Source organism: Pseudoalteromonas sp. T1lg75 (genome assembly GCF_002964705.1).
Lineage (GTDB): Bacteria > Pseudomonadota > Gammaproteobacteria > Enterobacterales > Alteromonadaceae > Pseudoalteromonas.
Genome location: NZ_PQCD01000062.1, coordinates 290945 through 348615, shown reverse-complemented (window position 1 = coordinate 348615; position 57671 = coordinate 290945). Strand labels below are relative to the sequence as shown.

Below are 57671 nucleotides of genomic sequence, written 5' to 3'. Positions count from 1 at the left end.
TTGAGCTGGCGAAGCAGGCCGGTGCCGTTAAGCCTGCCTTGGGTGTGTCTGGTATCAGCGAGCTAGCTGGGTATGAGTTTGCCAGCGAAGTGGCCTTTTTGGGTGCTAATCAGGCGCTATGGCAGCCTCTTGAAGCGCGTGAGTATCACGGCGAAGCCATCTCTCCGATTGAAGCCATAGGTGTTGTTGGCGCCGATGACGAGCAGCTTAAGCAGATGAATGCTATCGCCGCCGGTCAGTATGCCGCTCGTGATCTGTGCGGTACCGAGCCAGAGCGCATGGCACCACCGCGTTTTGCCGATTACTGCGTGGAGCTATTTCAGGGCACCAAGGTGAGCACCGAGGTGATCAGCGACATCGCCACCATAGACAAGGATTACCCATTATTGAGCACTGTGGCCCGTGCTTCTTACGCGGTCGAGCGTCACCATCCGCGCGTGGTAAAACTGGCCTATGTGCCCGAGGGCGACGTTGAACGCACTCTGATCTTCGTGGGTAAAGGCCTGGTCTATGACACAGGTGGTGCCGATCTGAAAGTCGGCGGTTTTATGGCCGGTATGAGCCGTGACAAGGGCGGTGCCGCATCGGTAGCCGGTTTTATGAAGGCGGTGGCTGAAGCGCAGCCTAAAGGCGTTAAGGTTATAGCTTACCTGGCCGTGGTGCGTAACTCTATCGGCTCTGATTGTTTCGTTCCCGATGAGATCATCACAGGTCGTGAAGGTGTACGTGTACGCATAGGTAACACGGATGCCGAAGGACGTCTGGCCATGGGTGACTTACTAAGCGAAGCCAAAGACCTGGCGAAAAACGAAGTAAATCCGGAGATCTTCACCGTGGCCACGCTAACTGGTCATGCCGCCCGTGCGGTAGGTCCTTACAGCGCCTATGTTGAAAATGGTCCGGCTCGCGACGCTAAGGTATCGCAGCAGCTGGTTGAGCATGGCGACCTGTGGGCCGATTGTGCCGAGGTTTCGCGCTCGCGTCGTGAAGACTATGACTTTGTGCAGCCGCGCACTCAGGCCGACGATCTGCTTTCCAGCAACAATGCACCGTCAGCGGTTACCGCGCGTGGTCACCAGTTCCCGATGGCCTTCCTCGCCATAGTGTCGGGCTTGGATAAGCACGGCTTAGACAGCGATCAGCCATTGCCTTATGTGCATATGGATATTGCCGGTAGCGGCGTTGAAGGCGGCGACTGGCAGCATGGTAAGCCGACGGCACCGACCGTGGCAGCCCTGTTCGCACGTTATTGCCGTTAATAGCGGTTAATAACTACTTGGCTCACAATTGCGGTGTTAAAAATTGCCTAGCATTTGTTTCGTCCGTGACGTTTTTAAGATGAGGTTGTGAGTAGGTGCTGTGGGCGAGGCTTTAGCCTTGCAAGCTTGTAGGTCGGTGCTCTGCGCCGACAAAGCCAACTTACAATCAAAGACATAAAAAAGGCTGGGAATTCCCAGCCTTTTTTATTTTTAGTACGACTTATTTTTCTTCCATGTCGAAGTGACGGTTGAAGAAGTCGGTAATGGTTTGATGCAGGTGGGTTTGCACCTTTTTACCGCGTAAGCTGTGTTTTGAGCCCGGGTAGGTCATCATTTCAAACGGCAGAGCTTTATCCTGCAACTGTTTAAACAGCTTGGTGGCATGGGTGAATAACACGTTGTCATCGGCCATACCGTGATAAATCATCAGTGGGCCTTTGAGACCATCCACATAGGGAAACACCGCGCTTTGCTCATAACCCATGGCATTGGTTTTCGGGTGGCTCAGGTAGCGCTCCGTGTAGTGAGTGTCGTACAGGGCCCAGTCGGTCACCGGTGCACCGGAAACACCGGCCTTGAAGTAGTCACCGGCTTTAAACATGGTCATCAGTGCCATATAGCCGCCGTAGCTATGGCCATAAATACCGATACGCTCCGGGTCGACGTAATCCAGAGTACGTAAGTACTCGACGCCCTTGATCTGATCGCGCACTTCGGCCTCACCCAGGTGCTTGTAGATCACATCTTCAAAGCGCTTGCCGCGGTTATACGAGCCACGGTTATCAAGCTGGAAGACCACATAACCCTGTTGCACCATGTATTGGAAATACAGGTTCTTGCTGCGCCAGCTGTTGGTCACGCGCTGGGCATGCGGGCCGCCGTAAACATTCACCATCACCGGGTGCTTTTGCTTTTTGTTCAACTTGCGTGGCTTGAATAGGCGATAGTGCATGATTTGCCCATCTTCCGCCTCAATAGTGCCGTACTCGGGCTTAACCAGGTCGCTCAGATAAGGCGTAAGCGGGTGAGTGTCGTTTAGCTCATTTTGCTCCAGCCAGGTAATAAAGTCGCCGTTGGCTTTGCGCAGCGCCACATAGGGAGGGCGATTCACCGCCGAGGCTCTGTCGATAAAGGTTTGCTGATCGTCTGCCATCACCACATTGTGGTATTCACCGCTGTTGGTGATACGGGTGATCTCGCCTTGCTCAAACAGCGGCGTGCTGTAGAGATGGCTTTCAAGCGGTGTATCTTTGCGACCGGCAAAGTAGATCAGGCCTTTTTTCTCGTCCACACCCTTAATGGCTTCGACAATCCACTCACCCGAGGTGATCTGGCGTACCAAGGTGCCATCGTTCTTGTACAGATACAGGTGTTTAAAGCCATCACGCTCCGAGGCCCAGACAAAGTGTTGCTTATCTTTTAAGAACTTAAGGTCGAAGTGCAGGTTGATCCAAGTATCGCTGGTTTCTTTGAGCGCCACCTTTTGTGTTTTCGTTTCGCTGTTATAAAAGCGCAGTTCCAGATTGTGCTGAGCACGGTCTTGCCATTGATACGACAGGGTCTTGCTGTCTTTCAACCAGTCGGCACGGGCAATGTAGATGTTTTTTTCTTCACCCAGGTCGACCCAGTCGATTTGCTGGTCGTTAAGGCTGACAACGCCTAACTCGATTTCAACATTGTCGGTGCCGGTGAAGGGGTAGCGCTGATTGAATAGCTTCACTTCTTCGGCATAGATTTCGTTACGGATCGCCTCGGCCACCGGCGTTTCATCGATGCGGGTAAAGGCAATCTTGCTTTCATCGCCAGCCCACCAGTAGCCGGTCATACGGCTCATTTCTTCTTGCGCCACAAACTCGGCCATGCCGTTTTTAATCACGCCACCGCCGTCCTTGGTCAGCTGGATTTCTTTACCGCTGTCCAGCGCCAGGGCGTAAAGGTTCTGCTCACGAATAAAGGAGACATAATTGCCCTTGGGCGAGAAGCGGGCATCGGTTTCAAAGGCTTCGGTATCGGTCAGCTTGCGGCTTTTGCCGTTGGCCAACTGGTAGTAATAAAGATCGCCGTTGAGTGGGAATAACAGCGCCTGGCCGTCTTTCGACCAGGTGTATTCTAAAATACCGCGGCCAAAGATGCGCTGGCGCTCACGGCGCGCCTTTTCTTCATCGGACAGTGTTTCTGGGCCGGAGAACAGCGCCTGGGAGTCGACCAAGAGGCGATTGCTGTTGTCTTTGAGGTTGTATTCCCATAAATCGTAACGGTTGTAGTCGTCTTTTTTACCCTGCAAATAGGTAACACGGCTGCCATCGGGAGAAAACTTTAATTGCACCGGGGCCGTGCCGGCAAGGTTAGGGTCGTCGAAGATACGTTCCAGGCTGAGCTCTTTGGCGTTGGCGGCACTGCACACCAAGCCACTGGCTAGCGCCAGAGATAAGTATTTGGTTGTTTTAGACACGGGTAAACCTTATTGTTGGAATCCTATGCCCGATGGTACTCATGCACCTTGGGCTGCGCAACTTTATGCTATCAAACAATATAGGAGCACATATGTTTTCTTTGGCGCCCGAATTACAAAAAGACTGTATTGAATTAGCCGACTGGCCCCTGTGTAAGCTGTTGCTAATGAATGACAGCCAGTATCCCTGGTTTATCCTGGTGCCACGCAAGGAGGGGGTTACCGAGATCATCGATTTAACCGAGCAGGAGCAACTGATGCTGATGCAGGAGTCGGCGCAATTGAGCAAGCTACTGCAATTCGTGTTTAATCCGGACAAGCTCAATATTGCGGCGCTGGGGAACATGGTGCCACAGCTGCATATTCATCATATCGCCCGTTTTCGCAGTGACATCGCCTGGCCTAAACCCGTGTGGGGGCTGCATCCGGCTGTGCCTTACACCGAGCAGCAAATTGCCGAGCTAAAACAGGCGCTGCAACTGTCTTAAAACGAAAAACGGCATCCAATGGATGCCGTATCAAGGGATAGAGTTACTTCACGTCGCCGAGCTTTTCGGCCTGCTCCTTACAGCGGTTATACACTTCCTGACACTGAGCCACACAGACCTGATTGGTCATGCTGTCGTTAATGCTGCTGTTGTTGCAGCTGTTTTCACACTGGAAGTTTTGCTGTGCACATTGATTGAGTTCTGGGTTGTTGACACCATTTTGGCAGCCACCCAGTAACAACATGAATGCAGCTGCAAATGCCGCAGAAGAGATCGCTTTGTTCATCCTATCACCTTGTTTATTCTTCTATTCTACTTGCAGTCTAGCGGCAAATTGTCGATAAGTCTTACTTTATCAACAAAAGCGGCGGCTAAAATAACCAGCTCGCTGTCCTGCTGCTCGGCGCGGCGTAAGGTGTTGCGCTCGGCAATGCTGAAGTAGTCAACAACCAGGCCCGCGGCGGCAATGCGCGCCTTGGCTTGTTGTTCCAGGTCGGCAAAGTCTTTAATGCCGTCGAGAAGCTGCTCCTTGACCCAGTTTAGGGTGGCGAAAAGCACGGTTGCTTGCTGCTTTTGCTCGTCGCTGAGGTAGCCGTTGCGCGAGCTTAAGGCTAGGCCATTGACGTCGCGTTGAGTCGGTACACCCACCACTTCCACCGGCATGGACAGGTCGCGCACCATGGTTTTGATCACCTGCAACTGCTGGAAGTCTTTCTCGCCAAAACAGGCAAAATCCGGTTGCACTAGGTTAAACAGCTTGGTCACTACGGTGGCCACGCCGCGGAAGTGACCGGGACGCGAACCGCCGCAGTAACCCATGGAAACCTCGGGCACATCAACATAGCTCTGGCTGCCCAAGCCATTGGGGTAGATGGTGTCTACCGTGGGCGTAAATAAATAGTCGGCGCCACGCTCGCTAAGGCCTTGTTGGTCTTGCTGTAGGGTGCGTGGATAGGCATCCAGGTCTTCATTGGCACCAAATTGCATGGGGTTAACAAAAATGCTGACCACCACCTTGTCGGCCAGGGTTTTGGCCTTATCGACCAAGGAAAAATGGCCTTCATGAAGGTTGCCCATGGTCGGTACAAAGGCGACGCTTAGCCCCGCCTGACGCCAGGCCTTCACCTGACTACGAAGAGAACGGATTTCGCTGGTTGTTTGCATGCACTAATTTCGCTTAATTGAACTCGTGGTCAGGACCTGGGAAGGCGCCACTTTTTACATCGTCACAATATTTCTTCACCGCCGCCGGCATATTGCCGCTTTCCGCCAGGAAGTTTTTTGAGAACTTGGGGATATAACCGGCAGAAATACCCACAAGATCATGCATTACTAAAATCTGACCATCCGTGTCTTTACCCGCACCTATGCCGATAGTGGGAATGTTCACCGCTTCGGTAATGGCTTTGGCTAGTACGCTGGGAATACACTCAAGTACCAGCAGCTGAGCGCCCGCGGCCTCTAAAGCCTGGGCGTCGGCAATCATTTTATCCGCCTGCTCCTTATCGCGACCTTGGATTTTAAAGCCGCCAAACACATGCACGGATTGCGGCGTTAAGCCGAGGTGACCACAGACCGGCACGCCTTGCTGGGTGAGGGCGCGAATGCTGTCGTGCAACCACTGACCGCCTTCGAGTTTGACCATGTTGGCTCCGGCACGCATCAACTTGGCGGCATTGGCACAACTTTGCTCAACATTGTTGTAGGTCATAAAGGGCATGTCGGCAATAACGAAAAGCTCGCGGCTACCGGCGCGCACGCACTTGGTATGATAGGCAATATCATCGATGCTGACCGCCAGGGTATCGTCGCCGCCTTGCAATACCATGCCCAGGGAGTCACCTACCAGCACGGCATCAACGCCATTGTCGGCAAACAGTTTGGCAAAACTGGCGTCATAGGCGGTTAAAGAAGTGATTTTTTCACCGGCTTGCTTCTTTTTAAGCAAGGTGGATACGGAGATCTTCGCCATTAGCTTTCCTTATTGGAGTTGTTCTAGGCCATTGCGAGGCACTTGCGTTGTCAGGCTGCGCACCGAGCTGCCATCGGGCAACTCGAGTTCAGGTGCCAGTTCAAACAGCGGATAAAGCACGAATTCGCGCACCTTCATGCCGTAATGGGGCACGGTTAAACGTTCATCGTCGATGCATTGGCTGCCAAAAAGCAGGATATCTATGTCCAGGGTGCGCGGACCCCAGCGTTCGGCCTTACGTACGCGGCCGAGGTTTAGTTCGATGGCCTGAGTGGCATCGAGCAGCTCGTGAGGGGCAAGCTGACATTGCAGCTCCATCACCGCGTTAACATAATCGGGCTGGTCTTGCGGCCCCATGGGCTTGCTGGCATAAAACGCCGAGCAGCGATGGGCTCGAGTGCCGGGCAGTTGCGTTAAGGCATTAACCGCTTGTTGCAACTGCGCAATGGGGTCATTGAGATTAGCCCCTAGGCCCAGATACACGGTGTGATAACTCATGACGACGACTCACCCGCGGCCTTATCGCCTTTGCGTTTTGAGCCGCCACTGCGACGTCGACGGGGGCGACCGCTGCCTCGGGTCGTGCCACCGAGCGACTTGACCATCATTTTCTGGCCGTTCACGTCGGCGTTCAGGTAGGCAGTCCACCAGTCACACAATTCTTTTAAGTCATCCTGACCGCTGTCGACCAACAACAACATAAAGTCATAGGCGGCCTTAAAGCGCGGCTGCTGGCTTAGACGGTAGGCACGTTGGCCGCCACGCTTATCAAAGCGATGTTGAATATGCCAAATGTCGCGGGCACCCAGGGTAAAGCGTTTAGGCACCGCAACCTGTTGGGCGCTTTCGCTCAATACCTGGTTCATAGCCGCAGCCAGCGCATCGAAATGAGGCAACTGCTCACGCTGCATCAGTTCCTGGCAACGCTGCAGCAGCGGGAACCATAACAAGGCGGCAAAGATAAACGCCGGGGTGACTTTCTTATCATTATTGATGCGCGCATCGGTATTGATAAACATCTGGGTAATAAAGCGTTCTTGCTGCGAGTCCGGGTTGGCATCAAGGATCTTATCCAGGGCCGGGAACAGGTACTTAAATAAGCCAAACTCACGCAGGGCCTTAAAGTTGGCTTCGGCCTTGCCGCTCAAAAACAGCTTTAGACATTCTTCAAACAAACGTGCCGGCGGTATATTGGAAAGCAAGTCCGCCAGCTCCTTGATTGGCTTGGCCGTGGCTGGAGAAATAGACATATCCAGCTTGGTGGCAAAGCGGATGGCGCGCAGCATACGCACCGGATCTTCGCGGTAGCGGGTTTCGGGGTCACCAATGAGCTCAATGCGACGATTTTTAATGGCTTTAACGCCATTGGCATAATCGTAAATGCAGAAATCTTTAATAGAGTAATAGAGCGCATTGATGGTGAAATCGCGACGCTCGGCGTCTTCATCTATGGTGCCATATACATTATCGCGCAATAATTGACCGTGTTCCGAGGCGTGGCTGATATTGTTTTTACCGCCGCCGTCACCACCGTGGTGGCCACGCATGGTGGCTACTTCGATAACTTCGCGACCAAAAACGATATGAGCCAGGCGAAAACGACGACCGATTAAGCGACAGTTGCGGAACAGTTTTTTGACCTGCTCAGGGGTGGCATTGGTGACCACGTCGAAGTCTTTGGGTTGTAGGCCTAACAGGAGATCGCGCACACAGCCACCAACCAGATACGCCTCATAACCGCCGTCTTTGAGGCGATACAATACCTTAAGGGCATTGGGGCTAAACTGGCTACGGGAAATACCGTGCTCACTTCGAGGAATGATAACCGGCTCGTTTAAGGTGGTGATTTGCCCTTGTTCGGCATCACTCGTGTCTTTCGCTGACAACACCTGCCGGCATAGCTGAAACAGTTTAGAAATGATAATCGCTCTCCCAAGCTACAGTTATGGCGATTGTGAAAGTGGCTTATAATATACCAGCACGGCAGAAAAATTAAGCGAGCGCGGATAAAAATCGCAGCACCAGGACTATGGCACTGGTTATAGCTGCTGAATTAGGGTGTTACCCTCATCGTCTTCGCTGACTTGTACTTCCAGAGCGCGGCGCAAGGCTGGGCGTTGGTATACGTGCTGGGCCCAGTTAAGAATGTCGGCAACCGGGTAGGTGGCTAACTCCGGTGGCGGCGTAAAGCCGAGAAAGCACAGTGCATCAAGCAGCGCGGGTTGCGGATTTTGCCGGTCGATGGCCGGGGCATAATTTTGTTTCGACAGTTTAAAGCCGGGGCTGGCCACCGCCAAAGGCAGATGCAGGTACTCGGGCGCTTTGTGCTCTAACTGCTGAAATAGGCCTATTTGTCTAGCCGTGGGTATCAGCAGGTCGGCGCCGCGTACCACCTGGGTAATACCCTGGTCGATGTCGTCGATGACCACCACCAGTTGATAGGCGAATAAGCCATCGCGGCGTTTAATGATGTAGTCTTCTTCGGCCTCAGCGGCGGCAATATCGACCCGACCTTGCAGTGCATCCAGGTAATGATACACCGGCTGTTGCTGCTTTAGGCGCAGCGCCAGATGCTCACCGTGCAAGCCTAAGTCGCGACAATGGCCGTTATAAATGCCCCCTAAGGCTTTGATTTCTTTGCGGCTACATTGGCAGCCATACACCAGGCCTTGTTGTCTCAGTTGCTCGCTTACCTGGGCATAACGTTCTAACCGTTGGCTTTGCCAGACCACTTCGCCATGCCAGTGCAGGCCGTAGGCTTCTAAGGTATGGAGGATATCGGTGTCGGCGCCGGGGCGAACACGTGGTGTGTCTATGTCTTCAATACGAACCAGCCACTGTCCTTGATTTGCATGTGCGTCAAGGTAGCTGCCGAGGGCGGCAACCAGTGAGCCAAAGTGAAGTGGGCCTGAAGGGGAAGGGGCAAAGCGGCCAACATAGGGTGTGGCGCCGAGATCCCCATCCAAATGGGTCATGGTGTATTAACCGCGACCCGATTGTTTCTCTTTGATTTCCGCCAAGGCTTTACAGTCAACACACAGGTCGGCCGTAGGGCGTGCTTCAAGACGGCGGATACCGATTTCGATACCGCACGATTCACAATAACCAAAATCGTCTTCGTCGATCAGGGTTAAGGTTTTTTCGATTTTCTTAATCAGTTTACGCTCGCGGTCACGAGTACGCAGCTCTAATGAGAATTCTTCTTCTTGTGCTGCACGGTCGACCGGATCAGGGAAATTCGCAGCTTCGTCTTGCATGTGCGTTTTAGTGCGATCCACTTCATTTCTTAGATCGTTACGCCATGACTCCAGAATTTTGCGAAAGTGAGCACGTTGCTTTTCATTCATGTACTCTTCGCCTGGCTGTTCCTGATACGGCTCTAACCCCGCCTGAGCGATCAAACCTAATTTACGCTGCTCTGGCATAACTATCTCCTAAATCCTTAATACCAAGTCCCCGGTAAATACCGGCGGCTATAAATAGCAAAATACCACCCCCTTAGCAAACACTTTTTATTTTAGTGCCTTGCCTTGGCTTGGCTGCGGCCCTTGCCGTTCGCCAAGCCGCCAACCGGGTGCTGGTTTTTTAATTCGCCTTGATATTGGGCCATCTGAGGTTATTTCAAGGGCTCGCTGATCTAAATTACCGTTTGCGGTTATCTTTAAAGCGGCGCCCAAGGACCCCTGCAGCAGCTACATTTGTTTGAGAGCTTGATCCGATTTATTTTTTTCACTCATTTAAAGTATAGGGCACAGAGCGGGTTAAGACGACTGCCTCGGCGCTGATATCTGCCTTATAGGCCAGGACTTCCACACCGGCCGTCACCGCTTCTTCAAGCAATTGCGCATACTTAGGGTCGATATGCGCCGCTGCACTCACGTCTTGGATGCCGGTGTGCAGCACGGCAAACAGGAGTACCGCTCTATGGCCTTGTGCTTTCATTGTCATCAGCTCGCGTAGGTGTTTTTGCCCGCGCAGGGTTTGCGCATCGGGGAAGTAACCCTGGCCGTTTTCTTCCAGTAAGGTCACGGACTTCACTTCGATATAGCAATCGGCTTTGTTGGCATCGCGCAGTAAAATATCGATACGGCTGTTTTCATCGCCATATTTTACTTCGCTCAGCAGTTCATCGTAGCCTTGCAGCTCTGTAATCAAGCCCTGTTCAATGGCTTCGATGGCCACCTTGTTGGCTACGGCGGTGTTTACGCAGATCAAGTCGCCGGCTTGATTGCTGGAGAGCTCCAAGGAATGCGGGTATTTGCGCTTGGCGTTATTGCTGGTGGAGTAGTAGGCCATTACACCGGGCTCGGCGCAGCCGGTCATCTTGCCGGTATTGGCGCAGTGCACGGTAAACTCATGGCCGTCGGGATGGTGTAAATCAACTAAAAACCGTTTATAGCGTTTTAACAGGGTGGCGCTTTGAAGAGGCGGTTGAAATAACATTAATCGTACTTCGCTTTAGAACTGCATGGCCCTAGTGTAAACTGCTGGTAATTGTAATCACAGTCCAAGAGGACCCCTATGAGTCAACAATTTTTAGTACAACTAAGCGAGCAGGCAGCCCCAGGTCATTGGGGTGAGGCGGCAAACCTTTCTTTCAATGAGCAAGGTGCAACCGTGCACCTAAGCGAAACCGACACCCTGATCAATGTGCAAAAGGCTGGTCGTGCCGTTGCCAACCAAGGCGTAAAAGCGGTTACCCTGACCGGTGATGCCTGGTGCACAGAGAGTCAGTGGGCTTTCTATCAAGGTTTTGTGAGCCCTAAAGTACTAGATGGCGTTGAATTCGTTGAGAACGAGCAAAGTGATTTAAAAGAGCTGGCGGCACTTAAGCAGTCGGCCATCTGGATGCGTCAGATGATCAACGGCACTGCCGAAGACATCTACCCTGAAAGCCTGGCGGAAAAGGCCGGTGAGTTTATTCAGTCTTTGGCTCCTGAGCATGTGAGCTACCAGATCATCAAGGGCGAAGCGCTAAAAGAGCAGCAGTGGATTGGTATCTACGAGGTAGGTCGCGGCAGTGAGCGCCCACCGGTCTTGCTTGAGCTGGACTTTAACCCAACTGGCGATGACAACGCCCCTGTGGCCTCGGCGCTTGTAGGTAAGGGGATCACCTTCGATTCCGGCGGTTACTCAATCAAGCCAAGCGAAGGCATGCTGACCATGAAGTGTGACATGGGCGGTGCGGCCACGGTAACCGCAGGTCTGGCACTGGCGATTAATCGCGGTCTGGACAAGCGTGTAAAGCTGTTCCTATGTTGTGCCGAGAACTTGATCTCGGGCCATGCTTACAAGCTGGGCGACATTCTTACCTACAAAAATGGCACCACGGTTGAAATCGTTAATACCGATGCCGAAGGTCGTTTAGTACTGGCCGATGGCCTAATGGCTGCCAGTGAAACGGGTGCAACCACCATTATCAACGCGGCAACCCTAACCGGTGCAGCCTTGGTTGCGGTAGGTCAGGAATACAATGCGCTATTCGGTCTGGATAAAGACATGGTGCGTGACGTTGAAAGCTTCGCCAAGGAAGAGTTCGAAGGCGCGTGGCCACTGCCGTTGGAGAAATTCCACCAGAACAACTGTCCGTCACCTTATGCCGACACAGCAAACAGTCGTCCGCAAAAAGGCGGTGGCTTCGGTGGCGCTTCGAATGCTGCGGGTTTCCTATCACGCTTTGTGCGTGACGAAGGTCAGGGATGGGTGCATATGGACCTGGCTGCGGCCTTCCAAAACAGCCCAACCAGCCTGTGGTCTGCCGGTGCAACCACCTTGGGTATGCGTACCGTAGCTCGCACACTACAAGAAAAGTCGTAATCGACCGAGAGGTAGCGGCTCAGTGAGTCGTTACCTCACTTAAATTTACTCTCCTTGCCTTCATTGCGCATCAACAAGATGGTTAAATAAATCTTCGTTGGCAAAGACATAATCAAACCCACCGCAATGCAGACAGCGCCAACCATAAAGCTGTAAATACCAAAATAGTCACGAAACGAGTCCGTCACCAGCAGAGAGTGGCCGGCGATGATCAGCAGTACGCCAAACACAATAATGACCTTGAGTAGGGTTAAGGTAGAAAGCCTGGGCATGAGTTTCTCCCGAGTCTGCTCCTATGGTTAGTTAACCAAAAAACCAGCTTTATGGGTTTGATCCAGCGCAGTAGTCGCGTCGATTGCAAAAATGTGTGCGGCCGAGCTCAGGTGCTTGCGATGGTGCAAGTGGCGCCATACACTGAAGCAAAATCAACAGACGAGATAAAGTAATGCTTGCTAAGCCCGGTAAAATCACCTGCATAGGTCGTAATTATGTTGAGCATATCAAGGAGTTGGATAATGCCATGCCCGATGCCATGGTGATCTTCAACAAGCCGCCCTCGGCACTGGCCGAGGTGTTGCAGTCGCAGCATCAAAATGACGCCCTGCACTATGAGGGGGAGTTGTGTTTTGCCATTAAAAATAATCGCCCGGTCGCCGTGGCCTTTGCTTTGGATCTCACCAAGCGGGCGCTGCAAGGTGAATTAAAGGCCAAGGGCTTGCCCTGGGAGCGGGCAAAAAGTTTTGACGGCGCGGTGCTGGCCAGTGACTTTGTCGCCATCGATGAGACCGACATCGCCAGGCTGTCGTTGCGTTTGTATATCGACGGCGAACTTGTGCAGCAGGGCCAGACCACGCAGATGTTGTATCCGGTGCAAGCGGCCATTGATGAGCTGGCCGGCTGGCAGCGCTTGCAAGACGGTGACTGGTTGTTATCCGGCACACCCAAGGGAGTGGGTGAGGTGCGTGCGGGGCAGGTATTCGAAGGGCAGGTGTTACTTGGCGACCAGGTCCTGGTTACAAAACAATGGCAAGCACTCTAGGGTCTTGGAATTCAAAAGTTTACTGTATAAATAAACAGTGTTAATCTCATGGTTAGTTTTACCTAACTGTGTGCTTGCATGGATAAGAAAGTCCTACCGCCACGCTATTATCTGGCGCATTTTAAAGAGTTTCTCCACTATCATCAGCAGCACGCCTGGCATCTGTGTGCGGATGCCGAGCGCGGCTATATCAATGAATTTCTGAGCCTGCCCGAGCATGCCCAGTGTGTGCTGGTGCGCATGTATAATCGTAAGTCCGATTTTGTTGAGCAAAGCAGCTTAAACTACGAGGAAATAGACCATGTGCCGCTGGCGTTGGCATTGCTTAAACGCCGCCAGTGGGTGCGCTATGTGCAGGAGCATGAATTTGCCGCCTGGCTTGAATCCCTCACCAAGCTGGAGTTGGTTAATCTGTGTAAGGAGCTTGAGTTACCGGGTATCGCCCTCTCCGCAAAAAAGCCGATGTGGCTGGCCTATTGTCAGCAAACCCTGAGTTTTGGTCATGTGCGCCATAGCCAGCTGTTTTTAAGTTATCTGGTACACAGTTATAATTCGGTGCTGCACTACCTCTTGTTCGTTTTCTTTGGCCGTATTAATAGCTCAATGACACAGTTTTCATTGCGCGACCTCGGTATTCGCCGCACCAATAAGGGAGAGACCGGAGCGCGTTTTAATGAGCTCGATGAGGCTAAAAGTGCCTTTTTCTTTGGTGACGTACGCGCTCAGGCAAAAACCTTGGAGGAGGAGCCCCATTTGCTCGCCTTGGCGCAAACCTTAACTCAGGCGCCGCAGCCACATGGGGCTCTGGCACAGCGTTATCGCCATGAAGCTCTGTATGTGCTGGGTAAAAAACTGTTGGCCCTGGGGGAGCGTTATGAGCAAGGGGGGCTGGACTTACTAGCCGAGAGCGAACACCCACAGGCGGTGGAGCTGGTGGTGCGCCAGCGCTATAAGCGCGGTGATAAAGACTGGGCCGAGGCTCGGTTGTTGGCTTTAATCGAGGATCCCAGTTGTGAGCAGGTGTTGTTTTTTGCCCAGGACTTTTATGCCCTTAAATTTCAGGGCAAGCGTACCAGCACCTTGACCGATCTATTGCGCGATGGCGAGCCTCTGGCCATAGACGAGGCCTACTCTCACCACGTAGAGCAGGGGGTCATCGATTTATATCGGCAGCAGGGCATACAGGCGCTGCATTGCGAGAACCAATTGTGGCTTCATCTCTTTGCCCTGTGTTTTTGGGATGCACTTTTTGTCGGTGCCGAGGGTGGCGTGTGCACCGAGTTCGATGTTTTCCCAAGCAGTTTACGCGACGGTCGTTTTTATCAGTTGCATGGTGACACCATAGCGGCGCTGTTTACCGCTTGTGATACTAAGTCCAAGCTGGTGCATCATATTACCGCTAACGCCACCCGGCACTACCAGCAGCCCAATGCCTTTATCCGCTGGCATGAAAACCTGCTTGATCCCTTACTGAGCCTGATTGAGCATGCACCCTTGTCGGCCATTTATGCGCAATTGACCGTGATGGCCAAGGATTTCGTCAATGCCAAAGACGGCTACCCGGATTTGATGGTGTTAGCGCAAGACAAGCTGCGTTTTGAAGAGATAAAGGCGCCGGGCGATAGCCTGCGCCGCAATCAACTTATTGCCATCAGGCAATTGCAACGAGCCGGGTTCGAGGTGCGGGTGCGAAGCGTTTGCTGGCAGGTTAACCCCGAGCAGCCCTATGTAGTGGTGGATATTGAAACCACGGGAGGGCAAAAGAATGCGCACCGGGTGACCGAAATCGCCGCGGTCAAGCTGGTGAACGGCCAGGAGGTGGCGCGCTGGCATTCGCTGATCAATCCCGAGCGTCATATTCCGCGCCATATCGCCGAACTGACCGGCATAGACAATGCCATGGTGGCCGAGGCGCCGACCTTTGCGCAGATTGCTCCGTCGCTGTGGCAGTTTTTACAGGGGGCCATTTTTGTTGCTCACAATGTCAATTTTGACTACGGCTTTTTACGCGCCGAGTTTGCCCGTACCGACAGAAATTTAATTTTACCTAAGCTGTGCACCGTGCGTTTGGCACGCAAGCACCTGCCAGGATATGCCTCTTATTCCCTGGGTAAGCTGTGCAAGGAGTTGGGTATTGACCTTCAGGGGCATCACCGCGCTATTAATGACACCCTGGCCACGGTACAATTATTTGAATTAATACAAGAACAAAGGCAAAAATAATGGAGTTAACAAACTGGCTGGCCTTGGTAGGCATTTGTTTAATGGGAGCCATGTCTCCGGGTCCGAGCCTGGCGGTGGTTTTAAAGCACTGCCTGCACAGTGGTCGCTCCGGCGGTATTGCCTGCGCACTTAGCCATGGCTTTGGTGTGGGTGTGTATGCGCTGCTGGCCATCTTGGGCCTGGGAACCTTGCAGCAACAGGTGCCCTTGTTGTATCAAATCCTGATTTATGGCGGCGCGCTGTATTTGTTGTATTTGGCCTTTAACAGCTGGCGCAGCGGTGCCACCAAACTAAAAATTGAAGAAGCCGGCAGCAAGCGTCGCAACGCCATACAAGACGGCTTTGCCATTGCTTTTTTAAACCCCAAGTTGGCGATTTTCTTTGTCGCCCTGTTTTCGCCCTTTATTCCCGCCGAGCCGATGCAATGGCAACAGCAGGCGGTGATGGTGGCAACGCCGACCGTTATCGATGCGCTCTGGTATTGTGTGGTGGCCATGCTTTGCAGTCATCCGCGTTTCTATCCCTGGCTGGAGCGCAACCAGTTAATTATTAATAAATTACTGGCCGTGGCCTTTACCTTCCTGGCGCTCACCGTGTTGCTGCGTCAATGGTTGTAAAAAATAAAAAGGCTTGCGTGTTGCAAGCCTTTTTTATGTCGCAAGGGCGTTTTTGTCAGCACTAATAGGGTGCCGGATACTCCCTAAATACCGCATCGATTTGCGCCAAGGTCTCCTCGTTGAGGGTAAGCGCAAAGGCGTCAATATTTTCCTGCAGTTGTGCCTTGCTGGTGGCGCCGATAATGGTTGAGGTCACCCCTTGCACTTGGTTACACCAGGCCAGTGCCAGCTGCGCCGTGGTTATCCCTTGCTGCTTGGCAATCTCCTGATAGCGGGCCACCGCTTGCTGGCCTTGCTCGGTATCGCGAAACAGACCATTGCGCTGAGCTATGGTCCAGCGTGACCCTGCCGGGCGCGCACCACCTAGATACTTGCCGCTAAGCATACCGCCGGCCAGTGGTGACCAGGGCAGGTAGGCTACGTCTTCATGATGGCATTGCTCGATTAAATAAGGCCAATCCTTGCCATGCACCAGGCTAAACTCGTTTTGCATCGACACCATGGCCGGCAGCGAATACTGCTTGGCGAGATCCAGGTACTGGCTCAGCCCCCAGGGGGTTTCGTTGGAAAGTCCGCAATGGCGGATTTTACCGGCGCGAACACAAGTATCCAAGCCCTCTAAAATGGCGTGCATTTGCGCGCGCTCGGTGCTTTTGTCGACGCTCTCGATATCCACCATGCCCGGCCATTGCTTGGCAAAATGCGGTGAGGTGCGATTGGGCCAGTGCAACTGGAAGAGATCGATATAGTCGGTCTGCAAACGCTTAAGGGATTGGTCGACGGCGGCTATCACCGCTTCTTTGCTGATGTCGCCACCATCACGAACCCACTTTAAGCCGTTACCCGCTATCTTGGTCGCCAGCACCAGCTCTTTGCGCTTTTCCTTATGGCGAGAAAGCCAGTCACCGATAATGATTTCCGTCTTACCATAGGTATCTGGACTCGGTGGCACGGCATACATTTCGGCGGTATCGATAAAATTAACGCCTTGAGCAAGCGCATAATTGAGTTGCTCATCGGCATCGCTTTGAGTGTTTTGTTTGCCCCAGGTCATGGTACCAAGACAGACGCGTGATACCTTTAAGCCGCTGCGGCCGAGCTTTGCATAGTCCATGATTAGCCCTTTAGGTTTAAGTGCAGGAATGATAACAAGCTATCATTCAATGGCGCTTTTTGCATTGTTTTGAAGTCAAACATCACCAACTTTGCCTGACCCTCGGTCACTACGGCCTGTTGCGCACAGGAGAAAACGTTGTAATGGGTGGTAAAACTGCTGCTGCCAATGTCGCTGATACTGACGCCGATTAGCAGGGTGTCGGGAAAGGTCACCGGGCGCTTATATTTGGCGTAGTTGTCTGCCAGCACCGGGCCGACCTGCTCAGCGGCAAGGTGTTCAAGTATGCCGGCCTGATTTAAAAAATCGATACGGGCAATTTCAAAGTATTTGAAGTAGAGGGTGTTATTTACATGCTGCAGCGCATCCATATCACCCCAGGCCACCTTGATTTCGCAGGCCTTAGGAAAGCGTTCTAAAAATGCGTGTTGGTTGGGCATTAATCGGCTCCTTAGAGTTTTTACTCTGCCTAGCATGCGCCAAGCCATTTAAAAAAGAAAGGGGATGGCGATAAGTGGCGACGGCAACCGACACCATCTAGTTGCTACTGCCTGGGTCGGCAGAGTGGTCGCTCACTGATTATCGATCATCTCGTTCATGTCGATTTTGTCATCAGAGAATAACTCATAGTACAGCCAGTGCGCGAAGGCGTTAAAGAAACCACTGGCTACGACAAATGTGGTGTCTTTACTCTCATTACGCTGCCCATTAACGGAGGCGCTAGCGAAAGGATTGTTATCCCGACCATTTATTTGCTCGTGACTGCGCGCTGCGCCGGCAAAGAAGTCTTCACCAAAGTTGGGTTTTTTCGGTGCTGCGCAGCCGCCGGTAAGCAGCAGGCTGGCCAGTAATATCAGGGAAGGTGTTCGCATGTCTTTTCCTCCTTAAAAGTACCACGCGTTAGCATAAGCTAATCACTTTTGCGCACCCGCCTTAAAGCAGGCGCGCTTGGAAAACGCCCCAATATCGCTAATTTGTACCTACTAAGCAATTGATTTCGGTGAAAGTCTTAGGCTAAGGCAGGGGAATAAACTCCTGCTCATCGCCGGGAACCTTGGCAAAGCGCCCGTTTTGCCAGTCGTCCTTGGCCTGCTCAATGCGCTCCTTGCGACTGGAAACAAAGTTCCACTCGATAAAACGTTTGCCCAGCGGCTCACCGCCGATAAGGGCGATGCGCGAGTCTTGGCTGGCGGTGACCGTAACGCCAGCGCTTATGTCATGGGTATCGGAAAACACCGCCATGCAGTGCTCGGGAATCTCGGTGTCTTTCGCTTTTAAATGACCGCGCACTACATACAGGCCGAGCTCCGCGCATGGTGGCAGGGTTAATGACTCGCCGGGTTTAAGCACGGCTTCCAAATATAGGGTATTGGAAAAGGTGTGCACCGGCGACTCGACGCCATAGGCGCTGCCCATCATGACTCGCACGGGCACGCCATCAATATTGACCAGGGGCACGCTGGTGGCCGGGTAGTGATAGAAGGCTGGATCCATTTCTTCTTGCTCCTTAGGCAGGGCAAGCCAGAGTTGCAGGCCGTTAAGGTTGCGTGCGTGCTCGGTGACTTCTGGGCGCTCGCGCTCGGAGTGGACTATGCCGCTGCCGCTGACCATCAGGTTGATATCCCCCGGCTTAATAGGCTGCACACTGGCCAAAGAATCGCGATGAAGGATCTCACCTGCAAACAAATAAGTGACGGTGGCAATGCCGATATGGGGATGGGGGCGAACATTGATGCCTGGGCCAGGGGCAAAGCTGGCCGGGCCCATATGATCGAAAAAGATCCACGGGCCTATCATTTTTAATTGCGCCGTTGGTAACAAACGACGCACGGAAAAACCGCCCAGGTCTGTGTCCTTGGGCTTTAACACCATTTTCACCGCGCCGCAGGCGTCCATTAGCTCACAGTCATTGCGGGTGTCATTGGTTAGATTGCTCATATGGGTTCCTATTTACAGTCCGTGGTGATGATGGTTACTACCTGGGTCATAAGTTTATGGATTGGGCATTTATCGGCTATTTGCGCCAGCTTCTCCCGCTGCGCCGCATCAAGCTCGCCGCCCAGCATAAGGTCTAGGTGCAACTGGTAGCGTCCCTGGCGCTCCTCACTGGCATCCCGGGTGATGTTCACGGCCACATCCGTTAATGGGATCCCCGCTCTTTGTGCATACATAAGCAGGGTAATGGCCTTACATGCCGCCAGGGCCGAGTCGTAAATATCGTGAGGATCCGGTGCGCTGTCGCTCTGGGTATCGATACGGGCATCGGCAAAGAGCCGATGTGGGCCGATTTGTACTTGCTGGCGATATTGGCCGTCGGCCGTTTTAGTGAGTTTGATGCTCATGGTTTGGCTCCTCGTTCTGTGATGGAAATAGCCTGGAGATCAGCGCATGGTTTTTAGCGCTTTGGCCCATTTTTCCAGCTCTTCTAACAGGGATTTGCCGGAGGCGAGGTGGTGTTCATTGGCAACAAAGTGTTTATCCTCATCGAGCAGGTTCCAGGGCATTTGTACCATTACGCTCTCCATCATGGGCATCATCTTTAAGGTGGTCACTAACTGTTTGGCTACCTGGGTTGAACGCAAGCCGCCGGAGACGCCGCCATAACTGACGAAGCCACAGGGTTTGTAATTCCATTCGTTATAAACATAATCCAGAGCGTTGGTGAAGGACGAGGGTGGGCAAAAGTTGTATTCGGGCAGCACGAACACATAGGCATCGGCCCGGGCCACACTGCGCGACCAGGCCTTGGTATGTTCATGCTGGTATTCCTGCAGGCGCGGATGCTTGGGTTCGTCGTACATGGGCAGGTTAAAGGCGGCAATATCCACCAGGGAAACATCAAAGTTGCTTTGCTCCTTGGCAAACTCGTAAAACCAGTTGGCGACGGATGGGCCGACTCTGCCGGGTCGGACGCTGCAAATAATGACGTGAAGATTCAGGGCCATGGCTTTGCTCCAGTGAAGGTTACAAACTATCAGTATGATGGATGCACACGAGAATGAGTAAAAAGTTTGGCGCGCCCAGCGGCAGACGGGGGGGAAGTCTTGCGCTCCCCTAGCTAAGCATGAGCTTGGCATAGAGGACTAAAGCCAACAGCAGCAAGAGCCAGTTCATCACCCGTAAAAAATGCTGGGGATTGAACTTTTGCTGAATTTTCACTCCCAACCAATTGCCTAGCAGGGCTAATGGCACAAAGGCTAAGGCGCTGAACAGCAGATCCAGGGTGAGCAGTCCCTGGGCACTAAAGGCCGCGAGTTTAACGCCATTCATCAGTGCAAATAGCGCCGCCGCGGTGGCCACATACTGGCGCGGGGCCAGAGCCTTGGCGGTGAAGTAAATGATCAACGGCGGTCCGCCGGCATGGACCAAGGTGCTGGCCAGTCCGGATAAGGTAGCCATAACGCGTCCGCCCCAATCGCTTGCCAAAAAGCCGTAACGTATCTTGGCAAAAAATAAGCTGCGCAGGGCAAACAGCAGGCTCAGGGTGGCGATGGCGGCACTGAGCCAGGCGGCGGGAATAATTTGAATCAGCCATTGCGCTATCAAGACCCCGACAACAACGCCGGGCAGCAGCAGGCGGATCAGCTCGTTTTGCCATTGGCGCCAATAGCTTTTTAAGCTAAAGACATCGGCAATGATGAGAATCGGCAACATCAAGGCAATGGCATCAAGGGCGGGCATCACCAGCAGTAGCAGGGGGACGGCAAACACACCCAGGGCACCGGCAAATCCCGATTTGGAAATGCCGGTGAGCATCACCACTGCGGCGATAACGAGGAGCGTGGTGAGCGTCATCAGGGTAACTCAAACCAAAGTGCTTCAAGGGCCGAATCGGCATAAATAGTCACTGTGTCATCCTTATCCGTTGCAAAGGCATCGCCGGCTTCTAAAACCTGTACCTGGCTGTGGGCGTGGCCGCTTACCAGGTGCAGATAACCCGTACCTGAGCTACTCAATCTGTATTGCTCCCCAGGTTGTAACTGCAGCCGCGAGATGTGGGCGTCCTGGTTAATGCTCAAAGTACCCGGCTCCCCGGTCGGCGTCCCAGGGGCGTCATTGCACCGTGCTGATGAACTTGCATCTGCTCATAGCTGGGTGTAATGCCACGGAATTTTGGCTGGATCCAAATTTGTAAAAAGTGCACCGGTTCGCTGTCCGAGGCGTTATATTCACTGTGCATAATGCCGCTGCCGGCACTCATACGCTGCACTTCACCGGCCGGAACAAGATATTCATTGCCTTGGCTGTCCTTATGTTTCAAGGCACCGCTTACCACATAGGAGATAATTTCCATATCGCGATGGCCATGGGTGTCGAAGCCTTGCCCGGGCTGAACCCTGTCTTCGTTAATCACCCTGAGCGCCGAGATGCCCATATGGGCGGGGTCGTAATAATGGCCAAATGAAAAGCTATGTTGGCTTTTTAGCCAACCGAGATCAACCGTTCCGCGTTCAGTGGCTTTGCGAAAATATTTCATAAGATGTGCTCCAAACTTGAGGTGTTGAAGCCAGTCTAATATCCCGCTAAAGAGATTAAAATGAGTATAAAAAGCACATATCGTTCGTTTTAAGCGAACGCTTGTTGGGCCTGCGATTTATACCCGACTGCGTAACTCGCCAATAAAAGTCCGTGCCGCCGGCCCCAGGTTATCGCCGTCTTTGAACAAGAGATACAGCGGATGGGTGCGCTGTGCGCCGCTACTTAACGGCAGGGGTTTTAAGGTGCCATCGGCAAGGGCACGGGTAATGGCATGCTTGGGTAACCAGGCAAAGCCCAGGCCATTGCCTATCATGTCGATGGAGGTGTTGATCTGGCTAACCGTCCAACGCTGATCGGCGCCCAGCCAACCTGCATCTTGTTTCCCCTGAAGGGCGGAGTCGCGAATAACTATTTGGCGATGGGCTTTTAAATCTTCACGGGTCAGCGCTCGACCCAGATGATGCAGAGCATGCCGCGGGTGTGCCACGGCGATAAAGTCGATACTGCAAAGCTGCTCGCTAAAGCCATCGCCAGAGTAGGGGGAGACAGCCAGCTCTACCTGATCGTTTTGCACTAACTCCAAGGCGCCGGTCAAAATGGACTCAAACAACTCAATGCGTAATAACGGATACTGGCTGCTGGTGGCTTCGAGCACGGCATAGAGAAGATGCTGTGGCAGGGTTTGGTCGACGGCGATACGCAGACGCGACTCTATGCCGTCGCCCAAGGTGTGGCCTATGGCTTCGACCTTGGCCGCTTCTTCCAACAAATATTCGGCGCGTCTGAGCAGCATTTTTCCGGCGTCGGTGAGTACGGTGCGCCGCCCCTCTATATGAAAGAGCTTAACGCCGAAGGCGGCCTCAATTTTTGCGACCGCACTGTGTACGCTTGATTGGCTTTTGTGCACGCTCTGTGCGGCCTGGTTAAAGCCGCCAGATTCGACGACGGCGCGAAACATCCGCCACTGTTCTAAGGTGATCCTGAGCATGAGCTAAAAAGGACGATTAATCATAGCCTAACCCTAACATGCGCTGGGTAAAAAGAAAGGCCTCACCCGGCTGATAAGCGGCAAAAAGGCCCGCAGGGTGCGGGCCTTTGATTCATTTGCGGTTAGTTGGCCTGGCGGCGAAGCAACAGCGCATCCAGGCTGAATTTGCCCGCTCCCGAGGCCGCTAGGGCAAGGAAGCCACCGGCAATGGCGATGTTCTTATAGAACATTAAAAACTGCGTTTGGTCGTCAAGCTGAAAGTGGAACAGCAGGGCGCTCACCACACTAAAGAGTGCAAAGGCCAAGGCGGTTAAGCGAGTCAGCAGGCCGGCAATAATCATGATGCCGCCAACGACCTCTAATAAAATAACCAGCGGCAGTAACATGCCGGGGACGCCAACCGAGGCCATGTACTGGGCCGTGGCATCGTAGAATTCGATTTTACTTAAGCCGGTAAGCACAAAGAGTGCGGTTAAACCAAAGCGCGCGAGTAGGGCACTGATGTTGGTGAGAGTCTCGTTGCTGTTAATAAGTGTGTGTAAGTTCATCTTCGTTTCCTTAATTAGGTCTCTGTGTTGCGATAAGGAAATAATAGACTCAATTTATAAGAACGAAAATTAGTAAAATTAGCGCTTACCATTCTAAAAAAACGAATGGTTGCTGGGGCGGCGTTTGCCGGGCTAGAGCAGGGCTAATCTGGGTGAGCCTAGATTAACCCTGAACTATGTGCCTGGGTTCAGGAATCCTTGTTTGCCGAGGCGCGGATACTGCCTTCGATAAGAGGGCGAATGGTGGACGCCTGAACAATAATGGAGAAGATCACCACCACGTAGGTTAAGGTCACCAACAGGGTTTTAATATCCGTGCCATTAACTACGGCCTGGCCCGCAGGAATGGAGGCCGCCATCGCCAGCGCAAGTCCGCCTCGCAAGCCACCCCAGGTGAGAATGCGCACCGCATTCACATCGTACTGGCGGAAGCGGCGAAAAGCGAGGTAGGGCAGCGATACGCTGATAAAACGCGCCAGCAGGACAATGGGTATCATGAGTAAGCCAATGCTTATTTCTTCCCAGGTAAAGGGCAGGGTGACTAACAGCAGGCCAATCAAGAGGAACAAGAGCGCATTTAAGGCGCCTTCGATGGCATGCCAGAAGTTACGAACGTTGCGAACGCTGGTGTAGCGCGACATGGTCGCCGCTTTTCCTCGGGTTACATTACCAATAAAGATACCACTGACCACCATGGCCAAGGCCCCGGATATTCCGAGCAGATTCGCGGTGGCAAAGCCGGCGGTGGGAATACAGATGGTGAGCAGCAGGCGAATATTGGCTTCACGGCTTTTTATGATCAGTACATGGGAGACGAAGGCGAGTACCAGGCCAAAGGCGATGCCGCCAATAGCGTCGACCAAAAACAGGTGGGCAACCCCGGCTGCGGTCGGCGCGGTGCCCGACAAGGCCACGGCTAAAATGGTGGTAAACAGCACCAGGCCGACACCGTCATTAAACAGCGACTCGCCCTCTACCTGAATGGAAATGTTTTCCGGCGCCTTCATTTGCTTGATGATGGCCAGCACGGCGATGGGGTCGGTAGGGCTGATCAGCGCCCCAAAAAGCAAGCAGTAGATAAAGGGCACGGGCCAACCCATAAAGCCCAGTAACTGATAACTAAGATAAGCCACGATAAAGGTAGAGACCAGGGTTGAAAACAGCACCAGGACGGCTATTTCTTTGCGTTGCTTTTTCATCACCCTAAGGTCAATTTCCAGCGCTCCGGCAAAGAGTAACACCCCCAGAACGCCATCCAGTAGAAATTGCTTAAAATCTATTTCGGCAACCAAGTTAAAGAGTTCCTGTGTGGCGTCGGTACCAAAGACCTTACCGGCGAGAATAAGCAACATCGACATCAACAAGGACCCTGCCGTGATGGCAATGGTGGGCTGAGTTTTCACCAGAAACTGGTTACTGAAGGCGATTAACACTGCCAGGGTCGACAGCAGGCAAAGTAGGTACCAGATACTCATAACGCATTGCTCGCAACTAGAGTAATAAAATAGAGGAAGCATTCTAGTTTTAAAACTAGAGGATGTCATCTAATTTTCTTGTTTTTCATCGCCTGGGTGTGCTCAAATGTTTTTAATGTTCAGCAGGACCCAAGTCAGTAAAAGAGTCTATGACAAATTCGAATGCTAAAAACACAGCCCTACGCACTCCCCAGCAGGAAAGGGGATTTCGCCGTGTGCAAATGTTACTAGATGCCGCCGCCAAAATAATTGAAGCGGATGGATTGGCAAACTTGACCATGCAAAACCTGGCGAAAATGGCACACACCTCTATCGGCTCCCTTTATCATTTCTTCTCCGACCGGGATGCGGTACTCAAGGCCTTGTTCGAGCGACACGAAGAGTCTATCGGCGATATTGTGCGTACCCTGGAAGAGGTGGATGATCAGCTGTGGTTAACCCTGTCTCCCTATGAGCTGGTTGATAAGTTGTTGCTGCCCTTTGCCAATTATGTGTGGCAGCACGGCGATTATTTACCGGTTGTGCAAGAAGTGCGTCAGCCTCATAAAAACTCCGAATTTATTCTCTTTATGACCAAGATAGTGGCCTTGCGTAACCCGGATTTATCGCCACAAGACAGTCAATTTCTGGCGATTATGGTCCAGAACATCACCGCTGGTACCATGCAGCAAGCATATTTGCTCGAGCCGAGCAGCGTCGAGGCAACGGTAAATGAACTGCGTTTAGTGCTGGGGAGTTATCTGGCGGAAAAGGAACGAGGTTAAGGGGAATGGTGGCTGGGGCAGGAAAGATTTCTTAAGATAAAAAAAGGGCCTAGTGGCCCTTTTTTTAGGTGAATTGTTCACGCACTCTTATCTCATGGTGACAAATTCTTCAGAGCCTGTTGGGTGAAAGCTGCTCGAAGAGCGAGAGCGCGTAGCTCTTTTAGGCTTGAACGCGAGACAAGAATGTCGAGCCGGGCGTACCATCAGGGATGATAGCCCAAGCCTTTCTATCTCATGGTCACAAATTCTTCAGAGCCTGTTGGGTGTATCGCCACCACCGCATCAAAGTCGGCCTTGGTTGCGCCCATCTTCATCGCCACGGCAAAGCCCTGGATCATCTCGTCCACGGCAAAGCCGATGCCGTGCAGGCCGATTATCTTCTCTTCCTTGCCCAGGCATACCAACTTCATGGCACAGGGCTGACGGTGCTGGGTCACGGCGGTATACATGGCGGCAAAGTTTGAGGTGTACACCTTGATATTTTCCTCACCGTGCTCGGCAATGGCTTGCTCTTCGCTAAGACCTATGGTACCGATGGGCGGGTGGCTAAAGACCACGGTAGGAACCAGGTTATAGTCCATCTTCATATCATTCGGCAGCTCGTCATTAAACAGGCGCTCGGAAAGAATACGGCCAGCCTTAACCGCCACCGGCGTCAGCTCGATGCCGCCTTCGATAATATCGCCCACCGCATACACGCCTTCGGCCGTGGTGTTTTGATATTCATCGACTTTCACATAACCAGACTCGGTCACTTCCACACCCGCCGCGGCAATATTAATGGCATCCGTGGTCGGCGTGCGGCCAATGGCCCAGATCACCTGGTCGACATTCTGGCTGTGACCATTTTCGAAGTGCAGAGTCAGGCTGCCATCCGCTTCTTTAACCACTTCTTTCGGTGAGCACTCGGTGTGCAGGGTCGGGCCTTCTTTTTTCATTACCTCGACCAGGGTGTCAACCAGCATGCCATCAAAGGTGCGCAGCGGCGCATGGCGACGCACAAAGAGGTGAGTCTCTGTGCCCAAACTATTTAATACACCGGCAATTTCCACGGCGATATAGCCGGCGCCAACAACCGCAACGCGCTTGGGTTGCTCGTTTAATTCAAAGAAGCCGTTAGAGTCGATGCCATACTCGGCGCCGGGAATATTAGGAATGGTCGGGCGACCACCGACGGCCACAAGAATATGGTCGGCGCTGTAGTGCTCGCCATTCACTTCAACGGTTTTGTTATCGACAAACTTGGCAAAGCCATTGATCACGGTAACGCCATTGCTGGCCAGGTATTTATTGTAACCCTGGTGGATGCGGCCAATATAGGCTTCGCGGCTTTCCACCAGTTTTTGCCAGTTAAAGTCTTTTAGCTCAACATCAAAGCCATAATCCGGTGCGTAGAGTTTAATGGCTTCGGCAATTTGGGCGCCGTGCCACATTACTTTTTTCGGTACGCAACCTACGTTTACGCAGGTGCCGCCCAGGTGAGTGGCTTCAATCAGGGCCACCTTGGCACCGCGCATGGCGGCACGGTTAGCCGAGGCGATACCACCACTGCCGCCACCGATGCAAATATAATCAAAGTGTTGAGACATGTTGTTTATTCCTATGAACTTTTACTGTCATATTTGGTTTGCCATACCATAGCAGAAATGAAGGCGCTGATCTGCACTTGTATTTTGCCGTATTGCCCCAAGAATGTAGGTATTAATCGTATTATGAGACTCAGTTATGACTAACCCCTTGATCGCCCTCGAAGGCTTGCCGCCGTTTTCAAAAATTAAGCCCGAGCATGTGCAACCGGCCGTCGAGCATGGCATCAAAGAATGTAAAGACACCATAGCCCAGGTTCTTGAAGCGCAGAATTTTACCTGGCAAGGTCTGGTGATGCCTCTGGAAGAGGCTGATGACAAACTGGGCCGCTTATTTTCACCCGTCTCCCATATGCACTCGGTGGTAAACACCCCTGAGCTGCGCGAAGCTTACGACGCGGTATTGCCGCTGTTGAGCGAATACAGCACCTTTGTGGGCCAGCATCAGGGTCTGTTCGATGCCTATACGGCAATGGCCAACAGCGATGAATACACTCGCCTAAGCAAGGCGCAAAAGAAGGTCATAGATAACGCCCTTCGTGATTTCAAATTATCGGGCATCGCATTGAATGACAAGGATAAAAAACGCTACGGCGAAATCGTCAGTCGCCTGAGTGAGCTCAGCGCCAAGTTCGGCAATAATGTAATGGATGCCACCTTGGCCTGGCAAAAGCATATCACCGATGAGAGTGAGCTGGCCGGTTTGCCCGAGTCGGCAAAAGACCTGGCGGCACACACCGCCCAAAGCAAAGAATTAGAAGGTTGGTTGTTTACCCTAGATATTCCCTCGTACCTGCCGATCATGACCCATGCGGATAACCGCGAACTACGTGAAGAAGCCTACACCGCTTTTGTTACCCGCGCCTCAGATCAGGGCCCTAACGCCGGCGAATATGACAACAGTGCCATTATGGACGAAGAGCTTAAATTGCGTCATGAACTGGCGCAGTTGTTAGGCTTTGAAAACTATGCCCAAAAGTCACTGGCAACCAAGATGGCTGACTCAACGGAGCAGGTATTTGGCTTCCTCAACGACCTGGCCGCCAAGTCTAAGCCGCAGGCGCAACAAGACTTAGAGGAGCTGCGCACCTATGCCGAGCAAACTCACGGTGTAACGGCGCTGGAAGCCTGGGACTATGCCTATTACAGCGAAAAGCTAAAGCAGGAAAAATATGCCATCAGCGACGAGCAGCTGCGTCCGTATTTCCCCGAAGACAGGGTTCTGAGCGGCTTGTTTAAAACCGTTGAAAAGCTGTTTGCCATTCGTGTTGAAGAGCAAAAAGAATTTGATACCTACCATAAAGACGTACGCTTTTTCGAGATTTACGACAGCAGCGATACCCTGCGTGGCCGTTTCTACCTCGACCTCTATGCCCGTGAGCACAAACGCGGCGGTGCCTGGATGGACGACTGCATGGGCCGCAAGGTGCGTTTAGGCGGACAATTGCAAACGCCAGTGGCCTACTTAGTGTGTAACTTTAACCGTCCGGTGGGCGATAAGCCGGCGCTGTTTACCCATGACGAAGTGGTTACCCTGTTCCATGAGTTTGGCCATGGTCTGCACCATATGCTGACTCAGGTAGACGCCGCCGCCGTTGCCGGCATTAACGGTGTCGCCTGGGATGCGGTGGAGCTGCCAAGTCAGTTTTTAGAAAACTGGTGTTACGAGCAGGAGGCGCTGGCCTTTATCTCGGGTCATTATGAAACTCATGAGCCTTTGCCGAAGGAGCTGTTGGATAAACTATTGGCGGCGAAGAACTACCAGTCGGCGATGCAGATGGTGCGTCAGCTTGAGTTCTCCTTGTTTGATTTTCATATTCATGCGGACTACGACCCGAGCAAGGGCAGCGAAATTCAGGCCATTCTCGATTGCGTGCGTGAGCAGGTGTCGGTTGTTAAGGCGCCAAGCTTTAATCGTTTCCAGCATAGTTTTAGCCACATTTTTGCGGGTGGCTACAGCGCTGGTTACTACTCTTACAAATGGGCGGAAGTGCTCTCGGCCGATGCCTTCTCTAAATTTGAGGAAGAAGGGATCTTTAACGCAGACACCGGCCGTGCCTTCTTAACCCATATCCTTGAGCAGGGTGGCTCGGAGGAGCCTGCGGTGTTGTTTGAGCGTTTCCGTGGCCGTGCGCCAAGCGTGGATGCCCTGCTGCGTCACAGTGGCATTGTTGCTTAAGGCTATGCCGAAAGCATTGCCAATGGCGTAGCCAAATATTTAGCCGCACTTTTCACTGTATTTAAGTGATCGGTGCGGCTAAAAATTCCTGATATCATACCCCTCAACAGCCATTTCCACGGAGAAAGTCGTGCACATCTATTGCCGTATCGATACCGCGCAAGCCTATTGCGATACCCTAAGCCAGCGCTTTAAGTTGGATGAATGTCCACTCGATGAGCAATTTTACCTGCAATACGATGAGTTGGGATTGGCCTTATGCAAGCGTGACGAGCCCAAGCTCACGCCTATTCGCGTCGACTTTGTCGAAGGTGCCGCGGCTCACCGCCGTAAGTTTGGTGGCGGCAAAGGCCAGGCTATTGCCAAGGCCGTCGGCCTGAATAAGGGCGCCACGCCCCATGTGCTCGACGCCACCGCCGGACTTGGCCGCGATGCTTTTGTACTGGCTTCGCTCGGCTGCAAGGTCACCCTTTTTGAACGCCACCCAGTGGTTGCGGCCTTGCTGTATGATGGCCTGGAACGCGCCTACCTGGATACGGAAATCGGCCCCTGGATGAAGGAGCGCATGCACCTGCATCATGGCAGCAGCCACGTGCTGTTAGAGAAGCAACCCCTTTCCGAGGGGGAAGTTGATGTGGTGTATCTTGACCCTATGTTCCCGCATCGGGAAAAATCCGCTTTGGTCAAAAAGGAAATGCGGGTGTTCCAATCCCTGGTGGGGGATGACGGCGATGCCGATGATCTGCTGACGCCGGCGCTGCAACTGGCGAGCAAAAGGGTGGTGGTTAAACGCCCGGATTATGCGCCGTTTTTAAACGAACACACTCCCAGCACTCAGATCAAGACCAAGAAAAACCGTTTCGATGTGTACGTGAATGCGGCCATGAAATAACCTGTTTTCGAATTAGGTAATATCTTATTTTTGTATTATTTTCATATCCTTGTCATAAATAATTAATATTCTACGCGCATTGTTATCGACCTAAGAGATAGGCATGCGCGTCTCAACCTTTACGCGATTGCTCGCGTTACTGCTTTCTTTGGCCAGTTTAATGCTGGTAGCGACCCTGTGGTGGGCGTTTGCAACTCTGCAAACCCTGGAACAGCAAAGCAGCCAATACGGCTTACTCAAAAACGACATCACCCTAGCGCTGACCGCGGACATTGAAGACTACCTAAGTGCCGGCGATGCCCAGTACCTGCTCAATGCCGAGCATAGGTTGAAGCGCATGCAAACGGAGCAACTCCCCGGCTTATCCCCAATCTTGGAGCAACAGCTTGCGCCGCTGTTAACCCAGTTGGTTAAAGGCATAGAAGGGGATTACCGTGCCCTGGGTAAACTCTCGGGTAACAGCAGTGCATTGTTGGACAATGCCCTTAGACAAATGGCCGGCTCGGCCAATTCCCTGCTTAATTATGCCCGTCAGGCGCAGCCCGACAAGCGCGCCTTAGCCACCGAATATATCGCCCTAGCCGGCGATTATTATCAAAGCGTGCTGACCTTGAGTCTGGCCACTCAGGCCCTGTATCAGGATTACAGCAGTGAAAAAGAAGCAAACGTCAATCAGGCGCTGGCACAACTCAATGCCTTGGCCGCAGACATCGAGGCTCTGGATAACCTGGGAGTGATGAGTGAGGTTGATGAAGACGAGTTGTTCTTTGACGCCGAGCCCGAAGATCTGGCCGCTGAAATTAAAGCGGAGATCCGCTCCTGGCCGAAGCGTTTTCCTCGCGATTTACAAGGCACCTTAGAGCAGGGACAAACGCGCCAGCAAGGCATGCAGCAGTTACGCGCCGAAGTGGCGGCCATTGCCGAGGTGGTGGTGGCTGCCGAGCAGCAGTTGTTAGCCGAGCAGGAGGCGGTGAAAACCCGTGTACTTTTCTTCTTTGGTGCGGCGATTGGTGGCTTATTGCTGTTGGCGGGGGCGGTGTATTTGTTGCAGCGCTCTCAGGTGCTGAACCCCTTGCGCCAGCTTCGTGATGGCTTTGCTGACTTGCTCGACAGCAACGAGCCGGCGCCCATCATCAGTAAAAATGCCCACACCGAGGTGGGGGAAATCGCCGCCTATTTTAATCAACTGCTGCAGCGCCAGCAGGCACAAGCTCAGGCCCGACAGCAAATGCTGCAGGTGATCAACGAGTTTATGCGGGAAATGAGTGAAAACCTGGAACACATCAGTCAGGGTGCGGAGCAAAGTACGGCACTGGCCGGCCATAGTCAAAGCCTGTTGACTCAGGTGCAGCACCTGGGGGACGACGTTAACAGCGTGAATGCCCAGGTGGCGGCCAATGCCCAGCAGACCCATGCGTCCATGGCGCAGAGCGTGAGTGTTGCCGAGGCCATGTTGCATGCTTCGGCAACCACGGAGCAGCGCATCGACGATGGCATGCAGAGCCTGCGTCAGTTGCTGGCCGGCGTGGACGATGTGTCCAAGGTGTTGGATGTGATCAACAATATTGCCGAGCAAACCAACCTGCTGGCACTCAACGCCGCCATCGAGTCGGCGCGGGCCGGCGAGCATGGCCGCGGTTTTGCCGTGGTCGCCGATGAGGTGCGTAAACTGGCGCAGCAAACACAACAATCGCTGGGCGATATTCATGCCCAGCTCGGCGAGCTCAGTGGTCATTCGCAGCGGGTGTCGCAAAACATCGGCGAGCTGGCGACTCAGGCGCAAACGCAAACGGATAATGCCCAGGAGCTTAAACGCACCGCCGAAGACGTATCGCAAAGTGCCGCCCAGGCCAATGAGGTGGCGGCACAGGCCACCGATTACGCCCAGCGTCAGCAGGAAATGCTGAGTGAGTTTGAGTCATCGATGCAGGCAATGCAGACGCAAATCGAGAGCTCCGACAGCAAGGTGAAGGGCATTTATCAAAGCTTGCAGCAACAAATGCAGACAATTCGCGAAAGTCTGGGTTTAAAAGCGTGATAATGGCCCAAGATCTACCCTGATTATATAGGGTCTGTTTATCTTTGCGGTTTACTTTATGTTCAATCTAAACGCATTCTGGTCACGACGCTCGTTATGGTGCATAGTTATTCTATGTTCATAGCGAGCAACACAGAGCAGGATGCGTTTAGATGAACCCGTAGGGCAGCGCTTGTAGCGCATTTCTACTGTGTTGTTACATGTTCATGTAGAATAACTACACCACACATGTGCCGCCTTGTATAAATTCACTACAAACTGCTGCAGAAACAAACAACAAAGGTCAACAGACCCTAACCCAGAAGGAGTTTATTATGATTGCCCAAGGTCAAAAAATTCCAGCCGCGAGCCTGACGCAACTAGGCGAGCAGGGGCTGAGCCATTTCACTACCGACGAGCTGTTCGCCAATAAAAAAGTGGTGCTGTTTGCCGTACCCGGCGCCTTTACACCGACCTGCTCGGCGGCGCACTTACCCGGCTTTGTTGTTCTGCGCGAAGAGTTTGCAGCAAAAGGCGTTGACGAAGTCATGTGTGTGTCGGTGAACGATGCCTTTGTTATGAAGGCCTGGGGCGAGAGCCAGAATGCCGATCGTATACGTATGCTGGCCGATGGCGATGCCAGCTTTACCAAGGCTCTGGGGCTGGATAAAGACACGGGTGACTTCGGTGGCGTGCGTTCAACGCGTTATGCCATGGTGGTAGACAATGGCGTGGTTACCCAGCTGTTTGTGGAAGAAGACAAGCAGTTTGAAGTATCTAAAGCCGAGCATGTACTGGCGAACCTTTAATTTTAATAAGGGTTCGTTTTGCTTGCATAAAAAAGGCCGCATAGCGCGGCCTTTTTGCTGGGTAGGAGAATATCCTAAGGGTTATATTGCGCGTTTAATGTCACACCAGAGAAGGTCTGGTAAGCATTAAGGCTAATATGCCAGGTACCCGCTTGTGGGTTGCTAAAGCTACAGCTTTCGTTGTTGCCGCCTTTATATGGACGACAGTCATAGCTGCTTGCCGTAGGCTGTGCGCCAAAGCGAACAAATAGGTCGGCATCACCTGTACCACCGGAGATGTTGACATCCAAGGTGCTCATGCCCGCAGGCACTTCCAATGTGTAGTGTTTCCACTGACCCGCCGATGCTGAAATATCGGATACGGTACCGCCACCGCCGGTGCCCGTGCCGCCACCTGAGGTAGTTAGCTCACCCAATAGCGATGCATTGCTGTAGGCGCTGTAACCGCGCAGCATCACGTAGTAGGTGCCCGCCGTTGGGTTGTCGATGCTACAGGTTTCGTTGTTACCGTTCTCATATGGACGGCAATCATAGCTTGATGTGGTTGGCGCGCTGCCCGCCTTAACATACATGTCCAGGTCGCCGCTGCCACCGCTGGTGGTGAAGGTCACGTTAGTGGCGCCCGAAGGTACCGTCATGGTGTAGGTTGTTTCAGAGCCGGCTGCGCCGCTTAAACCAGTTTCTGCCGTGCCTGGTGTCAGCTCATTGCCACTGCTGGGTGGTGGTGTACCGCCGCTTGCCTGAGCAACCGCAGCCGCCGCATCAACGATACCGGTACCACAGCTGGTACAGGTTGCGCTAAAGCCCTTGGTGGTCGACTTCAGGATGCTTTCTATTTCATCCGGTGTCGCCGTGGGTTTAGCTTGTTTGATAAGTGCAGCCACACCCGCTACGTGAGGCGCCGCCATAGAGGTGCCTTGCGAGTAGTGGTAGCTGTCGCTTGAAGGTGAGGTTGAGCCCGAGTTGTGGGTAGATAAGATACCTTCAGGGTCGTTAGCGAAGCTTTGTGCGCCACCCGGTGCCGCCACATCGATGTTTGAACCATAGTTTGAGTAGTAGGCTCGACCACCGTTACGGCCAACCGAGGCCACGTTGATTACACCGCTACAGTTACCCGGGTTGTAGTTTGCCGAATTGTCGTTGTCGTTACCGGCGGCGATAACAATCGCAGTGCCGTTGGCACGTGCCTGGTTGATGGCGTTTTGGGTAGTAGAGCTACATGAACCGCTGCCACCTAGACTCATGTTGATCACATCCGCTGGATTAGCGTTGGCTGGTACGCCCGATACCGAACCACCTGATGCCCATACGATGGCATCGGCGATGTCTGATGTTAAACCACCACATTTACCCAGTACACGAACCGGCACAACTTTGGCGTCATAGGCAACACCCGTTACCCCTTCGCCATTGTTGGCAACGGCCGCTACCGTACCCGCTACGTGAGTGCCGTGCCAGCTTGAACCTTGTGCACCGTGTGTGTAACCACACTCGTTTGCGGTAATGGCATCACCCGGATCCTGGGCGTCGTTATCGCGACCGCCGCCATCGTTGGCAACGAAGGTGTCGGAGATCATGTCATAACCAGGGAGGATATTGGCGTTTAAGTCGGCGTGTGGGCGGTAACCCGTATCAAGCACGGCCACGGTTACACCGGCACCGGTTGCTGAGTCCCATGCCGCTGGTGCGTTGATGCCTGCGGCCGCTTCATAGTAGTGCCACTGATCGCCGTAGCGTGGGTCGTTCGGTGTGGCGAACGGCTTTAACATCTGGTCGATTTCGATGTATTCCACTTCGCCGCTGGCAACCATGTCTTGCATGAACTGCTTTGCTTCTTGCGCCGATAATTTCTTATCTGTACGGATCACGTGGTGATTTTGCAGGGCCATTTCTCGCACGTATTGAGCGCGAGCCTGGCCACGATTGGTTTTAAAGCCATCAACAAATTTCTTTGCACGCGCCTTGCCATTGCCTGGCATGGTCGCAGCACTGGTGCCTAGCTCGGCGTTGTCTTTGTACTTGATGATAAAGCGCGTGGTTAATGGCGATTGGCCTTTTAGCTTGGCCTGAGTTTGTGCCAGTGTTGCCTGTTGCGGCGCCGTCACTTCTTGAATGTCATTCGCGTAGAGGGCCGATGAGCTAATAGCTATCGGGATTGCTAGCGCGAGGAGTGTTTTTCTAGTTGTCATAAGAGTCCCCATTTATTTTTAGTTTGTACCCAAATGGTACACTTCGCAGAGGATGGTAAATTATTTGTTAATATTTTTGTAATAACTTTTGGAAATAAAAGAGGTACAAGTTGTTATATCTGGCCGTATATACGGTTAAAATTAATCACTTAGTACCTTTATTTTTGTTTCCATTAATACTTTTGGTTTAGTTTTGGTTGGCTGGTTTTTGTTCTATTGTTGCTTTGGGTGCAATTCAACCTGCGTTTAAATTCGGTGCTCTTGTCTGGCATTCGGCGCGTTTAATTAACCCGGGTAAATATCTTTGTCGGCCCTGGCTTGGTAGAATAGCGGCGGTTTTTCTAGGGGTGATGTTGTGATTAAAAAAGATGTGGTGATTATTGGTGCCGGTGCTGCGGGTTTAATGTGTGCAGCGCAAGCGGGTTACCGTGGCCGCGATGTAGTGGTGGTCGATATGGGCAAAAAGCCCGGCCGTAAGATCCTGATCAGCGGCGGTGGTCGTTGTAACTTCACCAACGAAAATGCCAGCCCCGAAAATTACCTCTGTGCCAACCCGCACTTCGTAAAATCCTGCTTGAGTCGCTACACTCAGCGCGACTTTATCGACCTGGTCGACCGCCACGGCCTGCAATACCACCACAAAACCCTCGGCCAATTGTTCTGTGATAACAGCGCTCAAGACATCGTCGATATTCTTATGACCGAATGTGAATGGGCGGGCGTAAGCGTACAATTGCGCAGCGAAGTCATCAGTGTGGAAAAAACCGAGCAAGGCTACATAGTAACAACCAGCACGCACACCTATGAATGTGAATCCCTGGTAGTGGCATCCGGTGGCCTTACCATGCCAAAACTCGGCGCCACGCCAATCGGTTATAAAATTGCCGAGCAGTTCGGCTTAAAGGTGTTGCCTACCATGGCTGCCTTGGTGCCATTTACCCTGCACCAGCATGATAAAGACCGTTTTGATGGCCTCTCGGGCATCAGCGTCGATTGCCTGGTGACAAGCGAGTGCGGTACCCAATTTCGCGAGAATATTCTCTTTACTCACCGCGGCTTATCGGGCCCGGCCATTTTGCAAATCAGCTCATTTTGGCGCGCAGGGCAGGCAGTGAGTATTAACTTACTTCCTACCCTAAACATCACCGAATGGTTAGAACAACAACGTCAGCAAAGCGCACAAAAGTCATTGAAAAATGCCTTGGCGACTATTTTACCTAAGCGCTTTGTGGAAATGCTGCACGACACCAAGGCCATTCCTGAGGCCAATATCAATCAGCTGACCCACGGCCAAATTGCCGCGCTGCATGACTACCTGCACAACTGGCAAATCAAACCCAATGGCACCGAAGGCTATCGCACCGCCGAAGTGACATTAGGCGGCGTGGATACGGATGAGCTCAGCTCAAAAACCTTTGAAGCGAAAAAAGCCCCTGGCCTGTACTTTATCGGTGAAGTCACCGACGTCACCGGCTGGCTCGGCGGCTACAACTTCCAATATGCGTGGAGCTGCGGCTTCGCCTGTGGGCAGTATTGTTAGGCTTTCCCACAAAAGACAAGATTAATAAAAAGGGTGACCTAAGCGTCACCCTTTTTAATTCAATCCTAGTAACTTACGCCGCCTGGGTGATCCTGCCGTTTTGGCACAGCGGATGTTGGCGCACATAGTCGAGGATGCGCTGCTCCATGGTGGTAAAGCAGGGGCCGCCATAGTAGACGATGGTTTCGTGATGGGTGCTGCTGTGGCAATTGCGTTTGCCGCTGTGGGCCAGCAGGGTTTCAACCTCGGCGAGCACATCGTTGATATCGTGTTGCTCGTAAATGGTCTCGGGCAGGGTGAGGTTATCGAAATGCAGGGCCAGCACCTCATGATTGCCGATGGCAAATTCGTCGCGGTCAATAAACAGCTTAGAGCCCTTGGGCAAACCGATCCCCTCCAGGGTGTCGATAATGGCGCGCTTGGCCTGGTCGATATCGCCGCTGACCAAGACGTCAAGCTCACAATACTCAATCTGGTTTTCTGCGTTAAGCTGGGTGCCGGCACCCGTGACTTCCCCCAATTGCAGTCGCTGCAATACCTCATCCAATGGGTCTTCATAGGTGTCGCCGCGGTCTATGGGCTGACACTTATCATTAATACGAACCGTGATATATACATCCTTACTCATTGGGGACTCTCCCTGATGCGGTGTTTGATTATGAAAATGGAATGCGTATTACTCTTTGAATTTACGCGCGGTAAGCATTAATTTTTAGCAGCTATTGGCATTTAGGCAAGGTTATACCGAAGGTTCTGCCGAAGGCGTGCGAGAGGAAAGAGGGGGATGCCGTGATTGGACTTGGCTTTGACCGTCAAAGGCCCTAAAATTTGCCATCCAAAGGTTTACCCTCCAGATAATGCGTAACTCGTCCATGAATAAGCAAGCGATAGGTATTTTTGACTCCGGCGTCGGCGGCCTTGCCGTGGCCCAGGCGGTGCATCAGTTGCTGCCGAGCGAAGACCTGCTTTATATCGCCGACTCCGGCTTTATGCCCTATGGCAGTAAAACGCAGGACGAAATACGCGGGCGCTGCCATGCCATAGTCGATTATATGGCGACCCAGGGCGCCAAGGCGGTGGTGGTGGCCTGTAATACCGCCACCATGGCGGCCATTGGCTCACTGCGGGCGCATTACTCTTTACCTATAGTTGGCGTCGAACCCGGCGTGAAACCCGCATTGCAGCAAAGCAAAAGTGGTGTTATTGGCGTGCTGGCCACCCCCAGTACCATAGCGTCGCAGAGCTTTCAGCGCCTGTGCCGGCAACAGGCCGAAGACCTGGGGCGCATTGTTTTTCAACCTTGCCCCGAATTGGCGGCGACCATAGAAGCCCTGCATCTCGACGGTGATCACACGGAGGCACTATTGCGTCGTTATTGTGAGCCTCTACTGAGCCAGGGTGTGGATGTGCTGGTCTTGGGCTGCACTCATTACGCCTTTATTGCCCCCTTGCTAAGACGCATTCTGCCTAAAGGTGTCAGCCTTATCACCACCGAGCAGGCGGTGGCCTTGCAATTGCAGCGCCGTTTAGCGCCAAGCTCTCAGTTAGGAACGCAGTTAAAAACGCAGTTAGGAACGGAGCCCAGCGCAACGCCGGGTCGAGTACGTTTACTCACCAGTGGTGACAGTCAGCGCTTTAGCGCCCAGTTACAGGTGCTGTGGCCGAGTGTTTGCACCTTGTCGCTTGGTACTTTGGGCGAGGCTTTAGCCTTGTAGGTCGATGCTTTGCGTCGACAAATTTAACCAATGTTGCTCTTTTGTCGGGCTGAAAGCCCGACCTACAACTTCTTTCTATGCTTTAACTCCCTGTTTTAAAGCCTGTTAAGTTGGCGCTCAGGCTTGCCACTTTGTTGCCATAATTGCCCTCTGTTTTTCCATTTTTGCGCCCCTTTGTTGCCACTGTGCCTTGTTTTAATAACTACCAAGCAAGGCGAGGAAGCAACCACTTCTGTTCTTGCCCCAACCCATTAAGAATTGAAGGATGACGACGATGAAAAAACACATTTTAGTAACTGCATTAGTATCAACTTTGGTAGCGGCGCCAGCGATGGCAAAAGAGCAAAAAGAGCTGGCCACGGAAACCGCCTGGGGTCTGGGCGCCGGTGCCACGGTAGGGGCCATTGTTGGCGGCCCTATCGGTGCCTTTGCCGGAGCCTTTATCGGCGGCATTATCGGCGAAAAGGAAGCGGCGTACAGCACCATCAAGTCACAGCAAGTGCAGCTGAGCCAATACCAGGACACGGAGCAACAGTTGCACAGTACTTTGCAGCAAAACCGCGCGCTGACTGCGCAAATCAACGCCCTGGAAGATGAGCAAAATCGTTTAGAGCAAGCCCGTATCGACAACCTTTTAGCCATGACGGTGCAGTTTCGCTCCGGCTCGGCGCACATCGAACCCCACTTTGCCGAGCAGCTGGATCACCTTGCGCAGATCCTTAAGCGCAAGCCGGACTTAAACCTTAACCTTAATGGCTATGCCGATGTGCAAGGGGATGAGCAAGCGAATCTAGACCTGTCTCAGCGCCGTGCCGATGCGGTGCAGCAATACCTGGTAAAGCAAGGCGTGGCCGCCACTCAGCTGTTCGCCGAAGGGCGAGGTGAGCAGAAAATTGTCGCCAATGGTAACGAATATGAAACGAACTTCTTTGATCGTCGCGTAACCTTGACGGCCCGCGGTGCGCAGCAAAACCGCATGGCGAAAAACTAAGCCACCGCAACCCGAGGACCAAATTATGTTGAGTTGTCCTAACAAAGTGCTCACAGCCCTCGCCGTGAGCCTTTTATCCCTAATTTTCTTTACCCCCGCCAATGCCATTGCCTTCTCCGGCGGCCAGGCACAACTGCAATTTAGCGATGTTCAGGGAACGAATGTGGCGCCCGGCGTCCTTTTGAGTACCCGAGCGTCCATGCAGATCACCGGGCTGATCAACCAGGTGCAGGTGACCCAGGTGTTTGTAAATCGCCACCCCTTTGCGGTCAACGCCCAGTATCTGTTTCCACTGCCAAGCGAAAGCGCGGTGCATGCCATGACCATGAAGGTCGGCGAGCGCACCATAGTGGGTAAAATTGCCGAGAAGCAGCAGGCCGAGCGTCAATATCGCGCCGCCCAGCGTGCCGGTAAACGGGCGGCCTTGGTAAAGCAGCAGCGCGCCAATATGTTTTCCTCGCGGGTTGCTAATCTTGGCCCCGGAGAGCGGGTGGAAATCACTCTGAGTTATCAGGAAATGATCCGTTTTCGCGATGCCGAGCTCAGCGTGCGCCTGCCGATGACCTTTACACCGCGCTATCATCCTCGTAGTCATGCCCTGGAAGAATTACGAGCCACTGCAAACGCCACCAATAATGGCGCGCAGGGCTGGCTGGCGCCTAAATTTGTTGAGCAACTGGCACAGCAGCAGGACTTTATCGACAGTTCGCGTGAGCCCTTACTGCAATTGGATATAGAGATAGATTTTGGTTTGCAGCTGGAGCAGATCCGCACGCCTCACTACCTGGCTCAGGTGAGTAATCCGGATTTTGGCCGTTACCGGGTGCAATTACGTGACGATGCCATGAATCGCGATTTTGTGCTGCGTGCCAAGGTGTCGCCGAGTCAGCAGGCGCAGGCAGCCTTCTTTCGACAAACGGCGCAAAGCGGCGACTATGGACTGCTGATGCTGTTGCCGCCAAGCGACCAGTTTAGCGCCCAGCAGCGCCTGGCCCGTGAGCTTATCTTTGTGATTGACAGCTCCGGCTCCATGCACGGCAGCTCCATGGATGCGGCCAAGCAGGCTCTTTTCTATGCACTTGATAACCTGGATGAAAACGACAGTTTTAACATTATCGACTTTGACAGCAGTGCGCGCTTATTCCGCCCTCAGGCGGTGGCGGCCAATGCCTTTAACCGCGCCGATGCCGAGCGCTTTGTCTATCAATTACAGGCCGATGGCGGTACGGAAATGGCGCAGGCGCTGGACTTGGCCCTCGATGGTAAAACGCATCCAAGCTATGTGCGTCAGGTGGTGTTTTTAACCGACGGCAGCGTCGGCAACGAGCAAGCCCTGTTTGATTTGGTGCAGGGGCAACTTGGTGATAACCGCCTCTTTACCGTGGGCATAGGCAGTGCCCCCAATGGCTACTTTATGCGTCGTGCCGCCCATGTTGGCCGCGGCAGCTATACCTTTATCAGCGATGGCAGCGAGGTAAAAACCCAGATGCAGGACCTGTTTGAACGGCTGCAAAATCCGGCGCTGCGCGATGTACGCCTAAGCGCGGCGCGCGCCAAGGAATTGTCCTATTGGCCGCAGCCCTTGCCGGATCTCTACTTTGGTGAGCCGCTGATGGTGGCGATCAAACTGGCGCCGCAGCAACAGGATATTTATATCGACGCCAACACCCAGCATGGACCGTTGCGCTTAACCATGCCCATGCACGAGACCGGTCAAACCTATCCGCACAGCGAAGCCATTGCCCGCTTGTGGGCGCGTCAGCAAATTGCCTCGCTCTTGCTTTATAACCCGGCCGAAGCGGTACGCCCACAGGTGCTGGATTTGGCCCTGAAACACCAGTTGCTTAGCCCCTTTACCGCCTTTATTGCCGTCGAAGAGGTGGCCACATCGACCGTGGCACAGCATAAGGAGCAGGTGGCCAATAACGTCGCCAGCGGCCAGCGGGTGCAACGTTTTGCGCAAACCGACGGGCAATCCCTGTGGTACTTATTATTGGGCGCACTCTTGATGTTAAGCACGGCCGCTTGGTTGAGACGAGAGCGGGGACAGGCTCATGGCTAAGGGAAAGCGAGTAGCGGCCCGGACAAGTTATTGGCGCTACGGCGCCATCGGCCTGTTTGCGCTGGGGGCGAGCTTTTTTGCTCAGGGCGCCTACATGCAGAGCAAGGCTTGGTTGGCGCAATGGTTTATTGAGCGGGCCTGGCAGCAAAGCCTGGCAGCGCCCGGAGCCAATATTCCGCCCTGGTATTATGCCGACACCCATGTGGTGGCCAAATTGAGTGTGCCCCATTTGGCGCTGGAGCGTTTTGTGCTGGCCGGCAGCAGCGGCCGTAATCTTGCGTTTGCACCAACTCATGATGAGGCCTTTGGGCCGCTTGGAGGTGAGGGCGCCAGTGTGATTGCCGCCCATAACGACACTCACTTCGCGTTTTTACGCCATGTGCAGGTGGGCGATGAATTAAGCCTGACGCTGCGCGATGGTCGCACCCTGAGTTATCGCATCGACAGCAAACAGGTGGTGCATCAAAGCGATACTCAGGCCGCCGCAGCCAGCGGCCTGCATCTGGTGACCTGTTATCCCTTTAACTCGCCGGTAGCCGGGACCGAGTTGCGTTTGCTGGTATCGGCCTCGCTGATATCCTCTTCGTCGAGGTCGACCACCAATGCTTGATGGCGCTGGCTTATCATCACCCCGATAAAAACCACGGCGATGCTGAGCCATTGCCACAGGGTCAGGATCTCGCTCAGCACTATGGCCGACAGCAGCAGGGTGAAGATGGGGATAAGGTTTGAGTAGGCCGCCGCTGTCAGCACGGATACCTTGCTGATGGCATAGTTATACATGCCGTAGCCGCCCAGGGTAACAAAGGTGCCCAGGTAAAGAATATGGGCAAAGGCCACCGGGTCGTGTTGCTGCGGCATTTCCACAAAGAGTAAAAAGGGCGCAAAGAAAATCGAGCCGGCCAGACCCTGCAAGGCAATAAGCGTAAGCGGCGCATAGCGGCTGCACAGGCGTTTTACGCTCACGGTGTAAAAGGCGGCGCAGACCATGGCCAGGAATTCCAAGGTGTTGCCTAGTAAGGGGTTGGGCGCTTGCTCCGAGCTTGGCGAGACCAGGGTCAGCAGCACACTGCCGCCGATACACAGGGTAAAGCCGACGATAATGGCGCGGCTAATGTGCTCTTTGAGCATAAAAAAGGCCAAGAATGCGACGATCAGCGGTAAACAGGAGACTATCACCCCAGCCTGAGACGCCGAGGTGTATTCCATGGCGTGGCCTTCGAATAAAAAGTATAAACAGGGCTCGGCCAGACTCATGCCCAGCAGGTATTTCCAGTCACCACTTTGGTATTCAAAGCGTTTTACAAAACGCCATAAGCACAGGCACACCGCCAGGGTGGTGAGCATGCGCAAAAAAATCACCACAGTCGGGTCATAGACTCCCACTGCATACTTTAAAGAGATAAAAGAGCTTCCCCATAAAAAGGTGGCAATGATCAGGCAAAGGCTCGCTGGCATAAGAGATAACTAGTGTGGTGAAAATGTGCGGCGATGCTAGCACAGTTGAATTAATTTAACTTGTTTAATCGCCCAAGCTTGGGGTAAAAATGAACTTCTTTTAACTATCAACAGGGCTAAACACGGTGCAAACCATAGTGATCAAATTAGGCACCAGTGTGCTTACCAATAACGGCCAGGGACTGGACAGGGCGCACATGGTGGAGTTGGTGCGCCAATGCGTGCAGCTGCAAAAGGCCGGCAACCGTATCGTGCTGGTATCCAGCGGCGCCGTGGCCGCAGGGCGTGAATTACTGGGGCGCAGCGCCGGTAATGAAACATTGGCACAAAAACAGATGCTGGCGGCCATAGGCCAAAGCCAGTTGGTACACACCTGGCAAACCCTGTTTGCTCTTTATAATGTGCCGGTCGGGCAGTTGCTGTTAACCCGCGCCGATCTCGATGATCGTGAACGCTATCTCAATGCCCGCGATACCTTAATGGCGTTGTTAAAAGAGGGCGCGGTGCCCATTATCAATGAAAATGATGCGGTGGCGACGGCGCAGATCAAGGTGGGCGATAACGACAATCTCTCGGCCCGAGTGGCGGTATTGGCGGATGCCGATAAACTCTTGCTGCTCACCGATCAACCCGGGCTTTTTAGCGCCGATCCGCGTACCAACCCGGATGCCGAGCTGATCCCGGAAATTCGTCATATCGATGACTCCATTAAGGCTTTGGCCGGTGGCAGTGGCACGGCGGTGGGCACCGGCGGCATGGCTACGAAAATCGAGGCGGCGAGCATTGCCCGCCATGCCGGGGTCGATGTGATCATCAGTGCCGGTCATGGCGAGGACGTGATCAGCAACTGTTTAACCCAGCAGCTGGGCACCCGCTTTGTCAGCCTGACGGCACCCAAAGACACCCGCAAACGTTGGCTGTTGGCCGGCCCCATCAGCAAGGCAGCCATTTATGTGGATGATGGTGCGGCGAAGGCGCTCAGACAGCAAGGCGCCAGTTTGCTGATCGTCGGTATTGCCCGTTTTGCCGGCGAGTTTAGCCGCGGCGATCTGGTGCAGGTATTCGACAGTCAGGGCTGCAGTGTGGGTAAGGGCGTGGCCCGTTATCACAGTGAGGAGTTGCAGCAGCTGCTGGCGAACCCGGAGCAGTCTAAGGCGCAGGTGTTGGGCTATGACAATGGCGCTATGCTGATCCATCGCGATGACTTTGTCAGCTTTCGGGATTAGCTCTTAGCGACAGCTTACAGCAGCCGTTTTCGGTAATAACTTTCGACAGGAGCCAGGGGTGTGCACTTCCCTTGGCGCAATTTTAACCGCGTGATACACTCGCGCCTTTGATTTTGTCGTGATGAGAGTTGTTATGAAAGTCATTCGCTGGTTGTTAGGCCGCATTATTTTATTCTTTAATTTTATCTTTACCCCGCGCAGCAAAAAGCGCGACCCGCAAGCGCAGCAACAGCTGGATACGCAGACCGCCAACATGGCACTGTATCAATTCCATGCCTGTCCGTTTTGCGTAAAGGTGCGCCGCTCTATTAAGCGTAACGGTCTGAACATTGAAACCCGCGATGCCAAAGGCGATAACGCCTACCGTCAGGAGCTGGCGGAGCAGGGTGGCAAGGTGAAAGTGCCTTGTTTGCGCATTGAAGAAGATGGTCAGGTGCAGTGGATGTACGAATCTTCGGATATCGTCGCCTATCTGGATAAAATTGCCGCTTAACCTTAAGATTCCAAGATTTCCCCTGGGTGCTGAAATTTCTCGCACTCAGGTGCCCTGTCGCGGCGTTTTCCTCTACGAAATTACCCGCCATTGTGCTAGCATTTGCAGCAAATTTTTAGTTGCTAATTGAAAGAGACGCTAGCATGACCCAGAGCACGACTGTTCGTACCCGTGTTGCCCCGTCACCGACCGGTGATCCGCACCTAGGCACTGCCTATATCGCCCTATTTAACTATTGTTTTGCCAAGCAGCAAGGCGGTGAGTTTGTTTTACGTATCGAAGATACGGATCAGGTGCGCAGTACGCCGGAGTCGGAACAAGCCATTATGGACAGCCTGCAGTGGTTAGGTCTGCAGTGGGATCATGGTCCGGATGTGGGCGGCGAGTTCGGCCCCTATCGTCAGTCTGAGCGCTCTGATCTATATAAAAAATATGCGCACCAGTTGGTTGAAGAGGGCAAGGCGTTTTACTGTTTCGCCACCGCCGAAGAGCTGGACGAAATGCGTGAGCAGCAAATGGCCGAGGGCCTGCGCCCTAAATACGATGGCCGTGGCTTGTTGCTAAGCGACGACGAAGTGAAGGCAAACCTGGAAGCGGGCAAACCCTACGTTATCCGTATGAAAATCCCTGCCGAAGGCAGCTTTAAATTTAACGACTACCTGCGCGGTGAGATTGAGATCCCATGGGAAAACGTTGATATGCAGGTGCTGTTGAAGCAAGACGGCTTCCCGACTTACTTCCTGGCCAATGTGGTGGACGACCACCATATGCAGATCAGCCACATCTTCCGTGGTGAAGAGTGGATCAACTCGGCGCCAAAACTGCTTAAGCTATACGAAGACTTTGGCTGGCAAGCGCCGGTACTGGGTCACCTGCCGTTACTGCGTAACCCGGATAAGTCTAAGCTGTCCAAGCGTAAGAACCCGACCTCTATCAACTACTACAAAGAAATGGGCTTCTTGCCGGAAGCGGTGCTGAACTACTTGGGCCGCATGGGCTGGTCGATGCCGGACGAGCGTGAAAAGTTCACCCTGGCAGAGATGATCGAGCACTTCGATATGAAACGCGTTTCTCTGGGCGGCCCGGTATTCGATATCGAGAAGCTGAAATGGCTGAATGGCACCTGGTTACGTGAAGACTTCAGCGACGAGCAACTAATTCAGCGCTTCGTTGACTGGAAATACAATGGCGACATGCTGCGCCGCATTTTGCCGGAAGCGAAAGCCCGTATCGATACGCTTTCTGATCTGGTTGACCTGGCCGGGCACTTTGTTGCCGGTATGCCGCACTATGATCCGGCGCTGCTAACCGATGGTAAGGTTGAAGAAGATGTGGTGCGTCAGGCATTGCAATTCTTTATCTGGGAGCTGGAAACGCTGCGCCATTGGGAAAAATCGGAAATCTTCGCCATTGCTAAAAAGGTTGCGACCTTCCACGAGCTGAAGATTAAAGACTTCCTTGAGCCTATTTTCGTGGCAATTACCGGCAAGAAGTCGTCAACTTCCGTGCTAGATGCCATGGAAATCCTGGGTTCGGACATGTCCCGTGCACGCCTGCGTTTGGCGTTAGAGCACCTTGGTGTGTCGAAAAAGCAGGCGAAAAAGCTAGAAAAAGCCTACCGCGACTTTAACTAGGTCGCACTCTAAGAAAAAAGGCTGCCTTGCCCCGCAAAGTGGCCTTTTTTGTGCCTTTTTAAAGGAAAAAGCAACAGATACGACCTCTCAGTGCGTAAATTTTGTTACACTGCCGCAGTTTTTTTGTACTCAAGTAGAGCAGCTATGTTAGAGCAGTATTATCAAGATTTTGGCACCCACGTGTGTATCACCCGTGAACAGGGCAGTCGTTTTGCCAAAGCCGTGGCCGATGATTTCAATCCACTTCATGACGTTGAAGCGAAAAAATTCTGTGTGCCAGGAGATTTACTGTTTTCAGTGGTACTTGATAAGTACGGAATTAATGAGCAGATGCGCTTCACCTTCGCCAACATGGTGGACGAAGGCGTTAAACTGGGCATGCCAGAGGGCAGCGCCCAGTTCGATATTAAAGATGGCGACAAATGCTATTTGAGCGTGGCTCGTGAAGGCGCTAACAGTGCCTGTAAGACCCTGACCAACGCGCTGATCAGGAACTATGTGGAATTCTCGGGTAAGGCCTTCCCACACGTGGTGATCCCGCTGATGGGTAAGCAAGGGGTGATGATTAACCCGGCGCGCCCGATGATCATCTATGAGTCCATGAGCATTCATATGGACACCCTTGATGCTCACGCTCCCGAGTTGCGCGAAGGAGAGCACGAGTTCAGCTATGAAGGCAAGCGCGGCAAGATCATCTTGCGCTTTGACCTGATTGAAAATGGCGCAGTAATTGGCCGTGGTGAGAAGCACATGCTGGTCTCGGGTATTCGCGAATACTGTCAGGATACCGTGGATGAGTTGATCCGTGGCTACAATGAGAAGAAGGCAGCGCTGAAGCCAGCGTGATGCGGGTCGGGGCGCCGACAGGGCGCTTTTGGTTCGTCGAGACGCCGACCGCGGCGTTATCGTTCGTGGGAACGCCGACTAATGCGGTTTTAAAGGGTCAATGTGAAAGCATTGGCCTTTTTTGTTTCCCCAAACCTGACAACCTTTGTCGGGCCGCCGAATGCGGTGTGAATTTAAAAACCTTGTCGCGTTGGGTGAGCGCGTTAAGAAAATAGTCCGGTGGACTATTTTTAGCAAGCGAACGCCTTGAGCCAGCGAGAGGCCGGGGACGGCAACCAAAGGGCGGTTTGCCCCAACCGCCCCTTGGAACCCCAAGGCGCCCGTGATTCGCTAATGCTTACGAAATCAGCGTTTTGTTAAACGCTCCGTTTAGTCATGGAGGCGATTTAACAGCACATCCCTGTACTGATAAATCTAGCTCGGCAATCCCTCTCCTCACAGAGTTCGTCGCCTTCAAGCGGCGCGAGTGAAATTATTCACTCGCTTATTACCGCTTTCAGCCTGCCTCGCTCTCAATGACACACTCCACAACAAAAGCCGATTTCTCCAGCGCGAATCTAAGCGGGGGGATCGATACCTGTTAGTTTTGAGATATCCGATAGGCCGCTAAGCCAATAGCGGACGATGGTAACGCTCCACTAAGGAGCGAGTAATAGTTGGCTATAATGTGTAGCGAAGCGAAACCGAGCCAACTGTTACGAGTCCCGCTTCAGTGGCTTGTTAGCTCTCGATTACGCGCATTCGTCGGTTGTTACGAGACTTAGCTTTTGCTCTGTTTCTTCAAAGTAAACAGTAAATGTATCAAAGAAATCTTGTGGATTATCAAGCTCATCATCTTCGAGCATTTCTTCGTAGTTTTCTGTACCTTGATAGGAATAGGTGACATACACTTTGCCAGCCTTATCCGTAAAGGGGACTGCACCAACAGAGTCTAATTGCGGTTTGTTTTCATTCTGCTCACCGTTCCAACCATGCACCTCTGGGTTGAAGAGTAATTTGTTACTATTACATTCTGGGCATTCAACATACACTGGCGAGCATTTCTTTACAATTTCCCGCTTTTTGAAAAAGCCTTTCTTTTCGATAAATTCATAAGTTAGCAATTTCAACTGTGAGTTACCGCAGGTACAGGAAATTTGCTTGGTTATGAATGAATCACCATTATTCCAATTAGTCGGTAAAACCGCATCGGTCGAGGAAACATTAAAACCCTCTAGGCAAGTAGGCCGCTTTTTTGTTATTTTTTCAATGACTTGATTCATTCCATTCCATTTCCATAGAGAGCTAACGCCCTAATAATGGGCAAAAAATTGTTGGCTAAAATGTTGAGGAACGAAAACAGCCAACTGTTTTTTGTCCTTATTAATTAGCTTGTTATAAAGCACGTACGGGAAAACCCTTTAAAATTTCATCTAGGTCTTCGATGATAGATTGGAGATAGGTTTGATCAAACCCACTAGAGAATTTAAGCTCATTTCCAACACCAACACTGTCCATGCAATTTCCCTCTAATTCTATTCCACCTCTTCCATTCCCAACTAATTTGATTTCAAGTTGCCCCTCAAGGCTGTCAAATGTAGCTGTACCTTTTAAGCAAGAATAGAGTTTTTGTATTTCTTTAGAGAATTTAACGAAATCATAGGTTTGGAAACTGGCAGAAAATTTACCACTAAAGCTTCCGAATGAAACACTAACAGAGCAAAGAAGCCAGTTATCATCAAAAGACTCGCCACTGGGAGAGTGTTGGTACTTTTCTACAGTGATCTCTACTTGTTCATTTGGAGAACAACCGATGGATAAACTCATACGTTCCTTGTGCTTTATAACGCCTCGTTAAGAGGCAATAAAATAGTTGGCTAAAATTAGCGACGAAGGAGAAAAAGCCAACTGTTTTTTGTCCTTTTAAACGACTTGTTATTTAGCCCTTACTCAAAGCCATACTTTTCTTTTCTTCGATTAAAGGCATCTTCGCCACCTTCAAGAATTTTAGCAGCAAGGTTTTGAATATTTTGCTGATCAATAGAGCCTTGATTCTGGACTGGTAAAGTTGCACTTTCGTTGGTTGACTCTAAAACACCAATCCATTCTGCATCTCCAAAAACAGGTATGTTTGCATTATGAGTAGCAAAGATAAATTGCCTTGTTAACTTGGCATCTCTAACTTGAGTAACAATTCTTTCTGCTATAAATGCATTGTCGAGATTATCTTCAGGTTGGTCTAACAGCAACGGGTCTTGATTATCAAGCAGAAGCATATGTAATAAGGCTGTACACTGCTGTCCAGTTGATAATGAATCAAGATTTTTATATTGAGGATCTTCATCAGTTGAAACATTCAACTCAATGCTAACCAAATCATCAATCTTAAACTCTTCAATTTCCATTATTTGTTGATTGCTGATTTTTGATAATCTATCAGCGGTCGTAGAGGTCATCCCCCAGTTTTTATCTATTAAAGCATCCCGTCCTTTCCTAATTGTTTCTGCTAGTAAAGGAGCAGAAAACTCATCTACAGATTTCATCCAGGAAAGTCTCCCCTCACCAACATCAGGTAAACGGTAACCAACAATAAGCTTTATTAATCCTAGTCTGTTTTTTTCTGCCGAATAGTTAACCCTAATATTGCCTTTTAACTTCCTATTTAACTTCTTAACTCCCTTTTCAAAGGCAGTAGCTCTATTCGTTTTTTTCTCAGATAATTTCGCAAGTAATGACTGTCTATTAGCTATTTCTTTCTCTAGCTTAGTCTGTTCTGCCTCGAGCTCAGAACGCTTAGGCTTTAACCTTTCGATGTTCTTAATCAGATCTCGATATTGCTCACCAATTTGTTTTCCTGTTAATCCTTCAACAGGAGCCAATTTTTTAAATTCTTTGGTTATGGAATCTTCTTGCTTATTTATGCTTTCCTGAAGTTCATTATCAAGTAGCTTTAGATTTTGTTGTGCGCTCTCAGAGTTAAGCTCCATTTTTGAAACAGATGCTTCGATACTTACTTTAAATTCAACCAAGGCCGCTTTAGCTTTTTCGAAGATTGCTTTGTCTGGATAGTCCTTGATTAACTCATCGGTTATGAAGTCACCACATGGAATAGATTCAGAGAACTCTTTCAATGCCCCCTTTAAAGTTTCAATTTTTTCTAAAACCGTACTAAAAGTACTTCTTTCCGATTCAACTATTGGTAATAGTTTTAATTGCTGGTCTATGCCAAGCTCTTTATACCTTTTTTCGTCTTCTTCATGAGTTTTCAAATCCTCCACATCAGATTCCAAGCTAGACACGCTCGATGTTAAATCAGCTATCTTATTTCTTGTTATCTCCAACTGGTCTTTAATTGTCGAAATTCCTGATTCTTTCTCAATTTTCTCTGTATTTAGGAATCGCTCTACCACTTTTAATTGTTCACTCGAGTCTTTAGCTATTTCGTGGATTTCATTTTGACCGAAAATCTCAATATCAGGTAATAGGTCTTGGGGAGAAAAAGTAGATACAGATCCGCTGTCATCTTTTACTATTGGTGGTTCACCATATCGTCTTGAAATTGTATATAACTTTCCGTGCTTTACTGCTGATTTGATAGTCAACTCAGCAAAACCTGAGCCAATATTCTGTTTTATAACTTTAAGGTGCTGTGTTTTAGACTCTTTGCTTATTGGTTCGATATCTAAAATATAACGAATTGACTCAATTAACGTTGATTTACCTGTGCCTCTTCCACCTATTAAAGCATTTAAATGCTCTGAATATTTAATATCAATTCCATCAAGAAATCCGCCAACAAACCTTACAGACTCTATTCTGGAGTAATACTTCTCTTTGACATCAGAGTTGAGGCGAACACGGGACTCTGAATCTGAAAATGCTAATTTAAACGAGGAAAAGCAGGGGGTTGACATTTTCACTAAACAAGTCGCATTTTCTTTTCTTAAGGTTTCCGGATCTTCTATATCTTTAGCATTGATAATCGCAATATTTTTATCGCGCTTGTAATCAGGGTTTTTATTTAAAAGAATCTGATAGTTGGCTTGGTCACCTTGCTCTTTTAGAGCTTCTAGTGAAGTAGGGATTTGCGCTGCAAGCAGATTTTTATTTTTCCAAATATTGTTTAACCTCTGCTTCAATACACCGTTATCATCTGTGCAATGTGCGGCATAAACAAATCCACCTTTGTCTATAACTGTCGATAAAATAAAGTCAGCACTCTTCGTGGAGGGAGCTGTTCCATTAGATGTATCTATATCAAATTCATACAAATAATTATTTAGGGTTTGAATGCTTGTGTCTTCTGGGTATAGACAAACCAAATGAATTTTTTCACTAGAAGCAATCTCAAAGCCAGGAAAGACAACAATACCTTGTGCATTGAAGGCTTCTTTAATCTTTGTAACTGAATCAACATTCCCGTGATCAGCTATTCCTACAACCTTGATTGACTCCTCAAGACAAACCTCTAATAATTTCTGATTATAGTCATCTTCTGAAAAACCCTGATCTTGTCCTCGATACGTTATATAACTTGCAGGATTTACTTGGAGTGCGCACTTCCAGAATTTTGCCTTAGTATGTTCAACAGCCATATTCATATTTTCAATCCTTAATTTTTTCACCGAGGCTTACGGGGCTCAATAACAATTTAATATCGAGCGATTGGGTCGTTTTTCTGCCGCAATCTGTCTCGTTTTTGTCCTATGACCATTGATAGCAAATTTAGGAAGTACTTACCAGCATTGAAGTTACGCTACATTGCTCTAAACCTGGACACGACAAAAACGACCCATTGGGTCGTTTTCCTGACTATGGGAGAAACTCAACGATTATGGATGTATACACAGTGATTTAGGTGGAAGACTAGATGTCGCTCTTTTCGGAATTACAGATTTTATTAGACTTTCTGTAGAACGTAGGTGTACCAGCCTAATCCCCTTACATTGCATCCAAAACGGGGTGCGAGAAGAGTAATCGCCCGTTGGCTGAAAGCGGAAATAAGAGAGTGAATAGTTTCACTCTCGCCGCTTGAAGGTGACGAGTTCTGTGAGGAGGGGGACAGCGGGCGAAAACATGCTCAGGAAATGGCTGAAAGCGGAAACAAGGGAGTGAATAATTTCACTCCCGCCGCTTGAAGGCGACGAGTTCTACGAGGAGGGGGATTGGGCTGTACATGTTGGTTACGTTCATTTCTCGCAGCGCGTTGAGGAAATAATGCAATGTGGGGGCGCCTCGGGGTTCTTAGGGGCGACGAGTGACCGAAGCATGGATGCCGTAACTTCGTCACGAACAGGAACCCGTTTTCATGGATGAATTATTAGCACTGAACTTAGCATTTCCTCTAAGTCAAAGTCGGCGACCCGACAAGATCTAAATTTGAAAACAGGTGTCGCGCGAAGCACCGACCTACAAAATCTTACCGCACAGATTTGTGCATGCACTTCTCAAGTAGTGCTTGCCAAAAGTCCGCGCCTTTGCGGCGCGCTAAACGCATGTTGTGCTCGGGGATGCTCTCAGGTTCGTCATAGTTGGCCAGGGCCTGTTCCATGCTTTCTTCGCGGATAATATGCAAGCAGGGAGCGGGGGCGCGGTTGGTGTAATTGGCGGCGTCGTCCTCATCGGCATCGGCGAACACATACTCGGGGTGAAAGTGGGCGAGTTGATAGGTGCCTTCAAAGCCCTGGGCGACTAACAACGCATTGGCTAAATCGATCAAATCTAAGAACTGGTCGAAGTCACTAAAGCCCTGGGTAAAGCATACCAAGGTGGTTTCAATTTCCGGGTGATTATCCAGCTCTCGGCATTGTTCTAAGGTGTCGAGCACCGCCTCTTCGAGCTCGGTGGCCTCGCTTAGATAATAGCGAATGGCGTTGTTTTCCACTTCCTGGCGGGCAAAGGGGCAGAAGTTGTATTTGACTATGACCGAGCTCACCCATTGGCGCATGGCCGCTTCACATTTATGCATTAATTTGCTCCTCGATTAGCGCCAGGGTTTTATTAATGGCGCCCTGATTTTGCTGTACCACTTTAAGGCCACTGGCACCCATGTCGGCACGTTTTTGCGGCTCGCTAAACAGGCTGTTTAGGGTGTCGACCAGGTTGTGCTCATCAACCCAGAGGGCGCCGCCTTCGTTTATCAAGGCCGGATAGACATGGTCAAAATTGAAGGTATGTTGGCCGCTAAGCACAGGTATGCCGTGGGCACAGGCCTCGAGCGGGTTGTGGCCACCGCGCTCAATCAGGCTGCCGCCAATAAAGGCGACATCGGCGGCGCCATAGAGCATGGTGAGCTCGCCCAGGGTGTCGGCCAGCAGTACTGCCTCACCTTGATGTTCGCCCTTGCTGCGACGGGAAAAGTTCATGCCTTGAGCTGTGAGTTGCTCGGCGACCTTGTCGAATTGCTCGGGGTGGCGCGGGGCGATAATCAGTAAGGCATCGGGGTAACTTTTTCTCACTTGCTCATGAGCACCAAGCAGCAGCTCGGGCTCGCCCGGGTGCGTTGAGCCGGCTATCCAGATTGGCGTTTGCCCCAGGCTGGCCTTAAGTTGCTTGGCCTGCGTTGCCTGTTGTTCGCTGACGCCGATATCGAACTTGATTGAACCGGTAACTTCAAGCCTATCTTTATCCAAACCTAGGTTAATAAAGCGCTCACTATCGGCCTGATGGTGGCAGGCGAGCCTGTCTATATCGTTCAAAATGCTGCGTGTAAGCGGCGCGACCCGGGCATAACCTTGTGCTGATTTCTCTGACAGACGGGCGTTGATAATCAAGGTGTTGAGTCCGGCTCGTTTGGCTCGGTGCAAGAGGTTAGGCCAGAGTTCGGTTTCAATCACCGCCAGCAGGCGCGCCCCGGAGCGGCGAATAAAGCGGCGCTGAGCCAGGGGCAAGTCAAAGGGCAGGTAACAGACCTGCACTCGGGCGGCGGCAATGCTTTGGCCAGCAGCTGGTTAATTTGCTCTCGTCCGGTCGGCGTGTTGGTGCTGATCACCAAGCGGTATTGATGTTTATCGGCCAGCAGCGCCTTAATTAATGGCAGTGTGGCCAGCACCTCGCCGACGGAGGCGCAATGCAAGATGATGTCGCCGCTGGCGTCGGTAAAGCCGAAGCGTTCGCCAAAGTTTTTTCTATAACCTGGGTTTTTGCGCCCACGTAGTACATACAAATAAAAGCAGGCCAAGGGCATAAGAATCAGCAGAATAAGGGAATATAAAAAGCGTGCAAACAAAAGAATCAATGACCAGAAATTGCAAAGCCTTAGTGTAACCCGAGTTCATCCCGGTGCCAAAACTTTACAATTTAACTGCTGAGTAATGGCCATGAATTTGATAGTATTTTCGCATTATTTTAAGGCGCTAGGAAATCGCATGAAAGGACATAAATTCGCCACCTCTGTGGCAGGTGCGGCACTGCTATTGGCATTCAGTGGTGCGGCCGCGGCCAAGCCCACGGCATACCTGCCGGTAGGCTATGACGTAAATTTAGAACAGCAATTGGATCGCATGTTTGTGCAAACCACGGGTACGCCCATGAGCAAGCCCTATCGCTTTAGTGATATCGATAAGGCTTTAGCCCAGCTAAAAGAGCAAAACCCGGCGCTCTTTCGCTCCATCAGTGACAAACTCGCGCGTTATCGCGGCGATGACAACATCACCCGTGCCGGTGTGACCCTGCGTTATGAGCATGACCAAACCACACCTTTGGCCAATCAACGGGGTTTAACCACGGATGAGTGGGGCCAGGTGATGTTCGAGGGCATTTGGCGCCCGAACAATATGATGTTGATGCAAGTCGGTCTGGAATACCGTGCCGAAGCTGGCGACCTGGTGCCTTATAACACTTTTGTGGCTATTGCCGGTGAAGATCTCCAGCTTAATATTGGCTACAAGGAGCATTGGTTTTCTCCGTTTAAAACAAGCGCTCAGATGATCTCGACTAATGCCAAAGCCTCGCCTTCCATCTCATTGGGTATGGTGGCGCCGGCGCATAACTGGTGGAATTTTGATTTTGAACTCTTTTACACCGAGCTGGAAGAGGTTAAAGAGGGCATTCAATATCAGGGCGAATGGTACGATGGTAAGCCGCGTGTAGCCGGTACCCATATCAGCCTTGAACCGCTAAGTGGCTGGAAACTGGGCTTTAACCGTATTATGCAATTTGGTGGTGGTCCCCGCGATGTGGACTTTGGCGATGTGCTGGATGCCTTTTTCGACCCTGCCGGCAGCGATAACAGCTATAGCGCAGAAGAAAAAGACACCGAATTGGGTGACCAATTGGCTTCGGTAACCTCTACCTTCTATTTCGATTGGGGCATGCCCACCGAAATCTACTTTGAGTACGGCGGCGAAGACACTCAGGGTGGCAGCAACTTTAGCCTGGGCAATCAGGTTACTTCCTTTGGTGCCTATCTGCCTCAGTTGACCTCGGATGTTGCCTTGCGTTACGAATACAACAAATGGAAAACATCCTGGTATACCAATGGCTTGTATAAGTTTGGTAACACCAACGATGGCTTCGTGTTTGGTCACTATGCCGGCGACAGACGTATCTTTGGCGACGGTGTGCCCGCCGAAGTGCATGCCCTGGTGCTGGATTATCAGCAGGATATGGACTCATTATGGCAGCTTAAGCTGACCCTGCAGGATAATGATTCGACCCAGTACAGCGGTGCTCAGGAACTTCAGCTACTTAACAGCAGCATGATTGATGGGTATCGAGTGGAAACTCAGGTGACCTATGGCAACGACGTGTTTGACGAAAGTTACGGCCACGCCTCTATCTCGCTTTACTGGTAATTGAGCGGTCGGTGAGGCTCAGCCTAGGCCTTGGCTAATAGCGCCAGGGCCTTGTCGGCCACGGTTTGCGCGCTGATGCTGTCGACGCGCTTACCGCCGACCAGGATTTCACCCGGACCCAAGGGGCGCCATTGATGCGCTTTGGCACGGATCAGCGCCAGCGCCGGCACGTTTAAGGCGGCGGCTAAATGCATAATCGCCGTTTCCACACTGATCACTAAACGAGCGCGGCTGATCATCGCCGGTAACTCGTAAAAATGACGCTTAGCGCTGAAGGTACTGATATTAATATCCCTAAGCTGGTTGTTGCTTTGCACCTGATGTTGCAACTGCGTTACCTGCTCATTGGTGGCGTTGATCACAAAGCGTAAGGTCGGTTGCGCCTGGTGTAAGGTGGCGATGCATTCAAACACCTGGGCCAGTTGCCAGTCACGCTTTTCCGTGGTCGACAGATGATTGATAAAAACGAAATTATCCAGCTCGTCGCTATTTTGCAGCGCATCCAAATAAAGTTGTGGTACGCGTAATTGCTGAAATGCCCGTGCCGGGGAGTCCATGGCAACCAGGGCGTGAAAGTGATGGCGGTAAAACTCGCTAATATGATCGAAGCGGGTGCTTTTACTGACCTTTATACTGGCATCGAGGGCAGCAATGGCCTCTTTGTGCTGCCAGCGTTGCACCGCATTGAGCGCATAGGCCCCCACTGCGCAGCCGTCGCCGGCTATCAGTCGGGCATAATGACAGAAGCGCTCGCTGCGCGTGGTGGCGATAAAAAACACCAGATCATAGTGGCGCTGCTGTGCATCTTGTATTTGTTGTTGGCGCTGTTGCTCGGAATCTGGGTTGGCGTAGATATGGCTGATATTGGGCTCACTTTCGAGCCACTGGCCTAAAATTTGATTGCGCCCGCCGTGCCAGCTTTTACGTTGCTCGCGGCAGTCATCGAACCACACATCTATCTCTAAATGCGGGTAAGTGGCGGCCAGCTGCTGCAAAAACACCCCTTGATAGACGTAATCACCCAGCGCCAGATGGCTCATATATAATATGCGCTTCGCTTGTTGTAATTGGGCTGCGCCGATTAAGGGATTACTTCCGTGCTGGGTCACTTAATTAAGCCTGATTTAATTCAATACCGGCCAATAATAACAAAGCCGGGGTGGCAATGGCAGTACCCAAATGTGGCATTTAAGTTAACAGTTAAACTCTATTAACTAATTCCGAATACAGTCAGGCTTAGGGGTGGGGCCAGCGAGGCAGCAAGGCCAATCTAAGACAAAAACGTGCAATTCTAAATACTCTTTGGAATAATGCCGTTAAAACTCGTGAATGAGGATCGAAAATGGTCAATACCGACAACCTAGCGGCTTCCTATCAGGATAGCCTTGCCCGCCATCGTGCGCTCTTTGAAGTTATGGATACCTATCAACAGCAAGCAACCGAATTACTGGCCGCCTGTCACCAGGCATTGCAAGCCGGTGGCAAGGTGATCTGGTTTGGTAATGGTGGCAGTGCCGCCGATGCTCAGCACTTAGCCGCTGAATTTGTGGTGCGCTATAAAAAAGAGCGAGGCCCCTTGGCGTCGATTGCCCTGACCACGGACACCTCAATCCTCACTGCTCATTCTAACGACTATCACTTCGATACCGTGTTTGCGCGCCAGGTGCAGGCTTTGTGTAAGCCGGAAGACCTGGTGATCGGCCTGACTACCTCGGGCACCAGTGCCAATATCAACCTGGCGCTCCAAGCCGCCAATGAAATCGGTGCTTACACCGTGGCCTTAACCGGTCGTGACGGGGGGGAGGTGAAAAACATCGCCAAGCTGCCGATTATCATCGCCAACGATGAAACCGCTCGTATTCAAGAGGCACACATGTTTATTGGCCACTGGCTGTGTGAAGCGCTTGATATGCTGGTAGCGGAGTAAGCATGGATCTGGGATTACTTAAAAATCTAAATAAAGCCAAGGTGTTGGTGGTTGGCGATGTGATGCTCGACCGCTACTGGCATGGCGACTCCGGACGT

53 protein-coding genes and 2 pseudogenes (2 of these 55 running past the window's edge) are annotated in these 57671 nt (G+C 51.8%); 23 read left to right on the top strand and 32 right to left on the bottom strand.

What is annotated here, in order from left to right:
• Positions 1-1259 carry the 3' portion of a M17 family metallopeptidase gene (locus C2M36_RS16690; RefSeq protein ID WP_105255862.1) on the top strand. Its footprint begins 283 nt before the window's first position, so the window shows 1259 of its 1542 coding nt (coding positions 284-1542); the start codon falls outside the window, past its left edge; it ends in the stop codon at positions 1257-1259.
• A 220-nt stretch (positions 1260-1479) separates the two neighbouring features.
• Here the strand turns inward: C2M36_RS16690 and C2M36_RS16685 are convergent, their stop codons facing one another.
• A complete protein-coding gene (locus C2M36_RS16685) occupies positions 1480-3711 on the bottom strand; it encodes a S9 family peptidase (protein ID WP_105255861.1) in 2232 nt (743 codons plus the stop codon).
• Positions 3712-3803: 92 nt separating this feature from the next.
• Here C2M36_RS16685 and C2M36_RS16680 point away from each other — a divergent pair, with 92 nt between their 5' ends.
• Positions 3804-4199 (top strand): HIT domain-containing protein, encoded by a 396-nt coding sequence (locus C2M36_RS16680; RefSeq protein ID WP_105255860.1) that lies wholly within the window; start codon positions 3804-3806, stop codon positions 4197-4199.
• A 43-nt stretch (positions 4200-4242) separates the two neighbouring features.
• On the opposite strand, the gene C2M36_RS16675 is transcribed toward C2M36_RS16680, so the two are convergent.
• From C2M36_RS16675 to sfsA, 8 genes are all read right to left on the bottom strand, one after another.
• Complete coding sequence (locus C2M36_RS16675) at positions 4243-4485, bottom strand: hypothetical protein (protein ID WP_105255859.1); 243 nt, start codon at positions 4483-4485, stop codon at positions 4243-4245.
• A 26-nt stretch (positions 4486-4511) separates the two neighbouring features.
• On the bottom strand, positions 4512-5363 hold the full coding sequence (gene panC / locus C2M36_RS16670; protein WP_105255858.1) for a pantoate--beta-alanine ligase: 852 nt from the start codon (positions 5361-5363) through the stop codon (positions 4512-4514).
• A 13-nt stretch (positions 5364-5376) separates the two neighbouring features.
• Positions 5377-6171 (bottom strand): 3-methyl-2-oxobutanoate hydroxymethyltransferase, encoded by a 795-nt coding sequence (panB, locus tag C2M36_RS16665; RefSeq protein WP_105255857.1) that lies wholly within the window; start codon positions 6169-6171, stop codon positions 5377-5379.
• A 9-nt stretch (positions 6172-6180) separates the two neighbouring features.
• The gene (folK, locus tag C2M36_RS16660; protein ID WP_105255856.1) at positions 6181-6669 is read right to left on the bottom strand and encodes a 2-amino-4-hydroxy-6-hydroxymethyldihydropteridine diphosphokinase; all 489 of its coding nucleotides are present in this window, start codon (positions 6667-6669) and stop codon (positions 6181-6183) included.
• Positions 6666-7994, bottom strand: a complete 1329-nt coding sequence (gene pcnB / locus C2M36_RS16655) for a polynucleotide adenylyltransferase PcnB (RefSeq protein ID WP_105255892.1) — start codon at positions 7992-7994, stop codon at positions 6666-6668. The genes folK and pcnB overlap by 4 nt, the downstream gene beginning before the upstream one ends.
• Positions 7995-8210: 216 nt before the next feature.
• A complete protein-coding gene (gene gluQRS, locus C2M36_RS16650; protein WP_105255855.1) occupies positions 8211-9146 on the bottom strand; it encodes a tRNA glutamyl-Q(34) synthetase GluQRS in 936 nt (311 codons plus the stop codon).
• Between the two features lie 6 nt (positions 9147-9152).
• A complete protein-coding gene (dksA, locus tag C2M36_RS16645; protein ID WP_105188352.1) occupies positions 9153-9596 on the bottom strand; it encodes an RNA polymerase-binding protein DksA in 444 nt (147 codons plus the stop codon).
• A gap of 304 nt (positions 9597-9900) precedes the next feature.
• A complete protein-coding gene (sfsA, locus tag C2M36_RS16640) occupies positions 9901-10614 on the bottom strand; it encodes a DNA/RNA nuclease SfsA (RefSeq protein ID WP_105255854.1) in 714 nt (237 codons plus the stop codon).
• A gap of 78 nt (positions 10615-10692) precedes the next feature.
• Here sfsA and pepB point away from each other — a divergent pair, with 78 nt between their 5' ends.
• Positions 10693-11988 (top strand): aminopeptidase PepB, encoded by a 1296-nt coding sequence (gene pepB, locus C2M36_RS16635; protein ID WP_105255853.1) that lies wholly within the window; start codon positions 10693-10695, stop codon positions 11986-11988.
• Positions 11989-12023: 35 nt separating this feature from the next.
• Here the strand turns inward: pepB and C2M36_RS16630 are convergent, their stop codons facing one another.
• Positions 12024-12260 (bottom strand): hypothetical protein, encoded by a 237-nt coding sequence (locus C2M36_RS16630; protein WP_105255852.1) that lies wholly within the window; start codon positions 12258-12260, stop codon positions 12024-12026.
• Positions 12261-12433: 173 nt separating this feature from the next.
• On the opposite strand from C2M36_RS16630, the gene C2M36_RS16625 reads away from it, so the two are divergent.
• From C2M36_RS16625 to C2M36_RS16615, 3 genes are all read left to right on the top strand, one after another.
• Positions 12434-13027 (top strand): fumarylacetoacetate hydrolase family protein, encoded by a 594-nt coding sequence (locus tag C2M36_RS16625; protein ID WP_105255851.1) that lies wholly within the window; start codon positions 12434-12436, stop codon positions 13025-13027.
• 78 nt (positions 13028-13105) lie between these two features.
• The gene (locus C2M36_RS16620; protein WP_105255850.1) at positions 13106-15250 is read left to right on the top strand and encodes an exonuclease domain-containing protein; all 2145 of its coding nucleotides are present in this window, start codon (positions 13106-13108) and stop codon (positions 15248-15250) included.
• Positions 15250-15867 (top strand): LysE family translocator, encoded by a 618-nt coding sequence (locus C2M36_RS16615; protein ID WP_105255849.1) that lies wholly within the window; start codon positions 15250-15252, stop codon positions 15865-15867. Before C2M36_RS16620 ends, C2M36_RS16615 begins: the two co-directional genes overlap by 1 nt.
• 61 nt (positions 15868-15928) lie before the next feature.
• Here C2M36_RS16615 and C2M36_RS16610 read toward each other — a convergent pair whose 3' ends face one another.
• The 11 genes and pseudogenes from C2M36_RS16610 to C2M36_RS16560 all read right to left on the bottom strand — a co-directional run bounded on the left by C2M36_RS16610 (position 15929) and on the right by C2M36_RS16560 (position 24471).
• Positions 15929-16981, bottom strand: a complete 1053-nt coding sequence (locus C2M36_RS16610; protein ID WP_105255848.1) for an aldo/keto reductase — start codon at positions 16979-16981, stop codon at positions 15929-15931.
• 2 nt (positions 16982-16983) lie between these two features.
• Positions 16984-17421 (bottom strand): acyl-CoA thioesterase, encoded by a 438-nt coding sequence (locus C2M36_RS16605; protein WP_105255847.1) that lies wholly within the window; start codon positions 17419-17421, stop codon positions 16984-16986.
• Between the two features lie 132 nt (positions 17422-17553).
• Positions 17554-17853: a hypothetical protein gene (locus C2M36_RS16600; protein ID WP_105255846.1), complete on the bottom strand. Its 300-nt coding sequence runs from the start codon at positions 17851-17853 to the stop codon at positions 17554-17556.
• Between the two features lie 142 nt (positions 17854-17995).
• Positions 17996-18919 carry a pirin family protein gene (locus C2M36_RS16595; protein WP_105255845.1) on the bottom strand — a complete coding sequence of 308 codons (924 nt, stop codon included), beginning with the start codon at positions 18917-18919 and terminating at the stop codon, positions 17996-17998.
• An 8-nt stretch (positions 18920-18927) separates the two neighbouring features.
• Positions 18928-19323 carry an OsmC family protein gene (locus C2M36_RS16590; protein ID WP_105255844.1) on the bottom strand — a complete coding sequence of 132 codons (396 nt, stop codon included), beginning with the start codon at positions 19321-19323 and terminating at the stop codon, positions 18928-18930.
• Between the two features lie 39 nt (positions 19324-19362).
• Positions 19363-19926 carry an NADPH-dependent FMN reductase gene (locus C2M36_RS16585; RefSeq protein WP_105255843.1) on the bottom strand — a complete coding sequence of 188 codons (564 nt, stop codon included), beginning with the start codon at positions 19924-19926 and terminating at the stop codon, positions 19363-19365.
• 109 nt (positions 19927-20035) lie between these two features.
• A complete protein-coding gene (locus C2M36_RS16580) occupies positions 20036-20776 on the bottom strand; it encodes a sulfite exporter TauE/SafE family protein (protein ID WP_105255842.1) in 741 nt (246 codons plus the stop codon).
• Positions 20776-21458: pseudogene (locus C2M36_RS17170) on the bottom strand (pirin family protein). The gene C2M36_RS16580 and the pseudogene C2M36_RS17170 overlap by 1 nt, the downstream one beginning before the upstream one ends.
• Positions 21459-21575: 117 nt before the next feature.
• Positions 21576-22448 carry a LysR family transcriptional regulator gene (locus C2M36_RS16570; RefSeq protein ID WP_105255841.1) on the bottom strand — a complete coding sequence of 291 codons (873 nt, stop codon included), beginning with the start codon at positions 22446-22448 and terminating at the stop codon, positions 21576-21578.
• Between the two features lie 122 nt (positions 22449-22570).
• A complete protein-coding gene (locus C2M36_RS16565; RefSeq protein WP_105255840.1) occupies positions 22571-22996 on the bottom strand; it encodes a DoxX family protein in 426 nt (141 codons plus the stop codon).
• 188 nt (positions 22997-23184) lie between these two features.
• A complete protein-coding gene (locus C2M36_RS16560; protein ID WP_105213329.1) occupies positions 23185-24471 on the bottom strand; it encodes a cation:proton antiporter in 1287 nt (428 codons plus the stop codon).
• 221 nt (positions 24472-24692) lie between these two features.
• Between C2M36_RS16560 and C2M36_RS16555 the strand changes: the two genes are divergently transcribed.
• A complete protein-coding gene (locus C2M36_RS16555; protein ID WP_233997917.1) occupies positions 24693-25235 on the top strand; it encodes a TetR/AcrR family transcriptional regulator in 543 nt (180 codons plus the stop codon).
• A gap of 227 nt (positions 25236-25462) precedes the next feature.
• On the opposite strand, the gene gorA is transcribed toward C2M36_RS16555, so the two are convergent.
• Positions 25463-26824, bottom strand: a complete 1362-nt coding sequence (gene gorA / locus C2M36_RS16550) for a glutathione-disulfide reductase (RefSeq protein WP_105255838.1) — start codon at positions 26822-26824, stop codon at positions 25463-25465.
• 136 nt (positions 26825-26960) lie between these two features.
• On the opposite strand from gorA, the gene prlC reads away from it, so the two are divergent.
• The 4 genes from prlC to C2M36_RS16530 all read left to right on the top strand — a co-directional run bounded on the left by prlC (position 26961) and on the right by C2M36_RS16530 (position 32718).
• Positions 26961-29000, top strand: coding sequence for an oligopeptidase A (gene prlC / locus C2M36_RS16545; protein ID WP_105255837.1), 2040 nt, complete (start codon positions 26961-26963; stop codon positions 28998-29000).
• A gap of 130 nt (positions 29001-29130) precedes the next feature.
• Positions 29131-29892, top strand: coding sequence for a class I SAM-dependent methyltransferase (locus C2M36_RS16540; protein ID WP_105255836.1), 762 nt, complete (start codon positions 29131-29133; stop codon positions 29890-29892).
• Positions 29893-29995: 103 nt separating this feature from the next.
• Complete coding sequence (locus C2M36_RS16535; RefSeq protein ID WP_105255835.1) at positions 29996-31930, top strand: methyl-accepting chemotaxis protein; 1935 nt, start codon at positions 29996-29998, stop codon at positions 31928-31930.
• A 314-nt stretch (positions 31931-32244) separates the two neighbouring features.
• On the top strand, positions 32245-32718 hold the full coding sequence (locus tag C2M36_RS16530) for a peroxiredoxin (RefSeq protein WP_105255834.1): 474 nt from the start codon (positions 32245-32247) through the stop codon (positions 32716-32718).
• Between the two features lie 74 nt (positions 32719-32792).
• Here C2M36_RS16530 and C2M36_RS16525 read toward each other — a convergent pair whose 3' ends face one another.
• Positions 32793-34907 carry a S8 family peptidase gene (locus C2M36_RS16525; protein ID WP_199883059.1) on the bottom strand — a complete coding sequence of 705 codons (2115 nt, stop codon included), beginning with the start codon at positions 34905-34907 and terminating at the stop codon, positions 32793-32795.
• Positions 34908-35262: 355 nt separating this feature from the next.
• On the opposite strand from C2M36_RS16525, the gene C2M36_RS16520 reads away from it, so the two are divergent.
• Positions 35263-36447, top strand: a complete 1185-nt coding sequence (locus C2M36_RS16520) for an NAD(P)/FAD-dependent oxidoreductase (protein ID WP_105255832.1) — start codon at positions 35263-35265, stop codon at positions 36445-36447.
• Positions 36448-36520: 73 nt separating this feature from the next.
• Here C2M36_RS16520 and C2M36_RS16515 read toward each other — a convergent pair whose 3' ends face one another.
• Positions 36521-37075, bottom strand: a complete 555-nt coding sequence (locus C2M36_RS16515) for a hypothetical protein (protein ID WP_105188328.1) — start codon at positions 37073-37075, stop codon at positions 36521-36523.
• Between the two features lie 244 nt (positions 37076-37319).
• On the opposite strand from C2M36_RS16515, the gene murI reads away from it, so the two are divergent.
• The 4 genes from murI to C2M36_RS16495 all read left to right on the top strand — a co-directional run bounded on the left by murI (position 37320) and on the right by C2M36_RS16495 (position 41825).
• Entirely contained in the window at positions 37320-38162 is an 843-nt protein-coding gene (gene murI, locus C2M36_RS16510; protein ID WP_199883058.1) for a glutamate racemase, read from the top strand.
• A gap of 274 nt (positions 38163-38436) precedes the next feature.
• A complete protein-coding gene (gene pdsO / locus C2M36_RS16505; RefSeq protein WP_105255830.1) occupies positions 38437-39153 on the top strand; it encodes a sortase-associated OmpA-like protein PdsO in 717 nt (238 codons plus the stop codon).
• A gap of 25 nt (positions 39154-39178) precedes the next feature.
• Positions 39179-41215 (top strand): marine proteobacterial sortase target protein, encoded by a 2037-nt coding sequence (locus tag C2M36_RS16500; protein ID WP_105255829.1) that lies wholly within the window; start codon positions 39179-39181, stop codon positions 41213-41215.
• The gene (locus tag C2M36_RS16495; protein WP_105255828.1) at positions 41208-41825 is read left to right on the top strand and encodes a class GN sortase; all 618 of its coding nucleotides are present in this window, start codon (positions 41208-41210) and stop codon (positions 41823-41825) included. Before C2M36_RS16500 ends, C2M36_RS16495 begins: the two co-directional genes overlap by 8 nt.
• Here the strand turns inward: C2M36_RS16495 and C2M36_RS16490 are convergent.
• A complete protein-coding gene (locus C2M36_RS16490; protein WP_105255827.1) occupies positions 41729-42673 on the bottom strand; it encodes a DMT family transporter in 945 nt (314 codons plus the stop codon). The genes C2M36_RS16495 and C2M36_RS16490 overlap by 97 nt on opposite strands.
• Before the next feature lie 134 nt (positions 42674-42807).
• Between C2M36_RS16490 and proB the strand changes: the two genes are divergently transcribed.
• The 4 genes from proB (at position 42808) to C2M36_RS16470 (ending at position 46872) form a co-directional block, all read left to right on the top strand.
• The gene (gene proB, locus C2M36_RS16485; RefSeq protein WP_442792671.1) at positions 42808-43899 is read left to right on the top strand and encodes a glutamate 5-kinase; all 1092 of its coding nucleotides are present in this window, start codon (positions 42808-42810) and stop codon (positions 43897-43899) included.
• Positions 43900-44032: 133 nt separating this feature from the next.
• Positions 44033-44392, top strand: coding sequence for a glutaredoxin family protein (locus tag C2M36_RS16480; RefSeq protein WP_105188322.1), 360 nt, complete (start codon positions 44033-44035; stop codon positions 44390-44392).
• A 143-nt stretch (positions 44393-44535) separates the two neighbouring features.
• Positions 44536-46026 (top strand): glutamate--tRNA ligase, encoded by a 1491-nt coding sequence (gltX, locus tag C2M36_RS16475; protein ID WP_105188321.1) that lies wholly within the window; start codon positions 44536-44538, stop codon positions 46024-46026.
• A 144-nt stretch (positions 46027-46170) separates the two neighbouring features.
• Entirely contained in the window at positions 46171-46872 is a 702-nt protein-coding gene (locus C2M36_RS16470) for a DUF3581 family protein (protein ID WP_105255825.1), read from the top strand.
• Between the two features lie 731 nt (positions 46873-47603).
• On the opposite strand, the gene C2M36_RS16465 is transcribed toward C2M36_RS16470, so the two are convergent.
• The 6 genes and pseudogenes from C2M36_RS16465 to C2M36_RS17160 form a co-directional block, all read right to left on the bottom strand.
• Positions 47604-48134 (bottom strand): hypothetical protein, encoded by a 531-nt coding sequence (locus C2M36_RS16465; protein WP_105255824.1) that lies wholly within the window; start codon positions 48132-48134, stop codon positions 47604-47606.
• A gap of 112 nt (positions 48135-48246) precedes the next feature.
• Entirely contained in the window at positions 48247-48678 is a 432-nt protein-coding gene (locus C2M36_RS16460; RefSeq protein ID WP_105254733.1) for a WapI family immunity protein, read from the bottom strand.
• A 119-nt stretch (positions 48679-48797) separates the two neighbouring features.
• Complete coding sequence (locus C2M36_RS16455; RefSeq protein ID WP_105255823.1) at positions 48798-51452, bottom strand: TrlF family AAA-like ATPase; 2655 nt, start codon at positions 51450-51452, stop codon at positions 48798-48800.
• An 818-nt stretch (positions 51453-52270) separates the two neighbouring features.
• Positions 52271-52819, bottom strand: coding sequence for a DUF1415 domain-containing protein (locus C2M36_RS16450; RefSeq protein WP_105213312.1), 549 nt, complete (start codon positions 52817-52819; stop codon positions 52271-52273).
• Complete coding sequence (locus tag C2M36_RS17165; RefSeq protein WP_325050561.1) at positions 52812-53309, bottom strand: 3-deoxy-D-manno-octulosonic acid transferase; 498 nt, start codon at positions 53307-53309, stop codon at positions 52812-52814. The genes C2M36_RS16450 and C2M36_RS17165 overlap by 8 nt, the downstream gene beginning before the upstream one ends.
• Before the next feature lie 186 nt (positions 53310-53495).
• Positions 53496-54037: pseudogene (locus C2M36_RS17160) on the bottom strand (glycosyltransferase N-terminal domain-containing protein); the annotation flags it as partial.
• 181 nt (positions 54038-54218) lie between these two features.
• Between C2M36_RS17160 and C2M36_RS16440 the strand changes: the two are divergent.
• The gene (locus tag C2M36_RS16440; protein ID WP_105255822.1) at positions 54219-55646 is read left to right on the top strand and encodes a capsule assembly Wzi family protein; all 1428 of its coding nucleotides are present in this window, start codon (positions 54219-54221) and stop codon (positions 55644-55646) included.
• 23 nt (positions 55647-55669) lie between these two features.
• Here the strand turns inward: C2M36_RS16440 and C2M36_RS16435 are convergent, their stop codons facing one another.
• The gene (locus C2M36_RS16435) at positions 55670-56755 is read right to left on the bottom strand and encodes a glycosyltransferase family 9 protein (protein WP_105255821.1); all 1086 of its coding nucleotides are present in this window, start codon (positions 56753-56755) and stop codon (positions 55670-55672) included.
• A gap of 233 nt (positions 56756-56988) precedes the next feature.
• Here C2M36_RS16435 and C2M36_RS16430 point away from each other — a divergent pair, with 233 nt between their 5' ends.
• Both C2M36_RS16430 and hldE read left to right on the top strand, forming a co-directional pair.
• Entirely contained in the window at positions 56989-57573 is a 585-nt protein-coding gene (locus C2M36_RS16430) for a D-sedoheptulose-7-phosphate isomerase (RefSeq protein ID WP_105188313.1), read from the top strand.
• A 2-nt stretch (positions 57574-57575) separates the two neighbouring features.
• Positions 57576-57671 carry the start of a bifunctional D-glycero-beta-D-manno-heptose-7-phosphate kinase/D-glycero-beta-D-manno-heptose 1-phosphate adenylyltransferase HldE gene (gene hldE / locus C2M36_RS16425; RefSeq protein ID WP_105255820.1) on the top strand. It continues 1344 nt past the right edge of the window, so only the first 96 of its 1440 coding nucleotides appear in the window; its start codon is at positions 57576-57578; its stop codon lies beyond the right edge, outside the window.

Excerpts from the sequence above, each read along its gene's own strand:
- C2M36_RS16680 (WP_105255860.1), top strand. The coding sequence starts at position 3,804 with ATGTTTTCTTTGGCGCCCGAATTACAAAAAGACTGTATTGAATTAGCC.
- gluQRS (WP_105255855.1), bottom strand. The coding sequence starts at position 9,146 with ATGACCCATTTGGATGGGGATCTCGGCGCCACACCCTATGTTGGCCGC.
- C2M36_RS16440 (WP_105255822.1), top strand. The coding sequence starts at position 54,219 with ATGAAAGGACATAAATTCGCCACCTCTGTGGCAGGTGCGGCACTGCTA.
- C2M36_RS16590 (WP_105255844.1), bottom strand. The coding sequence starts at position 19,323 with ATGAGCATCAAACTCACTAAAACGGCCGACGGCCAATATCGCCAGCAA.
- C2M36_RS16460 (WP_105254733.1), bottom strand. The coding sequence starts at position 48,678 with ATGAGTTTATCCATCGGTTGTTCTCCAAATGAACAAGTAGAGATCACT.
- C2M36_RS16585 (WP_105255843.1), bottom strand. The coding sequence starts at position 19,926 with ATGGCCCTGAATCTTCACGTCATTATTTGCAGCGTCCGACCCGGCAGA.
- prlC (WP_105255837.1), top strand. The coding sequence starts at position 26,961 with ATGACTAACCCCTTGATCGCCCTCGAAGGCTTGCCGCCGTTTTCAAAA.
- panB (WP_105255857.1), bottom strand. The coding sequence starts at position 6,171 with ATGGCGAAGATCTCCGTATCCACCTTGCTTAAAAAGAAGCAAGCCGGT.
- C2M36_RS16580 (WP_105255842.1), bottom strand. The coding sequence starts at position 20,776 with ATGACGCTCACCACGCTCCTCGTTATCGCCGCAGTGGTGATGCTCACC.
- C2M36_RS16470 (WP_105255825.1), top strand. The coding sequence starts at position 46,171 with ATGTTAGAGCAGTATTATCAAGATTTTGGCACCCACGTGTGTATCACC.
- C2M36_RS16625 (WP_105255851.1), top strand. The coding sequence starts at position 12,434 with ATGCTTGCTAAGCCCGGTAAAATCACCTGCATAGGTCGTAATTATGTT.
- murI (WP_199883058.1), top strand. The coding sequence starts at position 37,320 with ATGAATAAGCAAGCGATAGGTATTTTTGACTCCGGCGTCGGCGGCCTT.
- C2M36_RS16615 (WP_105255849.1), top strand. The coding sequence starts at position 15,250 with ATGGAGTTAACAAACTGGCTGGCCTTGGTAGGCATTTGTTTAATGGGA.
- C2M36_RS16430 (WP_105188313.1), top strand. The coding sequence starts at position 56,989 with ATGGTCAATACCGACAACCTAGCGGCTTCCTATCAGGATAGCCTTGCC.
- C2M36_RS16675 (WP_105255859.1), bottom strand. The coding sequence starts at position 4,485 with ATGAACAAAGCGATCTCTTCTGCGGCATTTGCAGCTGCATTCATGTTG.
- C2M36_RS16530 (WP_105255834.1), top strand. The coding sequence starts at position 32,245 with ATGATTGCCCAAGGTCAAAAAATTCCAGCCGCGAGCCTGACGCAACTA.
- folK (WP_105255856.1), bottom strand. The coding sequence starts at position 6,669 with ATGAGTTATCACACCGTGTATCTGGGCCTAGGGGCTAATCTCAATGAC.
- C2M36_RS16610 (WP_105255848.1), bottom strand. The coding sequence starts at position 16,981 with ATGGACTATGCAAAGCTCGGCCGCAGCGGCTTAAAGGTATCACGCGTC.
- gltX (WP_105188321.1), top strand. The coding sequence starts at position 44,536 with ATGACCCAGAGCACGACTGTTCGTACCCGTGTTGCCCCGTCACCGACC.
- pepB (WP_105255853.1), top strand. The coding sequence starts at position 10,693 with ATGAGTCAACAATTTTTAGTACAACTAAGCGAGCAGGCAGCCCCAGGT.
- C2M36_RS16515 (WP_105188328.1), bottom strand. The coding sequence starts at position 37,075 with ATGAGTAAGGATGTATATATCACGGTTCGTATTAATGATAAGTGTCAG.
- C2M36_RS16455 (WP_105255823.1), bottom strand. The coding sequence starts at position 51,452 with ATGAATATGGCTGTTGAACATACTAAGGCAAAATTCTGGAAGTGCGCA.
- C2M36_RS16525 (WP_199883059.1), bottom strand. The coding sequence starts at position 34,907 with ATGACAACTAGAAAAACACTCCTCGCGCTAGCAATCCCGATAGCTATT.
- pdsO (WP_105255830.1), top strand. The coding sequence starts at position 38,437 with ATGAAAAAACACATTTTAGTAACTGCATTAGTATCAACTTTGGTAGCG.
- C2M36_RS16450 (WP_105213312.1), bottom strand. The coding sequence starts at position 52,819 with ATGCATAAATGTGAAGCGGCCATGCGCCAATGGGTGAGCTCGGTCATA.
- panC (WP_105255858.1), bottom strand. The coding sequence starts at position 5,363 with ATGCAAACAACCAGCGAAATCCGTTCTCTTCGTAGTCAGGTGAAGGCC.
- C2M36_RS16490 (WP_105255827.1), bottom strand. The coding sequence starts at position 42,673 with ATGCCAGCGAGCCTTTGCCTGATCATTGCCACCTTTTTATGGGGAAGC.
- C2M36_RS16600 (WP_105255846.1), bottom strand. The coding sequence starts at position 17,853 with ATGCGAACACCTTCCCTGATATTACTGGCCAGCCTGCTGCTTACCGGC.
- C2M36_RS16535 (WP_105255835.1), top strand. The coding sequence starts at position 29,996 with ATGCGCGTCTCAACCTTTACGCGATTGCTCGCGTTACTGCTTTCTTTG.
- C2M36_RS16620 (WP_105255850.1), top strand. The coding sequence starts at position 13,106 with ATGGATAAGAAAGTCCTACCGCCACGCTATTATCTGGCGCATTTTAAA.
- C2M36_RS16595 (WP_105255845.1), bottom strand. The coding sequence starts at position 18,919 with ATGAGCAATCTAACCAATGACACCCGCAATGACTGTGAGCTAATGGAC.
- C2M36_RS16605 (WP_105255847.1), bottom strand. The coding sequence starts at position 17,421 with ATGCCCAACCAACACGCATTTTTAGAACGCTTTCCTAAGGCCTGCGAA.
- C2M36_RS16500 (WP_105255829.1), top strand. The coding sequence starts at position 39,179 with ATGTTGAGTTGTCCTAACAAAGTGCTCACAGCCCTCGCCGTGAGCCTT.
- gorA (WP_105255838.1), bottom strand. The coding sequence starts at position 26,824 with ATGTCTCAACACTTTGATTATATTTGCATCGGTGGCGGCAGTGGTGGT.
- C2M36_RS16565 (WP_105255840.1), bottom strand. The coding sequence starts at position 22,996 with ATGAACTTACACACACTTATTAACAGCAACGAGACTCTCACCAACATC.
- C2M36_RS16465 (WP_105255824.1), bottom strand. The coding sequence starts at position 48,134 with ATGAATCAAGTCATTGAAAAAATAACAAAAAAGCGGCCTACTTGCCTA.
- C2M36_RS16630 (WP_105255852.1), bottom strand. The coding sequence starts at position 12,260 with ATGCCCAGGCTTTCTACCTTAACCCTACTCAAGGTCATTATTGTGTTT.
- C2M36_RS16560 (WP_105213329.1), bottom strand. The coding sequence starts at position 24,471 with ATGAGTATCTGGTACCTACTTTGCCTGCTGTCGACCCTGGCAGTGTTA.
- C2M36_RS16480 (WP_105188322.1), top strand. The coding sequence starts at position 44,033 with ATGAAAGTCATTCGCTGGTTGTTAGGCCGCATTATTTTATTCTTTAAT.
- sfsA (WP_105255854.1), bottom strand. The coding sequence starts at position 10,614 with ATGTTATTTCAACCGCCTCTTCAAAGCGCCACCCTGTTAAAACGCTAT.
- C2M36_RS16495 (WP_105255828.1), top strand. The coding sequence starts at position 41,208 with ATGGCTAAGGGAAAGCGAGTAGCGGCCCGGACAAGTTATTGGCGCTAC.
- C2M36_RS16570 (WP_105255841.1), bottom strand. The coding sequence starts at position 22,448 with ATGCTCAGGATCACCTTAGAACAGTGGCGGATGTTTCGCGCCGTCGTC.
- dksA (WP_105188352.1), bottom strand. The coding sequence starts at position 9,596 with ATGCCAGAGCAGCGTAAATTAGGTTTGATCGCTCAGGCGGGGTTAGAG.
- C2M36_RS16555 (WP_233997917.1), top strand. The coding sequence starts at position 24,693 with ATGTTACTAGATGCCGCCGCCAAAATAATTGAAGCGGATGGATTGGCA.